47 protein-coding genes and 1 pseudogene (1 of these 48 running past the window's edge) are annotated in these 57,671 nt (G+C 71.2%); 30 read left to right on the top strand and 18 right to left on the bottom strand.

The features are described from left to right. From murF to nrdR, 17 genes are all read left to right on the top strand, one after another. A protein-coding gene (gene murF / locus Q0283_RS11880; protein ID WP_298044817.1) for a UDP-N-acetylmuramoyl-tripeptide--D-alanyl-D-alanine ligase crosses the window boundary here: on the top strand, positions 1 to 698 show its 3' end. Its footprint begins 817 nt before the window's first position; the window shows 698 of its 1,515 coding nt (coding positions 818-1,515); its start codon lies off the left edge, out of view; the stop codon is at positions 696 to 698. Next, positions 695 to 1,798, top strand: a complete 1,104-nt coding sequence (mraY, locus tag Q0283_RS11875; RefSeq protein ID WP_183526565.1) for a phospho-N-acetylmuramoyl-pentapeptide-transferase — start codon at positions 695 to 697, stop codon at positions 1,796 to 1,798. Before murF ends, mraY begins: the two co-directional genes overlap by 4 nt. Beyond that, positions 1,795 to 3,327, top strand: a complete 1,533-nt coding sequence (gene murD / locus Q0283_RS11870) for a UDP-N-acetylmuramoyl-L-alanine--D-glutamate ligase (protein ID WP_183526563.1) — start codon at positions 1,795 to 1,797, stop codon at positions 3,325 to 3,327. Before mraY ends, murD begins: the two co-directional genes overlap by 4 nt. An 11-nt stretch (positions 3,328 to 3,338) precedes the next feature. Beyond that, positions 3,339 to 4,739 (top strand): putative lipid II flippase FtsW, encoded by a 1,401-nt coding sequence (ftsW, locus tag Q0283_RS11865; protein ID WP_255459443.1) that lies wholly within the window; start codon positions 3,339 to 3,341, stop codon positions 4,737 to 4,739. Further along, the gene (murG, locus tag Q0283_RS11860) at positions 4,739 to 5,860 is read left to right on the top strand and encodes an undecaprenyldiphospho-muramoylpentapeptide beta-N-acetylglucosaminyltransferase (RefSeq protein ID WP_183526560.1); all 1,122 of its coding nucleotides are present in this window, start codon (positions 4,739 to 4,741) and stop codon (positions 5,858 to 5,860) included. The genes ftsW and murG overlap by 1 nt, the downstream gene beginning before the upstream one ends. Continuing rightward, positions 5,857 to 7,380: a UDP-N-acetylmuramate--L-alanine ligase gene (murC, locus tag Q0283_RS11855; RefSeq protein WP_298044815.1), complete on the top strand. Its 1,524-nt coding sequence runs from the start codon at positions 5,857 to 5,859 to the stop codon at positions 7,378 to 7,380. Before murG ends, murC begins: the two co-directional genes overlap by 4 nt. Then, positions 7,367 to 8,173 (top strand): cell division protein FtsQ/DivIB, encoded by an 807-nt coding sequence (locus Q0283_RS11850; protein WP_183526554.1) that lies wholly within the window; start codon positions 7,367 to 7,369, stop codon positions 8,171 to 8,173. The genes murC and Q0283_RS11850 overlap by 14 nt, the downstream gene beginning before the upstream one ends. A 227-nt stretch (positions 8,174 to 8,400) precedes the next feature. Continuing rightward, on the top strand, positions 8,401 to 9,600 hold the full coding sequence (gene ftsZ / locus Q0283_RS11845; RefSeq protein ID WP_010143379.1) for a cell division protein FtsZ: 1,200 nt from the start codon (positions 8,401 to 8,403) through the stop codon (positions 9,598 to 9,600). Positions 9,601 to 9,614: 14 nt separating this feature from the next. Continuing rightward, positions 9,615 to 10,382: a polyphenol oxidase family protein gene (locus tag Q0283_RS11840; RefSeq protein ID WP_298044813.1), complete on the top strand. Its 768-nt coding sequence runs from the start codon at positions 9,615 to 9,617 to the stop codon at positions 10,380 to 10,382. Next, positions 10,379 to 11,203 carry a YggS family pyridoxal phosphate enzyme gene (locus tag Q0283_RS11835; protein WP_298044811.1) on the top strand — a complete coding sequence of 275 codons (825 nt, stop codon included), beginning with the start codon at positions 10,379 to 10,381 and terminating at the stop codon, positions 11,201 to 11,203. The genes Q0283_RS11840 and Q0283_RS11835 overlap by 4 nt, the downstream gene beginning before the upstream one ends. An 80-nt stretch (positions 11,204 to 11,283) precedes the next feature. Continuing rightward, complete coding sequence (gene sepF, locus Q0283_RS11830; RefSeq protein ID WP_183526546.1) at positions 11,284 to 11,865, top strand: cell division protein SepF; 582 nt, start codon at positions 11,284 to 11,286, stop codon at positions 11,863 to 11,865. A 54-nt stretch (positions 11,866 to 11,919) separates the two neighbouring features. Further along, positions 11,920 to 12,222, top strand: a complete 303-nt coding sequence (locus Q0283_RS11825) for a YggT family protein (protein ID WP_183526543.1) — start codon at positions 11,920 to 11,922, stop codon at positions 12,220 to 12,222. 168 nt (positions 12,223 to 12,390) lie between these two features. Then, positions 12,391 to 13,185 carry a DivIVA domain-containing protein gene (locus Q0283_RS11820; RefSeq protein ID WP_183526540.1) on the top strand — a complete coding sequence of 265 codons (795 nt, stop codon included), beginning with the start codon at positions 12,391 to 12,393 and terminating at the stop codon, positions 13,183 to 13,185. A gap of 224 nt (positions 13,186 to 13,409) precedes the next feature. Then, the gene (lspA, locus tag Q0283_RS11815; protein WP_050813590.1) at positions 13,410 to 13,916 is read left to right on the top strand and encodes a signal peptidase II; all 507 of its coding nucleotides are present in this window, start codon (positions 13,410 to 13,412) and stop codon (positions 13,914 to 13,916) included. Positions 13,917 to 13,932: 16 nt separating this feature from the next. Further along, the gene (locus Q0283_RS11810; protein WP_183528406.1) at positions 13,933 to 14,880 is read left to right on the top strand and encodes an RluA family pseudouridine synthase; all 948 of its coding nucleotides are present in this window, start codon (positions 13,933 to 13,935) and stop codon (positions 14,878 to 14,880) included. A 63-nt stretch (positions 14,881 to 14,943) separates the two neighbouring features. Next, a complete protein-coding gene (gene dnaE / locus Q0283_RS11805; protein ID WP_183526537.1) occupies positions 14,944 to 18,537 on the top strand; it encodes a DNA polymerase III subunit alpha in 3,594 nt (1,197 codons plus the stop codon). 178 nt (positions 18,538 to 18,715) lie between these two features. Further along, the gene (nrdR, locus tag Q0283_RS11800) at positions 18,716 to 19,210 is read left to right on the top strand and encodes a transcriptional regulator NrdR (RefSeq protein ID WP_029139032.1); all 495 of its coding nucleotides are present in this window, start codon (positions 18,716 to 18,718) and stop codon (positions 19,208 to 19,210) included. Positions 19,211 to 19,761: 551 nt separating this feature from the next. Here the strand turns inward: nrdR and ppgK are convergent. Together ppgK and map are read right to left on the bottom strand one after the other, a co-directional pair. Continuing rightward, positions 19,762 to 20,547 (bottom strand): annotated as a pseudogene (gene ppgK, locus Q0283_RS11795) (polyphosphate--glucose phosphotransferase); the annotation flags it as partial. A 35-nt stretch (positions 20,548 to 20,582) separates the two neighbouring features. Further along, complete coding sequence (gene map, locus Q0283_RS11790; protein WP_255459442.1) at positions 20,583 to 21,539, bottom strand: type I methionyl aminopeptidase; 957 nt, start codon at positions 21,537 to 21,539, stop codon at positions 20,583 to 20,585. Positions 21,540 to 21,616: 77 nt separating this feature from the next. Between map and Q0283_RS11785 the strand changes: the two genes are divergently transcribed. Continuing rightward, positions 21,617 to 21,820, top strand: coding sequence for an SPOR domain-containing protein (locus tag Q0283_RS11785; protein WP_183526528.1), 204 nt, complete (start codon positions 21,617 to 21,619; stop codon positions 21,818 to 21,820). An 85-nt stretch (positions 21,821 to 21,905) separates the two neighbouring features. Here Q0283_RS11785 and panB read toward each other — a convergent pair whose 3' ends face one another. Further along, positions 21,906 to 22,748, bottom strand: a complete 843-nt coding sequence (panB, locus tag Q0283_RS11780) for a 3-methyl-2-oxobutanoate hydroxymethyltransferase (RefSeq protein ID WP_183526525.1) — start codon at positions 22,746 to 22,748, stop codon at positions 21,906 to 21,908. 121 nt (positions 22,749 to 22,869) lie between these two features. Here panB and Q0283_RS11775 point away from each other — a divergent pair, with 121 nt between their 5' ends. After that, entirely contained in the window at positions 22,870 to 24,210 is a 1,341-nt protein-coding gene (locus Q0283_RS11775) for a glutamine synthetase family protein (RefSeq protein ID WP_010143363.1), read from the top strand. A gap of 6 nt (positions 24,211 to 24,216) precedes the next feature. Then, positions 24,217 to 27,366 carry a bifunctional [glutamine synthetase] adenylyltransferase/[glutamine synthetase]-adenylyl-L-tyrosine phosphorylase gene (locus Q0283_RS11770; RefSeq protein WP_298044806.1) on the top strand — a complete coding sequence of 1,050 codons (3,150 nt, stop codon included), beginning with the start codon at positions 24,217 to 24,219 and terminating at the stop codon, positions 27,364 to 27,366. 26 nt (positions 27,367 to 27,392) lie between these two features. On the opposite strand, the gene Q0283_RS11765 is transcribed toward Q0283_RS11770, so the two are convergent. Both Q0283_RS11765 and glnA read right to left on the bottom strand, forming a co-directional pair. Further along, the gene (locus tag Q0283_RS11765; protein ID WP_298044804.1) at positions 27,393 to 28,379 is read right to left on the bottom strand and encodes an LLM class flavin-dependent oxidoreductase; all 987 of its coding nucleotides are present in this window, start codon (positions 28,377 to 28,379) and stop codon (positions 27,393 to 27,395) included. Between the two features lie 206 nt (positions 28,380 to 28,585). Beyond that, positions 28,586 to 30,010: a type I glutamate--ammonia ligase gene (gene glnA / locus Q0283_RS11760; RefSeq protein ID WP_298044803.1), complete on the bottom strand. Its 1,425-nt coding sequence runs from the start codon at positions 30,008 to 30,010 to the stop codon at positions 28,586 to 28,588. Positions 30,011 to 30,183: 173 nt separating this feature from the next. Here glnA and Q0283_RS11755 point away from each other — a divergent pair, with 173 nt between their 5' ends. Further along, positions 30,184 to 30,741, top strand: coding sequence for an RDD family protein (locus tag Q0283_RS11755; protein ID WP_298044801.1), 558 nt, complete (start codon positions 30,184 to 30,186; stop codon positions 30,739 to 30,741). 113 nt (positions 30,742 to 30,854) lie between these two features. Here Q0283_RS11755 and Q0283_RS11750 read toward each other — a convergent pair whose 3' ends face one another. Genes Q0283_RS11750 through lipB form a run of 3 tightly spaced genes read right to left on the bottom strand, consistent with a single transcriptional unit; the run spans position 30,855 to position 33,434 of the window. Then, positions 30,855 to 31,676 (bottom strand): DUF4191 domain-containing protein, encoded by an 822-nt coding sequence (locus Q0283_RS11750; RefSeq protein WP_298044800.1) that lies wholly within the window; start codon positions 31,674 to 31,676, stop codon positions 30,855 to 30,857. Between the two features lie 13 nt (positions 31,677 to 31,689). Further along, the gene (gene lipA / locus Q0283_RS11745) at positions 31,690 to 32,694 is read right to left on the bottom strand and encodes a lipoyl synthase (RefSeq protein WP_183526510.1); all 1,005 of its coding nucleotides are present in this window, start codon (positions 32,692 to 32,694) and stop codon (positions 31,690 to 31,692) included. Then, positions 32,691 to 33,434, bottom strand: a complete 744-nt coding sequence (gene lipB / locus Q0283_RS11740) for a lipoyl(octanoyl) transferase LipB (protein ID WP_298044798.1) — start codon at positions 33,432 to 33,434, stop codon at positions 32,691 to 32,693. The genes lipA and lipB overlap by 4 nt, the downstream gene beginning before the upstream one ends. A 147-nt stretch (positions 33,435 to 33,581) precedes the next feature. On the opposite strand from lipB, the gene Q0283_RS11735 reads away from it, so the two are divergent. After that, entirely contained in the window at positions 33,582 to 35,084 is a 1,503-nt protein-coding gene (locus Q0283_RS11735; RefSeq protein WP_298044797.1) for a serine/threonine-protein kinase, read from the top strand. A 97-nt stretch (positions 35,085 to 35,181) separates the two neighbouring features. On the opposite strand, the gene Q0283_RS11730 is transcribed toward Q0283_RS11735, so the two are convergent. The 4 genes from Q0283_RS11730 to Q0283_RS11715 all read right to left on the bottom strand — a co-directional run bounded on the left by Q0283_RS11730 (position 35,182) and on the right by Q0283_RS11715 (position 40,558). Continuing rightward, positions 35,182 to 35,544, bottom strand: a complete 363-nt coding sequence (locus Q0283_RS11730) for a hypothetical protein (RefSeq protein WP_298044796.1) — start codon at positions 35,542 to 35,544, stop codon at positions 35,182 to 35,184. Positions 35,545 to 35,547: 3 nt separating this feature from the next. Continuing rightward, positions 35,548 to 37,386 (bottom strand): 2-oxoglutarate dehydrogenase, E2 component, dihydrolipoamide succinyltransferase, encoded by a 1,839-nt coding sequence (gene sucB, locus Q0283_RS11725; RefSeq protein WP_298044795.1) that lies wholly within the window; start codon positions 37,384 to 37,386, stop codon positions 35,548 to 35,550. A gap of 100 nt (positions 37,387 to 37,486) precedes the next feature. Next, positions 37,487 to 38,866, bottom strand: a complete 1,380-nt coding sequence (gene lpdA, locus Q0283_RS11720) for a dihydrolipoyl dehydrogenase (RefSeq protein ID WP_298044794.1) — start codon at positions 38,864 to 38,866, stop codon at positions 37,487 to 37,489. 150 nt (positions 38,867 to 39,016) lie between these two features. Continuing rightward, positions 39,017 to 40,558: a leucyl aminopeptidase gene (locus tag Q0283_RS11715; protein WP_298044792.1), complete on the bottom strand. Its 1,542-nt coding sequence runs from the start codon at positions 40,556 to 40,558 to the stop codon at positions 39,017 to 39,019. A 161-nt stretch (positions 40,559 to 40,719) separates the two neighbouring features. Between Q0283_RS11715 and Q0283_RS11710 the strand changes: the two genes are divergently transcribed. The 3 genes from Q0283_RS11710 (at position 40,720) to Q0283_RS11700 (ending at position 44,695) form a co-directional block, all read left to right on the top strand. Beyond that, on the top strand, positions 40,720 to 41,742 hold the full coding sequence (locus Q0283_RS11710; protein WP_298044790.1) for a PAC2 family protein: 1,023 nt from the start codon (positions 40,720 to 40,722) through the stop codon (positions 41,740 to 41,742). A gap of 105 nt (positions 41,743 to 41,847) precedes the next feature. Beyond that, entirely contained in the window at positions 41,848 to 43,053 is a 1,206-nt protein-coding gene (locus Q0283_RS11705) for a DUF4192 family protein (protein WP_298044788.1), read from the top strand. A gap of 361 nt (positions 43,054 to 43,414) precedes the next feature. Continuing rightward, entirely contained in the window at positions 43,415 to 44,695 is a 1,281-nt protein-coding gene (locus tag Q0283_RS11700) for an RNA polymerase sigma factor (protein WP_298044785.1), read from the top strand. A 101-nt stretch (positions 44,696 to 44,796) separates the two neighbouring features. On the opposite strand, the gene Q0283_RS11695 is transcribed toward Q0283_RS11700, so the two are convergent. Further along, entirely contained in the window at positions 44,797 to 45,024 is a 228-nt protein-coding gene (locus Q0283_RS11695) for a hypothetical protein (RefSeq protein ID WP_183526483.1), read from the bottom strand. Between the two features lie 237 nt (positions 45,025 to 45,261). Here Q0283_RS11695 and Q0283_RS11690 point away from each other — a divergent pair, with 237 nt between their 5' ends. After that, positions 45,262 to 47,382 (top strand): type IIA DNA topoisomerase subunit B, encoded by a 2,121-nt coding sequence (locus Q0283_RS11690; protein ID WP_298044783.1) that lies wholly within the window; start codon positions 45,262 to 45,264, stop codon positions 47,380 to 47,382. A gap of 10 nt (positions 47,383 to 47,392) precedes the next feature. Continuing rightward, positions 47,393 to 48,166 carry a class I SAM-dependent methyltransferase gene (locus Q0283_RS11685; RefSeq protein ID WP_298044781.1) on the top strand — a complete coding sequence of 258 codons (774 nt, stop codon included), beginning with the start codon at positions 47,393 to 47,395 and terminating at the stop codon, positions 48,164 to 48,166. A 95-nt stretch (positions 48,167 to 48,261) separates the two neighbouring features. Here Q0283_RS11685 and Q0283_RS11680 read toward each other — a convergent pair whose 3' ends face one another. The 5 genes from Q0283_RS11680 to Q0283_RS11660 form a co-directional block, all read right to left on the bottom strand. Then, entirely contained in the window at positions 48,262 to 49,248 is a 987-nt protein-coding gene (locus tag Q0283_RS11680) for an NAD(P)-dependent oxidoreductase (RefSeq protein ID WP_298044780.1), read from the bottom strand. Next, positions 49,245 to 52,022 (bottom strand): alpha/beta fold hydrolase, encoded by a 2,778-nt coding sequence (locus Q0283_RS11675; protein ID WP_298044779.1) that lies wholly within the window; start codon positions 52,020 to 52,022, stop codon positions 49,245 to 49,247. Before Q0283_RS11675 ends, Q0283_RS11680 begins: the two co-directional genes overlap by 4 nt. Continuing rightward, positions 52,019 to 53,041, bottom strand: coding sequence for a 3-oxoacyl-ACP synthase III (locus tag Q0283_RS11670; RefSeq protein ID WP_298044777.1), 1,023 nt, complete (start codon positions 53,039 to 53,041; stop codon positions 52,019 to 52,021). The genes Q0283_RS11675 and Q0283_RS11670 overlap by 4 nt, the downstream gene beginning before the upstream one ends. A gap of 117 nt (positions 53,042 to 53,158) precedes the next feature. Beyond that, the gene (locus Q0283_RS11665) at positions 53,159 to 54,124 is read right to left on the bottom strand and encodes a M56 family metallopeptidase (protein ID WP_298044776.1); all 966 of its coding nucleotides are present in this window, start codon (positions 54,122 to 54,124) and stop codon (positions 53,159 to 53,161) included. Between the two features lie 56 nt (positions 54,125 to 54,180). After that, the gene (locus Q0283_RS11660; protein ID WP_298044774.1) at positions 54,181 to 54,519 is read right to left on the bottom strand and encodes a BlaI/MecI/CopY family transcriptional regulator; all 339 of its coding nucleotides are present in this window, start codon (positions 54,517 to 54,519) and stop codon (positions 54,181 to 54,183) included. Between the two features lie 223 nt (positions 54,520 to 54,742). Here Q0283_RS11660 and Q0283_RS11655 point away from each other — a divergent pair, with 223 nt between their 5' ends. From Q0283_RS11655 to Q0283_RS11645, 3 genes are all read left to right on the top strand, one after another. Further along, positions 54,743 to 56,356, top strand: a complete 1,614-nt coding sequence (locus Q0283_RS11655) for a cytochrome ubiquinol oxidase subunit I (protein ID WP_298044773.1) — start codon at positions 54,743 to 54,745, stop codon at positions 56,354 to 56,356. A 14-nt stretch (positions 56,357 to 56,370) separates the two neighbouring features. Continuing rightward, positions 56,371 to 57,390, top strand: coding sequence for a cytochrome d ubiquinol oxidase subunit II (gene cydB / locus Q0283_RS11650; RefSeq protein ID WP_298044771.1), 1,020 nt, complete (start codon positions 56,371 to 56,373; stop codon positions 57,388 to 57,390). 65 nt (positions 57,391 to 57,455) lie between these two features. Beyond that, positions 57,456 to 57,671, top strand: a 216-nt coding sequence (locus Q0283_RS11645; protein ID WP_298044769.1) for a hypothetical protein, incomplete at its 3' end; no start/stop codon positions are given.

Raw genomic sequence — 57,671 nt, 5'->3', positions numbered from 1 at the left:
TGGCCGCGAACCTGACCACCACCGAGGGGCAGCACCCCGAGTTCGACCTGCGACTGGGTGCGGGCACCGCAGCCGAGGCCCATCACGTGGTCTCCGGACTGATCGGCAGGCACCACGCCACGAACATCGCCGCCGCCGCAGCGGCCGCCCATGCCGCAGGGCTGCCGGCCGGCAGGATCGCCGCCGCCCTCGACGGGGCGGGAGCCACGAGCCGCCGGCGGATGGAGCGCACCGACCGGCCGGACGGGGTGACGATCATCAATGACGCGTACAACGCCAACCCGGAGTCCATGCGGGCCGCCCTGAAGACGCTGGCGATGATCGGCCGTTCCACGGGGCGCCGGACGTGGGCCGTGCTGGGGGAGATGCTCGAACTGGGCGACGCCCGCATCGCCGAGCACACCGCGATCGGCACGGCCGTGGTCCGGTTGAACATCGACCAGCTCGTGGTGGTCGGCCGCGGTGCCCGACCGCTCTACACCTCCGCCGTCAACGAGGGCTCCTGGGGGGACGAGATCGACTTCGCCGAGGACGTCGACGAGGCCGAGGAACTGCTCCGGCGTCGACTGGCGCCCGGGGACGTGGTGCTGTTCAAGTCCTCCAACGGCGCCGGCCTGGGGGACCTCGGGGATCGACTAGCATTGGCCCCGGCCAGCCCGGAGCCGGGAGCCGGAAGCCGGAAGGAGCAGCGCCAGTGATAGGCCTGTTGATCGGTGGTCTGCTCGGGCTGGTCCTGACGCTCGTGGGGACCCCCCTGTTCATCCGCTTCCTGGTCAGGAAGGGATACGGACAGTTCATCCGCGATGACGGACCGACCACCCACAAGACCAAGCGCGGCACCCCGACCATGGGCGGGGCCGTGTTCGTGGTGGTCACCGTGGTGGCCTACTTCCTGACGCACTGGATCCTGGGCGGCCTCGGACTGGAGAACGCCGGGCCCACCGCCTCGGCGATGACCCTGCTGTTCCTCATGGCCGGCATGGGACTGGTCGGGTTCCTGGACGACTTCAGCAAGATCTCCAACCAGCGCTCCCTCGGACTGACGCCCTGGGCGAAGATCGTCCTGCAGGGCGTGGTGGGCACCGCCTTCGCGGTCCTCGCCCTGAACTTCCCGGACGGGCGCGGGCTGACCCCCGCCTCGACGTCCATCTCCTTCGTGCGTGACCTGCCGATCGACCTGGCCTTCGCCGGCCCGGTCATGGGTCTGATCCTGTTCGTGGTCTGGTCCAACCTGATCACCACGGCCACCACCAACGCGGTGAACCTGACCGACGGCCTGGACGGCCTGGCCACCGGCGCCACCGCCATGATCACCGCCGCCTACATGCTGATCACCATCTTCCAGTCCAACCAGGCGTGCTCCACGTCCGGGGCGACGCCGGGCTGCTACGAGGTCCGTGACCCGCTGGACCTCGCCATGCTCGCGGCGATCCTCACCGGCTCGCTCATGGGCTTCCTGTGGTGGAACACCTCGCCGGCGAAGATCTTCATGGGGGACACGGGATCGCTGGCCCTCGGTGGGGCCCTGGCCGGGTTCGCCATCCTGTCCCGCACCGAACTGCTCGTCATCATCCTGGCCGGGCTGATGGTCCTCATCACCTTGTCCGTGATCATCCAGGTCGGCTACTTCAAGCTCTCCGGTGGCAAGCGCGTGTTCCTCATGGCGCCGCTGCAGCACCACTTCGAGCTCAAGGGCTGGGCGGAGGTCACGGTGGTCGTGCGGTTCTGGCTGATCGGCCTGCTCTGCGTGGTCCTCGGCGTATCCCTCTTCTACGGCGAGTGGGTGCTGGTCCGATGACGGCCGGGAGCACCGCCGGTCATCCCCGGCTCGACGACCTGACCACGTGGGACGCGGACTGGTCCGGACTGCGGGTGGTCGTGGCCGGCCTCGGCCTGTCCGGGTTCTCCGCAGCCGACACCCTGGCCGAGCTCGGGGCCGACGTCGTGGTCGTGGACGGCCGGGACAGCCCGGAGAACCGTGCCCGGGCGGACACCCTGAGGATCGTCGGGGTCCGGGAGGTCCTGCTGGGCGAGGACCACGCGCGGTCCCTTCCCGACGTCGGCGGGTCTCCCGCCGAGCTCGTGGTCACCTCCCCGGGATGGCGCCCGGACCAGCCGCTGCTGGCCGCGGCCGCGGATGCCGGCGTCCCGGTCTGGGGCGACGTCGAACTGGCCTGGCGGGTCCGCGAACGCGCGGGACGCAAGACGGCCGACTGGCTCGTGGTCACCGGGACCAACGGCAAGACCACCACGGTGGGCATGGTCGAGTCCATGCTGCTCGCGGCCGGCCTGCGGGCGGTGGCCTGCGGGAACGTGGGCACCCCCATCCTGGACGCGATCCGGGATCCGGAGGGCTGGGACGTGATCGCCGTGGAGCTCTCCAGCTTCCAGTTGCACTGGACCCACCACATCGAGCCGGCCGCCTCTGCCGTGCTGAACGTGGCGGAGGACCACGTGGACTGGCACGGGTCCTTCGCGGCGTACTGCGCGGACAAGGCCCGGATCTACGAGCACACCCGCGAGGCGTGCATCTTCAACGAGGCCCAGCCCGAGACCATGCGGATGGTCGAGCAGGCCGACGTCCAGGAGGGGTGCCGAGCGGTGTCCTTCACCACGGACACGCCCGGACTGTCCATGGTCGGCGTGGTCGACGGCATCCTCGTGGACCGGGCCTTCCTGGACGAACGGGCCCATCAGGCCCTGGAACTCGGACACCTCGAGGACCTCGGGCCCATCGCGCCCCGGCACCAGGTGGCCAACGCCCTGGCGGCCGCCGCCCTCGTGCGGGCCATCGGCGTGCCGCCGGAGGCCGTCCGGGACGGGCTGCGTGCCTACCGACCGGGGGAGCACCGCATCCAGCTCGTGGCCAAGGCGGACGACGTGCTGTGGATCAACGACTCCAAGGCGACCAACCCCCACGCCGCGGACGCCTCACTCGCCGCCTTCACCGACGTGGTGTGGATCGCCGGCGGACTGCCCAAGGGCGTGACCTACGACGACCTGGTCTCCCGCCACGCCCACCGCCTGCGCGCCGTGGTGCTCATCGGGGCGGATCCCAGCGAACTGGCAGGTGCCGTACAGCGACACGCACCCGACGTCCCGGTCCTGTCGACGGCGGTACGCGACACTGGAGGGGATCCCTCGGACGGCCACCGGGCCATGGACGCCGCGGTCCGGGAGGCCGATGCCGTGGCCCGGCCCGGGGACGTCGTGCTCATGGCGCCCGCGGCGGCGTCCATGGACCAGTTCACGTCCTACGCAGACCGAGGAAACGCCTTCATCGACGCCGTCGCCCGCCTCATGGAACACAAGGGGCTGAGCAGCTAAGGAGCCCACCCATGGTGACCACCCCCCAACGGCCCCTGAGCCGTACCCGGGGTCCCGCCAGGGGCCGGCGTCCCCGTCCGGGGACCGGCGCGGCCCCGTCCGCCTCCGGTACCCCCTCCGCCCGTGCGGCCGGTGGCCGCGCGGCCCGCGGCGCCGGGCCGGCCTCCGGGCCTCGGCCGGGGAGCACGCGTCGTGGCGGCCGCGGCCCGGCGCACTGGTGGCGGCGGATGTGGTCCTTCCTGGAGGGCGAAGGCTCGGCGTCATCCTATTTCCTCATCCTCGGCTGCACGCTCGCGCTGACCGTGATCGGACTGATCATGGTGCTGTCCTCCTCCTCCGTGGAGAACATCGGAGAGACGACCGGATCCTATGACCTGTTCATCCGCCAGGCCGTCTTCGCCGCCGTCGGGCTGGGTGTGATGGTCTTCCTCTCCCGGCTGAGCACGGACAGACTGCGCCGGCTGGCCTGGCCGGCGCTGGTCATCGCCATCGTGCTGCTGATGCTCGTCCTGACGCCCCTGGGCCACGAGGTCAACGGCAACCGCAACTGGATCAAGGTCGGACCGGCCACGGGACAGCCCTCGGAGGCGGCGAAACTGGCCCTGGCCCTCTGGGCGGCCGCCGTGCTCGAACGCAAGGGCCGGCTCATCGGCCAGCTCAAGCACTCCGTCGTGCCGGTGCTCTTCCCGGTGGGAGCCATCCTCCTCGGCCTGGTCATGATCGGCCGGGACCTGGGAACCGCCATGGTCATCATGCTGGTCGTGGCAGCCGTGCTGTTCCTGGCCGGCACGAGGCTGCTCTACTTCGCGGTGGCCGGAGCCGTGGCCGCGGTGGGCGCGATCATCATGGCCCTCGTCTCGGCCAACCGCACGGTGCGCATCCAGGCCTGGCTGGGCAACTGCGACTTCGCCACCGACCCGTGCTACCAGCCCCAGCACGGCCTGTACGCCCTCGCCTCCGGTGGCTGGTGGGGACTCGGGCTGGGCCAGTCCCGGCAGAAGTGGAGCTACATCCCCGAGGCGGAGAACGACTTCATCTTCACCATCCTCGGCGAGGAGCTCGGACTCGTCGGCGCCCTGCTGGTGCTCACGCTCTTCGCCGGACTGGCCGTCGGCATGTTCCGGGTCGCGCGGCGCACCGACTCCGTGTTCATCCGGATCTGCACCGGCGGCATCCTGGCCTGGATCGTGGGCCAGGCATTCATCAACATCTCCATGGTCACCGGCCTGCTGCCCGTCATCGGCGTGCCCCTGCCGTTCATCTCCTACGGCGGATCCTCCCTGACGTTCGTCCTGGCGGCCGTCGGCGTGGTCCTGGCCTTCGCCCGCGAACAGCACCGGGCGGGCCGGGCCGTCGGAGCCGGCACCGGCCCCGCCGTGGACACCCGCCCCGACACGAAGGAGGCGCACTGATGCCCGACACCCTGAACGTGGTCCTGGCCGGCGGCGGTACGGCCGGCCACATCAGCCCCATGCTCGCCATCGCCCGGGCCCTCGAGGAGACCGCGACCGAGGGCGGCCATCCCACCGCGGTGCACTGCACCATGGTGGGCACCGCCTCCGGTATGGAGACCCGTCTCGTCCCGGCCGCCGGTTACGCGCTGGACACCATCGACCGGGTCCCGATGCCCCGCCGTCCCACCATGGACCTGGTCCGCCTGCCCTCCCGCTTCCGGCGGGCCGTGGCACAGGCGGGTGACATCCTCGACCGGCGCCGCGCCGACGTCGTGGTCGGGGTGGGCGGCTACGTCTCCACCCCCGTGTACCTGGCCGCCGCCCGGCGCCGGGTGCCCGTGGTCATCCACGAGGCCAACGTCCGCGCCGGGCTGGCCAACCGCGTCGGGGCCCGCCGCGCCGCGGCCGTGGCCACCGCCTTCCCCGAGACGGTGCTGCCGGGCGCCCTGCACGTGGGGATGCCGATGCGCCGGGAGATCTCCGCCCTCGACCGGGAGGCGGCCCGCGAGCCGGCCCGGCGGGCCCTCGGCCTGGACCCCTCCGCCACCACGGTGGTGGTCACCGGCGGGTCCTCGGGCGCCCTCAACGTCAACCGGACGATCGCGGCGGCCCTCCCGGCCCTCGCCGGCGCAGGACTGCAGGTCCTGCACCTGACCGGCCGGGGCAAGCAGGTCCTGGGGCCCGACGGCGACCCGGTCGCCTCGCCCGGATACCACCAGGTCGAGTACCTGGAGGGCATGGAGCAGGCCTACGCCGCGGCCGATCTCATCGTCGCCCGCTCGGGTGCCGGCACCGTCTGCGAGCTGGCCGCCGTGGGGTTGCCCGCCGTGTTCGTCCCGCTGCCGATCGGCAACGGAGAGCAGGCCCTCAACGCCCGCGGGCTGGTGACGGCGCAGGGAGCCGTCCTGGTGAAGGACGAGTCCTTCACCGCGGACTGGGTCCGCCGAGAACTCATTCCCCTGGCCCTGGACGCCGGGCGGCTGGAGCGGATGTCCGCCGCCTCCGCCGCGCTGGGGATCCGGGATGCCGACCAGGCCATGGCGCGCCTGGTCCTGAACGCCGCAGGAGGACCCCGATGACCCGACCGACCGACGAGACCACCCCGGTGCGGCCCATGGCGCCGTCGCTGGCCGCCCTGGGCCGGGTCCACTTCCTGGGCCTGGGCGGTGTCGGCGTGTCCGGCATCGCGCGGATCATGCAGCAGCAGGGGGTGCCGATCTCCGGGACCGACGCCAAGGACCTGCCGGTGATGCACGAGCTCGAGGCCGCCGGGGCCGCGGTGTTCGTCGGCTACGACGCGCGGAACCTCGACCGGGTGGCCCAGCGGGCGGGTGGTGCCGGCGTGGACACCGTCGTGGCCTCGTCGATCGCCGGCCCGGGCAACCCCGAGTACGACGCCGCGATCGCCCGGGGCGTGCCCGTCCTGCACCGTTCCCAGGGGCTGGCCGCGGCGATGGCCGGCCACCGGGTGCTCGCGGTCGCCGGCACGCACGGCAAGACCACCACGTCCTCGATGGCGGCGATGACGTTCACCCGCGCCGGCGCCGATCCGACCTTCGCCGTCGGCGCCGCCGTCGCCGGCCTGGGGACCAACGCGCGAGCCGGCGCGGGGGAGTGGTTCATCGCCGAGGCCGACGAGTCCGACGGCACGCTGCTGAACTACCGGCCGCAGATCGCGATCGTGACGAACGTGGAGGCCGACCACCTCGACTTCTACGGCTCCGCCGACGCCGTGGTGCAGGTCTTCCGCGACTTCGCGCTGCTGCTGCCCCCGGACGGCGTGCTGGTGGCCTGTGCCGACGACCCCGGGGCCCTGGCCCTGGCCCAGTGGGTCCGCGCCGAGGCGGCCGCCGGCCGGCCCGTGCCCCGTGTCGTCACCTACGGTTCGGAGCCCGGACGGGGCGACGACCTCGTCCTGACGGACAGCGATCTGGCCGGTACGGCCGGGGGCACCGGGCAACGCGTCACCTTCCGCTGGGCCGGCGGACGCTCCACTCAGGTGGAACTGGCGGTCCCGGGCCGTCACAACGCGCTGAACGCCGCCGCGGTCCTGCTCGCCGCCCACTACGCCGGCCTGGAGGCCGAGGACGCTGCCGGCGGCCTGGAGGCCTTCCGCGGCACCGCGCGTCGGTTCGAGTTCCGGGGCGAGCGTGCCGGCGTCCGCGTCTTCGACGACTACGCGCACCACCCCACCGAGGTGGCGGCGGCCATCGCCGCCGGGCGCTCGGTGGCAGGCGGGCACCGGGTCCACGTGCTCTTCCAGCCCCACCTGTTCTCGCGCACCCGCGACTTCGCGGACGGCTTCGCGCAGGCGCTCTCGGCCGCCGACGGCGTGCGTGTCCTGCCCGTCTACGCGGCACGGGAGGAGCCGATCGCCGGGGTCGACTCGACCTTGATCACCCGGCACCTGTCCACCCTCCTGCCCGGTTCCGGGGAGGTCCCGGAGGACGCCGGTGCCGGCGTGGCCGGCCTGGTCGCCGCGGCCCGTCCCGGCGACGTCATCCTCACCATGGGCGCCGGGGACGTCACGGCCCAGGGCGGGGCGATCCTGGCGGCGCTGGCGGATCGCGACGAGGAAACCCTCGATGGCGGACGATAGGACGGACGCCGGCCCGGAGACCTCCACGACGACCGACGTGATGACCGCGGATGACGACAACGTCCTGGCCTTCCCGGAGACGCCCGAGCAGGCCCGGCGCCGGCGGGTCCGGTTGTGGCGCGTGGTCGGCGCGGCGGGCCTGGTGCTCCTGATCGTGCTCGGGGCGGTCCTGTACTTCTCCCCCCTGCTGGCCATCCGCACCATCACGGTCACGGGCACCGACCTGCTGCCGCGCGAACGGGCCGAGGCGCTGGTGCAGCCCCTGCACGGAGTGCCCCTGCCGCAGGTGGGCCAGCGGACCGTCGCGGAGCGGCTGGCGGGTGAACCCGCGGTCGAGGAGGTCAGGGTCCGGGCGGAACCGCCCGCGTCGCTGGTCGTGGAGGTCGTGGAGCACCAACCGGTCGCCCAGGTGCCGCAGGGGGATCAACGGGTGCTGTACTCGGCCCAGGGCCAGGCCGTCGCCACCCTGGGGGCGGAGGAGGCCGAACGGTACCGGCTGCCCAGTGTCTCCGATGCCGCCGACCTGACCGATCCCGAGGTCTTCGACGCGATCACGACCGTCCTGGGCTCGTTGCCGGACCCCATCCGCAACCGGATGGACTCCGCCTCGGCGCAGACGGTGGACTCCGTGACCCTGACGCTCGAGGACGGGCGCACCGTGCTCTGGGGCAACGCCGAGCACGGGGACCGGAAGGCCCAGGTCCTGGGGGCCCTGCTGAAGGTCCCGCAGGACGAGGCGGACCCGGTCGAGGAGTTCGACGTCTCGATCCCGGAATACCCGGTGACGCGATGAGCGGACCCTGCCGGAGGGCTCCTCGGGGCGCGCGAGGGCGACACGCGGGAGCGGGTCTTTGCGCGATCCGCGTCGGCACCATAACGTTTCACCCAGAACACAGGTTGACATAACACTAACCTTCAACCTGAACGTTAAGCCACCCGGAGGGCGTTGCGGCGTCCGATGGGCGTCCGGGGCGCAGGCCGGACAGCAGACAGACAGACACCGAACAAGGGACAAACACCGTGGCAGCACCCCAGAACTACCTGGCCGTCATCAAGGTCGTCGGCATCGGCGGCGCCGGCGTCAATGCCGTGAACCGCATGATCGACGTGGGACTCCGCGGCGTGGAGTTCATCGCCATCAACACCGATGCCCAGGCGCTGCTGATGAGTGACGCCGACGTCAAGCTGGACGTCGGGCGGGAGCTGACTCGCGGACTGGGTGCCGGGGCGAACCCGGAGGTGGGCCGCCAGGCCGCCGAGGACCACGCCGAGGAGATCGAAGAGGTCCTGCGCGGGGCCGACATGGTCTTCGTCACCGCCGGCGAGGGCGGCGGCACCGGTACCGGTGGCGCGCCGGTCGTCGCCCGCATCGCCCGCTCGCTGGGCGCCCTGACCATCGGCGTCGTGACCCGTCCGTTCACCTTCGAGGGCCGGCGCCGGGCCACCAGCGCCGAGTCCGGCATCGATGCCCTGCGCGACGAGGTCGACACCCTGATCGTGATCCCGAACGACCGGCTGCTGTCCATCTCCGACCGCAACGTCTCGGTCCTGGACGCCTTCAAGTCCGCCGACCAGGTGCTGCTCTCCGGCGTCCAGGGCATCACCGACCTGATCACCACCCCGGGCCTGATCAACCTCGACTTCGCCGACGTCAAGTCCGTCATGCAGGGTGCAGGATCGGCACTCATGGGCATCGGCTCCGCCCAGGGCGAGGACCGTGCCGTCAAGGCCGCCGAGCTGGCCATCGCGTCGCCGCTGCTGGAGGCCTCCATCGACGGTGCCCACGGCGTGCTGCTGTCCATCCAGGGCGGTTCCGACCTCGGCCTGTTCGAGATCAACGAGGCGGCCCGCCTCGTCCAGGAGGTGGCGCACCCGGAGGCCAACATCATCTTCGGTGCCGTCATCGACGACGCCCTCGGCGACGAGGCGCGCATCACCGTCATCGCCGCGGGCTTCGACCGGGTCGACGCCACCTCCGCGCCGGCGGGGGCCTACGGCACCGGGACCCGCCCGCAGGGCCAGCAGGCCGCCCCGCAGCCGGTGCCCAGCCAGTCACTCCCGGCCGCCCCGGTGGCGGTCCCCGTGCCGGCCCAGCCCGCCGCGGAGCCGTCCGGCTACCGCGCCGAACCGGCAGCCCAGCAGGACCTACCCACCGTCGTGGAGCCCGACCTGTCCGGCGGCAGCCGTGACGACCTGGACGTTCCCGACTTCCTGAAGTGACCGGAGGGCCGTTCGTGTTCCGCGTCTCGCCGTCTCCCGGTCTGCACATCGGCTTCACCGGGGTCGGCACCGGCAACCTCGCGTTCCATGTCTCCGGTGGGACGACGGCGCAATACCCCGGCCGTCCTGGGCCCGTGTCCGAGGCCAGGACCCGGCTGGAGCGGGAGATGGGCGTGGCGCCGGGGCGCACCGAGTACCTCACCCAGGTGCACTCCGCGCGCGTCGTCGAGGCGACCGGGAACGGATGGGGTGCACGCAGCGGCCCCGCCGAGGAGGCCGACGCCCTGGTCAGTCCGACGGGGCAGGACCCGCTGGCCGTCATGGTGGCAGACTGCCTGCCCGTCGTCTTCGCCTCCCGCCCCCCGGGCGGCGTGGACCTGACCGGGCCGACCGCGGTCGCCCATGCCGGACGCCGCGGACTGCTCGACGGCGTGCTGGAGGCCACCGTGGACCGGTTGCGGGGTTCCGGCGCCGGGAGCGCGCCCGGTGAGATCGAGGCCTGGGTGGGGCCGGGCATCTGCGGCCGGTGCTACGAGGTCCCCGAGGACATGCGCCGTGACGGCGCCTCGAGGATCCCGGCCGCGGACTCGACCACCTCCTGGGGAACGCCCGCGCTGGACCTTCCGGCGGGCGCGGTCGCCGTACTGGAGCGGCTCGGCGTGACGGTGCACCGCGATGACCGGTGCACCTTCGAGGACGGGCGGCTGTTCTCCCACCGCCGCGCACCGGGTGAGGGCCGATTCGCCGGGGTCGTCTGGCGCACCGGGGAGGGTGCGGCGTGAGCGGGGTGGAGCAGGGGCCGGGGCCCGGCCGGGCCGACGACGCCCGCGGACGGGAGCTCGCGGCCCGTCTCACCACCGTGCGCCACCGGGTCGAGGAGGCCACGCGCGCAGCGGGACGCTCCGACGTCCCCACGCTGATCGTCGTGACCAAGTTCCATCCGGCCGAGGACGTGGCCCGGCTGGCCGCACTCGGCGTGCGGGATGTCGGCGAGAACCGGGACCAGGAGGCCCGCGCCAAGGCGGCCGAGACGGAGCGGCTGACCGGGGTGCAGGCCCCGGACGGTCCCGCGGCCCCGGTGCGGTGGCACTTCATCGGCCAGTTGCAGTCCAACAAGGCCAAGTACGTGGTGCGCTATGCCTCCGCGGTGCACTCGGTCGACCGGGAGTCACTCGTGGACGCCCTCTCCGCGGCGATGGGGCGTGAACAGGCCAGGCGCGCGGAATCCGGACTGCAGGAACGGGATCCGCTGGACTGCCTGGTCCAGGTCGACCTGGACCCGCGGCCCGAACAGGACCGTCCGGCCGGCATCGGCGCCCGCGGCGGTGTCGACCCCGCCGCGGTGGGGGCCCTGGCCGACCGGATCGCGGCGGCCGACGGCCTGAGGTTGCGCGGCGTGATGGCGGTGGCCCCCCTGGGCCTGGACCCCGCCCCTGCCTTCGCGCGGCTGGCGGAACTCTCGGCCGCACTGACCGGAACGTACCCCGAGGCCACGTGGATCTCCGCGGGAATGAGCCAGGACCTGGAGCAGGCCATCTCCGCGGGAGCGACACACCTTCGGGTGGGAACCGATGTCCTCGGGCCCCGTGCGCCCGTGGGTTAACCTCGATAGTGTCCGCAGGACGGCAGATCTCCGCAGGGCCGGCAGCAGGCCGGGCGGCTTCCACACGGTGAGGATTTTCGATGGCTGGTGCACTGAAGAAGACCATGATCTACCTCGGGCTCGCCGATGGCGACGAGCAGTACGAGGAAGAGCAGCGGGCCACGGAGTCCCGTCGGCACGAGCGTGCCGACCGGAGCGAGGTCTCCGACCGCACGGATCATGACGATCGTGCCGACGCCGCCGAGGACTGGGACGAGGACAGCCGCCCGGAGCGCCCCCAGCCGAGCAGGGTGGCAGCGGCCCCGGTGGCGGAACGGGAGTACCGCGCACCGGTGACCCCGATCAAGCGTGCCGCCCACTCCCGTGAGGATGCCCCTGCCGTGCGTCAGATCACCACCGTGCACCCCCGCTCCTACAACGACGCCAAGGTCATCGGGGAGTCGTTCCGTGGCGGCATCCCGGTCATCATGAACGTGACGGACATGGGCGAGGCCGACGCCAAGCGGCTGGTGGACTTCTCCGCCGGCCTCGTGTTCGGGCTGCACGGTTCCATCGAGCGCGTCACCAACAAGGTGTTCCTGCTGACGCCGGCCCACATCCAGGTCCTCGGGGAGGATTCCTCCGGCACCGAGGACCAGGCCCACTTCTTCAACCAGAGCTGACACCCGTCGGGGAGTGACCCCTCCCGGACCCGACATGGTGTGGAATAGGCTGCCGTGACCCTCATCTTCTCCCTCCTCTACCTCGTCCTGGCGATCTTCCAGTTCCTGCTGCTGGTCCGGATCGTCTTCGACGTGGTCCAGTCCTTCGCCCGGGCCTGGCGCCCGCAGGGGTTCATCCTCGTGGTCGCCTCGACCGTCTACACCGTGACGGATCCGACGCTGCGGTGGCTGCGGTCCAAGATCCCCCCGCTGAACCTGGGCGGGATCGGGCTGGACATCGCCTTCCTCGTGCTGTTCGTGGTCGTCGTGCTGCTCAAGTCCGTGGTCGGGGCCCTGGCCGTCGGCTCGTTCGCCTGACCCCCGCCGGACCTGCGCCGTGGCCGGCTGGTGCCGAAGTCCCGGCCGGGACACCGGTGGTAGCCTGAACTGCAGTGTGGCCCTCGTGCGCGGAGAAGCCGTGGCGTGGCGCCACGGGACGACCATTGCCCCTCCGCGGGCAGACCTGACAAGTATTGGGGTGACCACATGGCACTGACGCCGGAAGACGTTGTGAACAAGCGGTTCCAGCCGACCAAGTTCCGCGAGGGATACGACCAGGACGAGGTCGATGACTTCCTGGACGAGATCGTCGTCGAGCTGCGCCGGCTGAACCAGGAGAACGACGAACTGCGTCGCAAGGTCGCCGAGCTCCAGTCCGGCGGTGCCTCCGGGTCCACCGTTCCCGCCCCGGTCTCCGCCGAGGACGCGGAGGACGAGGGGACCGTCGCCACCGGCACCTCCGTCCAGGAGGCCGCCGCAGGCACCCCGTCCACCCCTGTCGCCGAGGCGGCCTCCACCGAGGACACCGGCACCAGCCAGAAGCCGGCCGCCTCCGTGCCCGCGGCCAAGGACTCGGACGAGGTCATCGAGGCGGTGCCGGCCGTCGCGCCGGCTGCGACCGCGGACACGCCGACCACCGCCGTACCGGCCGCACCCGCCGCGGACAGTGGCCGCGAGGCCGTCGCCACCTCGGCCGCCGGCGTGCTCGCCATGGCCCAGAAGCTGCACGACGACTTCGTCGCCGAGGGCGAGGCCAAGCGCGAGCAGATCATCGCCGACGCCCAGTCCGAGGCCGACGGCCTGGTCAACGACGCCCAGGAGAAGTCCCGGAAGACGCTGGCCGAGCTGGAGGAGAAGAAGTCCGTGCTCGAGCGCAAGGTCGAGCAGCTCAAGGGCTTCGAGCGCGACTACCGTGCGCGGCTGAAGGCCTACATCGAGGGTCAGCTGCGCGACCTGCAGAGCCAGGGCCCGATCCAGGACGAGGTCACCGCCACCAGCTGACCGGTGCGGGCCGTCCCGACGGCCCACCGCTCACGCCGGCAGATCCAGACCGGATCCGGGGCCGGCCACGGGAGGACCGTGGCCGGCCCCGCGTCTCTGCCCGTCGCGGCCCCCCGTTCCCCCGTTCCCGCCGATCCGAGAGACCCCACCGCGTGACCGACACCGAACCGACCGTCCCGGCGCATCCGGACGCGGAACGAACCCCGAGGCGTCGCCGCGGCTGGATCGCCGTGCTGGTCCTGGCCGTGGGCTACGTCCTGGACCAGCTGACCAAGCGCTGGGTGGAGACGACCATGGCCGAGGGGCAGGTCATCGACGTCCTGCCCCCGCTGCTGCGCTGGCACTTCATCCGGAACCCCGGGGCGGCCTTCTCGATCGGCGAGGACCACACCTGGGTCTTCACGATCATCCAGGCCGCGGTGGCGGTGTTCGTGGTGGTGTTGCTGTTCCGGGTCCGCTCGACCGCCTGGGCCCTGGCCCTGGGCGGCCTGCTCGGTGGAGTGCTCGGCAACCTCACCGACCGCCTGCTGCGGCCCCCGGCCTTCGGCGTCGGCCACGTGGTGGACTTCATCGCCCTGCCCAACTTCGCCATCTTCAACATCGCCGACTCGCTGATCGTCTGCTCGATGATCGGCATCGTGCTGCTGATGTTCACCGGCCGCCGGCTCGACGGGACGCGGGAGCCCGCCCAGGCCCCTCGCCCGGCGGCCCCGGGGGAGGACCGTGACTGATACCGCACCCGGACCCCTGCCCGGCCCGGCCGTCGTCGTCCCCGGCCCGGCCGACGTCGGCCGGCGGGTGGATGCGGTCCTGGCCCGCGCCCTCGGGGTGTCCCGCACCAAGGCCGGCGCCTGGTGTGCCGACGGCCGGGTGACGCAGCGCCGCACCGGCGCGGCGTCCGGTGCGCAGACCGTGCAGAAGTCGGCGAAGGCCGTCGCGGGAACCGAACTCGTGGTGGACGTGCCCGAGGAGACCGACCCGCTCGAGGTGAAGGTGGAGATCGTGGAGGACCTGACCATCCTGGCTGACGACCCGGACTATGTCGTCGTGGACAAGCCCGTGGGCGTGGCCGCCCACCCGTCGCCGGGTTGGGTCGGGCCGACCGTCGTCGGCGGCCTGGCGGGTGCCGGGTACCGGATCTCGACGTCGGGGGCACCGGAGCGGCAGGGCATCGTGCACCGGCTGGACGTGGGCACCTCCGGTGTCATGGTGGTGGCCAAGTCCGAGCGGGCCTACACCGCCCTGAAGGACGCGTTCCGTGACCGGACCCCGAAGAAGACCTACCACGCCGTGGTGCAGGGACTGCCGGACCCCCTGAACGGCACCATCGACGCGCCGATCGGCCGTCACCCCGGTCACGACTGGAAGTTCGCCGTCCTCGACGGAGGACGGGACTCGGTGACGCACTACCGGACCCTGGAGGCCTTCGGCCGGGCGACCCTGGTCGAGGTGCAGCTCGAGACCGGCCGGACCCACCAGATCCGCGTCCACTTCGCCGCGCTGCGCCATCCCTGTGCCGGGGACCTGACCTACGGGGCGGACCCGAAGCTCGCCGCCGAGCTCGGGCTGACCCGGCAGTGGCTGCACGCCCGCCGGCTGGGCTTCTCCCACCCCGTGACGGGGGAATGGGTCGAGTACGAGAGCCCGTACCCGCATGACCTGGCCTACGCCCTGGACGTCCTCCGGGGCCACTAGGGTGGTACGGCACCACGAATCAGTTGTACGGCAACGCAGCAGGGCAGTAGGGAAGAGCGGACAATGACGGCGACCACATCGGCAACGGGACAGGCCTCGCGGGACGGCGGATTCGCCCACCTGCACACCCACACCGAGTACTCGATGCTCGACGGGGCCGCCAAGCTCAGCGAGCTCTTCGTCGAGACCGAACGCCTCGGCATGGACTCGATCGCCATCACCGACCACGGGTACCTGTTCGGTGCCTTCGACTTCTGGAAGAAGGCGACGGACGCGGGCATCAGGCCGATCATCGGTCTCGAGGCCTACCTGACGCCGGGTCAGCAGCACCGCACGGACAAGACCAAGGTCCGCTGGGGCGAACAGCACCAGCGCGGGGACGACGTCTCCGGCGGCGGTGCGATCACGCACATGACCCTGCTGGCCAAGGACAACACCGGCATGCACAACCTGTTCCGGGCCGGCTCGATCGCCTCCCTGGACTCCGTGTACGCCAAGTGGCCCCGGATCGACCGGGAGCTGCTCTCCACGTACTCATCCGGGTTGATCGGGACCACGGGATGCCCGTCCGGTGAGGTCCAGACCCGGCTGCGGCTGGGCCAGTACAAGGAGGCGGTGGAGGCCGCGGCAGAGTTCCGCGACATCTTCGGCAAGGGCAACTTCTACTGCGAGCTGATGCAGCACGGTCTCGACCTGGAGAAGCGCGTGGTCCCGGACCTGCTCCGGCTGGCCAAGGACCTGGACCTGCCCCTGGTCGCCACCAACGACCTGCACTACACGCATGAGCACGACGCCAAGCCGCACGAGGCGCTGCTGGCCATCCAGTCCGGGTCCACCCTGCTGGAACCCACCTACGACCAGGGCGGCTCCCGGTTCGCCTTCACCGGCACGGAGTTCTACCTGAAGTCCCCGCGGCAGATGCGGGACCTGTTCTCGGAGTTCCCCGAGGCGTGTGACAACACCCTGCTCATCGCCGAGCAGTGCGAGGTCTCCTTCGACACATCCGCCAACTACATGCCCAAGTTCCCCTGCCCTCCGGGGGAGGACGAGACCAGCTGGCTGACCAAGGAGGTCGCCACGGGGCTGAAGCACCGCTACCCCGACGGCGTACCGGACCACGTGCGCAAGCAGGCGGACTACGAGCTCGACGTCATCATCTCCATGGGCTTCCCGGGCTACTTCCTCGTGGTCGCCGACTTCATCAACTGGGCCAAGGACCACGGCATCCGCGTCGGGCCAGGCCGCGGTTCCGGGGCCGGCTCCATGGTCGCCTACGCCCTGAAGATCACCGAGCTCGACCCGCTCGAGCACGGCCTGATCTTCGAGCGATTCCTCAACCCGGACCGCGTGTCCATGCCGGACTTCGACGTCGACTTCGACGATCGCCGCCGCTCCGAGGTGATCGACTACGTCACGGAGAAGTACGGTGACGAGCGCGTGGCCATGATCGTCACCTACGGCACCATCAAGACCAAGCAGGCGCTCAAGGACTCTGCGCGCGTGATGGGCTTCCCGTTCTCCATGGGCGAGACGCTGACGAAGGCGTTGCCACCGGCGGTGATGGCCAAGGACATCCCGCTCAAGGACATCGAGGACAAGGACGCCAAGAGGTACTCGGAGGCGGGGGAGTTCCGGGAGCTGGTCGCCACGGACCCGGACGCCGCGAAGGTCTTCGAGACCGCCAAGGGCGTCGAGGGGCTGAAGCGCCAGTGGGGTGTGCACGCCGCGGGCGTGATCATGTCCTCGGAGCCGATCATCGACGTCATCCCGATCATGCGCCGCATGCAGGACGGCCAGGTCATCACGCAGTTCGACTACCCCACCGCCGAGGGGCTCGGACTGATCAAGATGGACTTCCTGGGCCTGCGGAACCTGACGATCATCTCCGACGCCCTCGAGAACATCACGGCCAACCAGGGATTCGACCTGGACTTGGAGTCCCTCGCGTTCGACGACCGGGCGTCCTACGAACTGCTCGCCCGGGGGGACACCCTGGGCGTGTTCCAGCTCGACGGCGGGCCGATGCGCTCGCTGCTGAAGATGATGAAGCCGGACAACTTCGAGGACATCTCGGCGACCATCGCCCTGTACCGGCCGGGGCCCATGGGTGCCAACTCGCACACGAACTACGCGCTGCGCAAGAACGGCCAGCAGGAGATCACCCCGATCCATCCCGAGCTCGAGGAACCCCTCAGGGAGATCCTCGACACCACCTATGGCCTGATCGTGTATCAGGAGCAGGTCATGGCCATCGCGCAGAAGGTCGCCGGCTTCAGCCTCGGACAGGCGGACATCCTCCGCCGCGCCATGGGCAAGAAGAAGAAGTCCGAGCTGGACAAGCAGTACGTCGGCTTCCACCAGGGGATGGTCGACCACGGGTATTCCGAGGCGGCCATCAAGGCGCTGTGGGACATCCTGCTGCCGTTCTCGGACTACGCCTTCAACAAGGCGCACTCCGCGGCGTACGGCCTGGTGTCCTACTGGACGGCCTACCTCAAGGCGCACTACCCGGCCGAGTACATGGCCGCGCTGCTGACCTCCGTCGGTGACGACAAGGACAAGATGGCCATGTACCTCAACGAGTGCCGCCGCATGGGCATCACGGTGCTGCCCCCGGACGTCAACGAGTCCTCCCTCTACTTCACCCCGGTCGGCAGGGACATCCGCTTCGGCATGGGCGCCGTGCGCAACGTGGGCTCGAACGTGGTCACCGCCATGGTGGACGCCCGCGAGGAGAAGGGGGACTTCGGCTCGTTCCCGGACTTCTTCAAGAAGGTGCCCGCGGTGGTCTGCAACAAGCGCACCATCGAGTCGATGATCAAGGCCGGCGCCTTCGACTCACTCGGGCACTCGCGCCGGGCGCTGCTGGCCATCCACGAGGAGGCCGTGGACGCCACCGTGGCCCAGAAGCGCCAGGAGGCGAACAACCAGTTCGACTTCTTCTCCATCCTCGAGGCCGAGGGTGGAGAGGCGGCCGACGCCGGGCTGGGGCTGGAGGTCCCCGACATGCCCGAGTGGGACAAGAAGGACAAGCTCACCTTCGAGCGGGAGATGCTCGGCCTCTACGTCTCGGACCATCCCCTGCAGGGGCTGGACGGTGTCCTGGCCCAGCACGCGGACACGTCCATCTCGCACATCATCTCCGACGACGGCCCAGCGGACGGTGCGCAGGTCACCATCGCCGGGCTCATCACCTCGCTGCAGCGGCGGATCGCCAAGAGCTCCGGCAACGCCTACGCCCGGTGCGAGGTCGAGGACCTGGGTGCCTCGATGGAGGTCATGTTCTTCGGCCAGGCCTACGCCCCGATCGCCACGATGCTGGCCGAGGACCTGGTGGTCGCGATCAAGGGCCGGGTCCAGCGGCGCGACGACGGGTCGATCACCCTCAGCGCCCAGGAGCTGACCATCCCGGACCTGTCCGGGGGGCATTCGGGACCGGTGTCCATCACCATGCCGGCCTTCAAGGCCAACGAGACCGTGGTCTCCGCCCTGGGGGACGTGCTGAAGACCCACCCCGGGACCACGGAGGTGCGGCTCAGGCTGGCGGGGAACCGGACCATGGAGATCATGCAGCTCGGACCGGACTTCCGGGTCAGTCCCAACCCTGCCCTGTTCGGTGACCTCAAGGTGCTGCTCGGCCCGGCCTGTCTGGAGTGAGCCCGGACCGGCTGGAGGGGCCGACCTGCCGGCCCCGGTCCGGCTTCCGCCCCGGCCCGCCGCCCGGAACACTACATGTGGTGATGTGCCGATTGTGGTGACGCCATATGTGGGATTATGATGAGGGCGTTCACCCGAACGGCCCACGGCGGGCCCGCCGACTGCAGAAGGGGAGTCCATGCACTGTCCCTTCTGTCGTCATGAGGATTCCCGGGTGGTGGACTCCCGGTCCCTCGACGACGGATCCGCCATCCGCCGGCGACGGCAGTGCCAGTCCTGCGGCAAGCGGTTCACCACCATGGAGACCACGGCCCTGACCGTGGTCAAGCGCTCCGGGGTGGCGGAGCCGTTCGACCGCTCCAAGGTCATCAACGGCGTCCGCAAGGCCTGTCAGGGGCGGCCGGTGACCAACGACGACCTGGCCATGCTCGCCCAGGAGGTGGAGGAGACCATCCGCGCCACCGGCAACGCCGAGGTGGACGCCCACGAGGTGGGGCTCGCGATCCTCGACCCCCTGCGCCGGCTGGACCAGGTGGCGTACCTGCGCTTCGCGTCGGTCTACCAGGACTTCGACTCGCTCGACGACTTCGCCCGTGCCGTGGAGGAGCTGCGCGAGGCGGGGAACAGGCCCGAGACGGTCAGGGCCCTGCAGCCGCGGTTGTTCACCCGCTGAGCGCGGGAGCCCGTGACGGGCCCATCAGACTGCCGATGGTGGTTCCGGAGGGGAAGCCGGAGCCACCATCGGCCACCACGGCCCAGCGGGGCGGTCGTGACGCCGGCAGAGCCCGGAGGCTACCGACTGGAGCGGCGGATCGCCTTCTCCATGGCCTTGTGGACGGCCTGGGCCTCCTTGGCCGCTTTGCGCTCGGCCTTGGCGGCCCGCTTCGCGGCCTTGTCGGCCTTCTTCCGCAACCGGGCCGCCTTGTCCTGGACGGCCGTGGATGCCTTTCCCGGCTTGCCCTGTTTGCCCGGCTTGTCCGCCGTGACCCCCTGGGCGGTCTTCCCGGCCTTGCCCGCCGTCCCGCTCGCGACCGTCTCGGCCGCGGCCGCGCGCTCCGCCGCCTGGCGGGCCCCTCCGGCCATGCCCGTGCCCGTCGTCGCGCTCCGTCCGGTGCCGGCCTGGTCGGCCTCCACCCGGCGTGCGATCTCCTGGTCGGCCGCCCTCCGGGCGGTCTGCAGCACGGATGCCCGGGCGGGGGACTGGGCCATCACGTCGGTGGCCCACAGTGCGGCTCCCACGATCCCGGCGTTGTTCTGCAGTGCGGCCGGCACGATCGGGGTGCGCAGGCGCAACAGCGGGAGGTAGTCCTGGGGGCGCTTGGAGATGCCGCCGCCGACGATGATCAGGTCCGGGTAGAAGATGCCCTCCACGTAGGAGAAGTAGCGCTGGAGCCGCTCGGCGTACTCCGGCCAGTCCAGTCCGTCCCGCTCGCGGGCGGACGCCGAGGCCCGCTGCTCGGCGATCGCCCCGTCGAGCTCGATGGTGCCCGGTTCCAGGTTCGGCACCAGTTCGCCGTCCCTGAACAGTCCGCCCCCGATGCCGGTGCCGAGGGTGAGGACGAGGACCGTGCCCGGCACGCCCCGGCCCGCACCGAACCGGACCTCGGCCAGTCCGGCGGCGTCGGCGTCGTTCAGGGTGGCCACCGGGCGCTTGAGGTGCTCGGAGAACAGCGCGTCCACGTCGGTGCCGATCCAGGACCGGTCGATGTTCGTCGCCGTGCGGCAGATCCCGTTCTGGATGGCGGCGGGGAAGCACACGCCGGCCATCAGGGTCGCCGGCGGGGCCTCGGGCCGGGAGTCCAGCTCGGCCGCGATCTCGGCCAGGACCCCGGCGACCGTGTCCGGGACGGCCGGCTTCGGCGTGGGGATCCGGTACCGCTTGCCGACCAGCTGGCCGGTGTCCGGGCCGGCGCCGAGCTGGACGATCCCGCCCTTCATGCCGGTACCGCCGACGTCGATCCCGAGGGCGGTGTGTGCCCCGGTGGCAGGGTCGGTTCTCTGCTGCGCCATGGAAGTGCTCCTAGGGGTGTCGACGGGGGACGTGGTCAGGGCAGGGTCAGGATGTCCGCGCCGTCGTCGGTGACGACCAGCGTGTGCTCGAACTGGGCGGTGCGCCTGCGGTCCCGGGTGACCACGGTCCAGCCGTCGTCCCACTGGTCCCACGCGATGGAGCCGAGGGTGATCATGGGCTCGATGGTGAACACCATGCCGGGGACCATGAGCCGGTTGTGCGCCGGGGCGGCGTCGTAGTGGGGGATGACCAGTCCGGAGTGGAACTCCCGCCCGACGCCGTGGCCGATGAAGTCCCGCACCACGCCGTAGCCGAACCGCTTGGCGTAGGACTCGATGGCGCGGCCGATGACGTTGATCTCCCGGCCCGGCTTGACGGCCTTGATGCCCCGCATCATCGCCTCGTGCGTGCGCTCGACCAGCAGGGCGGACTCCTCGTCCACGGTGCCGACGGTGAAGGTCATGTTGTGGTCGCCGTGGTGGCCGTCCAGGTAGGCGGTGATGTCGAGGTTGATGATGTCCCCGTCCTCGAGCACCGTGTCGTCCGGGATGCCGTGGCAGATGACCTCGTTGAGCGAGGTGCAGATGGACTTGGGGAATCCCTTGTAGCCGAGGCAGGAGGGGTAGGCTCCGTGGCCGATGAGGTACTCGTGGGCCACCCTGTCCAGTTCGGCCGTGGTCACCCCGGGGGTGATGTGCTTCGCCGTCTCCTGCATGGCCCGGGCGGCCAGCCGTCCCGCGGCGCGGATCCTCTCGATGCCCTCGGCGTCGTAGACGTCCGACCCCTTGCCCTCGTCCGCGGTGGCCTTCCCCACGTACTCCGGGCGGTCGATGGAGGCGGGTACGGCCAGCGGTGGGGCGACGACGCCCGGGGCCAGGGTGCCCACGGGCGCCAGGGAGCCGGGCTGGCCGGCAGGCGGCCCGGCGGGGGCCGGGCCGTTGTGGCCGGCTGCGGTCCCGGCGGGGACGGTGGCGGTTCGGGTGGACGTCATGGAGCCTTCGGACATGTTTCGATCCTATCGCCGTCCCGACGGGCCCGGATCGCCGGGATCGACCCTAGGCTGGTGCCATGAGCGAATACTGGTACAACGTCGTCACCAAGACCGTCGAGGAAGGCCCCCAGTCGGACTGGTCGAAGCTGCTGGGCCCCTACACCACCCGCGAGGAGGCCGAGGGCGCGATCGCGCAGGTGCAGGCCAACAACGAGCGCTGGGACGAACGCGAGGGCGAGGACTCCAACTGGGACAACAACCCCACCAACGACCGGGACTGAGTCCGCGGTCCGCCGCCCGCGCCCCGTGGCCCGGCGGACCGCCCCGCCGGGTCCGTGCAGGACGGGGCCCGGGGGCACCGGAACCTCAGGACTCGAAGCCGTGCTCCGCGGCCGGGAAGGTGCCCTCCAGCACGTCCCGGCGGTAGGCGGCCGCGGCCTCGCCGACGATCGAGCGCAGGTCCGCGTACTGCTTGACGAACCGGGGCATCCTCCCGGCCCGCAGGCCCAGCATGTCCTGCCACACCAGCACCTGTCCCGTGGTCCCGGCACCGGCACCGATGCCGATGGTGGGCACGCGCAGGGCCTCGTCCACCTGGCGGGCCACGTCGGCGGGCACCATCTCCATCAGGACCGCGAAGGCCCCGGCGTCCTGGAGCACCGTGGCCTCACGGATCATGGACGCGGCGGCGCCCTCGCCGCGGCCCTGGACGCGGTACCCGCCCAGGACGTTCTCGGACTGCGGCGTGAAGCCGATGTGGGCCATCACCGGCACGCCGGCATCGGTCATCATGGCCACGTGGTCCGCGTACCGGATCCCGCCCTCCATCTTCACGGCGTGCACCCCGGCCTCCTTGACGAGCCGGATGGCACTGGCGGTGGCCTGTTCGGGGGAGACCTCGTACGAGCCGAACGGCAGGTCGCAGATGACCATCGCATGAGTGGTGCCGCGCACCACGGAACCGGCGAAGACGATCATCTCCTCCATGGTGATCGGCAGCGTCGTGGCGTGGCCCATCACGTTGTTGGCGGCCGAATCGCCCACGAGGATCGTCTCAAGGCCGGCCTCGTCGAACACCTGGGCCATCTGGAAGTCGTAGGCGGTGAGCATGGCGAACCGGCGACCCTCGTCCTTGGCCTGCTGCAGGTGCGCGGTACGGTACCGGGCCGGGGTCTTGGCGGCGTACGGTGCGGTCTCGTTCTCAGCCATGACCGCAGTCTAGTGTCGCCGGCGCTGACCTCGGGGCATGTCCGGCGTGACCGCGCACGGGAGTGCTCCCACCGCTACAGTGGAGCCAACGTCCCGATCCGACAGGAGGCAGCCACGAACGATGGATCGCCAACAGGAGTTTGTACTCAGGACCATCGAGGACCGGGACGTGCGGTTCGTGCGCCTGTGGTTCACCGACGTGACCGGGACGCTGAAGTCCGTGGCCCTGGCGCCCGCCGAGGTGGAGGGGGCCTTCGCGGAGGGGCTGGGCTTCGACGGGTCCTCCATCGACGGCTACACCCGCATCTTCGAGTCCGACATGCTGCTGCAGCCGGATCCCTCGACCTTCCAGATCCTGCCCTGGCGCGGTGAGGAGGAGCCGACATCGCGGATGTTCTGCGACGTGCTCACCCCGGACGGCGAACCGTCCGCGGCGGATCCCCGGAACGTGCTGCGCCGCCAGCTGTCCCGGGCCGCGGACATGGGCTTCACCTTCTACACGCACCCGGAGATCGAGTTCTACCTGCTGGCCTCGAAGGAACCGGGGCCGGACGGCCAACCGGTCCCGGTGGACCAGGCCGGGTACTTCGACCACGAGCCCGGCGGGGTGGCCACGGACTTCCGCCGCCACGCGGTGAACATGCTGGAGGCCATCGGGATCTCCGTGGAGTTCAGCCACCACGAGTCCGGACCGGGCCAGAACGAGATCGACCTGAGGTACGCGGACGCGCTGCAGACGGCGGACAACATCATGACGTTCCGCACGGTCATCAAGGAGGTGGCCCAGCTACAGGGCAACTACGCCACGTTCATGCCCAAGCCCTTCGGGGACCACGCCGGCTCCGGGATGCACACCCACTTCTCCCTCTTCGAGGGTGACTCCAACGCCTTCTTCGAGCCCGGTGCGGAGTTCCACCTGTCCACCACCGCCCGCCGGTTCATCGCCGGACTGCTGCACCACAGCGTGGAGATCACGGCGATCACCCACCAGTTCGTCAACTCCTACAAGCGTCTCTGGGGCGGTGGCGAGGCGCCCGCCTACGTCTCCTGGGGTCACAACAACCGCTCCGCCCTGGTCCGGGTGCCCCTGTACAAGCCGGACAAGGCGGGGTCCGCCCGCGTGGAGTACCGCGGCATCGACGCCTCCGCCAACCCGTACCTCACCTACGCCGTCCTGCTGGCGGCCGGGCTGAAGGGGATCGAGGAGGAGTACGAACTCCCGGAGGCGGCGGCGGAGGACGTCAACGCCCTGACCGCCATGGAACGCCGTGCCCTGGGGCACGATCCGCTGCCGGGCACCCTGCACGATGCCCTGCGGATCATGGAGGAGTCCGAGTTCGTCGCCGGGGTGCTGGGGGAGCAGGTGTTCGAGAACTACCTGCGCAACAAGCGCCAGGAATGGGACGAGTACCGGATCAAGGTCACCCCCTACGAACTGCAGCGGTACCTCGGCATCCTGTAGAGCCCGATGCGACCCTCCACCCCCGGAAGCAGCGCCCCTGCCGCCCGCAGCGCGAATCGCAGCGGCATACCGGTCCCGGCCGGTTCCCCGGCCGAGGCCGGCGGATTCAGCCGGGGCGTGCTCATCGGGACTGGGTTCACCGACCTCGACCGCGCTCGCACGCTGCTGGCCTCGAGCGAGCTCGACCGGGTCGACCACGAGACGCTGCTCGGGATCCTGGCCGACGCCCCGGATCCCGACCAGGCCCTGATCCTCCTGGTCCGTCTCCTGGACCGGGCCCCGGGGACGGCGGGCGTGCTGGACGACCCCGACCGGTCCCTGGCCCTGGCGCGACTGCTGGGCTCCTCGGAGGCACTGGGGGAGTTCCTGATCCGCCGGCCGGACCACGTCGACCTGCTCACCGACCCCACGCGGGCCGCGGCCACGGCCCCCGTGCTCGGCCCGGAGGGGCTGGACTCCGAGTCCTCCACGCTCCGGGACCTGCTGCTGGCGGCCGTGGAGGCGGACCCCTCGGTGCCCGAGCCGGTGGCCGGGCTGCGGGGCAAGGAGGCCGCTGCCGCGCTGCGCATCGCGTACCGCCGCCAGCTGACGGCCCTGGCCCTGCAGGACCTGACCGACCCGGATCCCCAGGGCATCCAGCCGAAGGTCTCGGCGTGGTTGTCCGACCTGGCCGGCGCCGCGATCGAGGCGGGACTGGCGGTGTCCCGCGCGGACGCCGCCGAGCAGTACGGCGACGACGCGCGCAGCGTCAGCCTGGCGGTCATCGGCATGGGCAAGTGCGGGGCCCGGGAGCTGAACTACATCTCGGACGTGGACGTGATCTTCGTCCACTCCTCGACCCTGGCCGACGGGCACCGGTCGGCGACCATCGCCACCGCCCTGGCCGCCGGGATCTCCCGGTACGTCACCGCCGCGGCGCCCGAGCCGGGACTGTGGGAGGTGGACGCCAACCTGCGTCCGGAGGGCAAGGACGGGACGCTGTCCCGCACGGTCGACTCCCACGCCGAGTACTACCGCCGCTGGGCCCACACCTGGGAGTTCCAGGCCCTGCTCAAGGCCCGGCCGATCGCCGGGTTGCCGGAGCTGGGCCAGGAGTACATCGACGCGATCTGGCCCCTGGTGTGGACGAGCTCGGAGCGGGAGGGCTTCGTGTCCTCCGTCCAGGGCATGCGCCGCCGCGTGCTGGACAACATCGCACACCAGGACCGGGACCGTGAGATCAAGCTGGGCTCCGGCGGGCTCCGGGACGTCGAGTTCACGGTCCAGCTGCTGCAGTTGGTCCATGGCAAGACCGAGGAGTCCGTGCGGGTCCGCAACACCCAGAGCGCCATCCGTGCCCTGGAACGGCGCTCCTACATCGGCCGCAAGGACGCCCAGTCCTTCGCGGCGGCCTACCGGTTCCTGCGCCTGCTGGAGCACCGGATCCAGTTGGTGCACCTGCGCCGCACCCACCTGATGCCGGACCGCCCCCGTGCCCGGTGGGTACTGGCCCGCTCCTCCCGGGGTCCGGGGGAACCGGGCCCGTCCGACGCCGATGCCCTCACGGCGGTGTGGAAGCGGACCCGCAAGGACGTGCGGGCCCTGCACGAGAAGATCTTCTACCGTCCGCTGCTGTCCACCACGGCGGCCCTGTCCGCCGAGGAGGTCCGCCTCACCCCGGTGGCGGTGGGCGAGCGGCTCTCGGCCCTGGGTTACCTGGACCCGTCGGGTGCCCTGCGCCATATCGAGGCCCTCACCACGGGCGTGTCCCGGCGCGCGTCCCTGCAGCGGCAGCTGTTGCCGGTCATGCTCGGCTGGCTGGCGAACGGACCGGACCCCGACGGCGGCCTGCTCGCCTTCCGGAGGCTGTCCGAGTCCCTCGGTTCCTCACCCTGGTTCCTGGGTATGCTCCGGGACTCCTCCGCGGCGGCGGAGCGGTTGTGCCATGTGCTGTCCTCCTCCTCCTACATCAGCGACATGCTCGAGCACCTGCCGGAGGCCGCGGCCTGGCTGGGCCGGGACCGTGAACTGCAGCCGATGCCGTTCGAGGCGCAGTGGCAGGAGATCCGGGCCAAGATGGCCCGCCACCCGGACGGTGACGAGGCGATGCGGCAGATCCGGTTGATCAGGCAGCGCGAGATCCTGCGCACCGCGATCGCCGACGCCGCCGGACTGCTGGACCAGGACGCCGTCGGGCATGCCCTCTCCGACGCGGACCGGGCCGCCGTCCTCGGCGCCCTGCACGTGGCCGAGAACACGATGTTCGGCCACCCCGAGGCCCGCCAGGACGAGGCCGGGGAACTCACCGACCTGCTCCTGGTCGCCATGGGCCGCCAGGGCGGCCAGGAGATCGGCTACGGATCGGACCTGGACGTGATGTTCGTCCACCGCCCCCGGGCCGGTGCCGACCCCGACGCGGCCCAGCGGCAGGCCGTGGAGCTGGCCAAGCAGGTGAGCTCCCTGCTGACCAAGCCGTGCCGGCCGCCCGTGCTGGCGGAGCGGCCACTGATCGTGGACGCCGATCTGCGTCCCGAGGGCAAGAAGGGGCCGCTGGCGCGGTCCCTGGAGTCCTACCAGGAGTACTACCGGCGCTGGGCGGACACCTGGGAGGTCCAGGCCCTGCTGAGGGCCCGGGCCGTCGCCGGCGACCCCGGACTCGCCCGGGACTTCATCGCATGGGCGGACTCCGTGCGCTACGCCGGGGATCCCGGTCCCACGGCCATCCGGGAGATCCGCCGGATCAAGGCCCGGGTGGAGTCCGAGCGGCTGCCACGGGGCGCGGACCCCGCCCGGCACCTCAAGCTCGGCCGGGGCGGGCTGTCCGACGTCGAGTGGCTCGTCCAGACCCTCCAGCTGCAGCACGCGGACACCCGCGCGTCATTGCGGACGACCGGGACGATGTCCGCGCTGGAGGCGTTGGTGACGGAGGGCCTGCTGCCCGCGGAGGACGGTGAGGTGCTGCACCGTGCGTGGCAGCTGGCCTCGAGGATCCGCTCCGGGATCGTGGTGTGGTCCGGCAAGAACTCGGACGTGCTGCCGACCAAGCGCCAGGACCTGGAGGCCATCGCGCGGTGGTGCGGTTACGAGCCCGGCAACGCCGCCGGGCTGGAGGAGGACTACCTCCGGTGCACCCGGCACGCCCGCCAGGTGTTCGAGAAGCACTTCTACGGGGCCTGAGCCGTGCCGACGTCCCGTCCGGCGGGTCAGCCGCGGACCATGACGTTCTCCCCGAGCAGCTGGAGGGTGCGGTGCCGGGCCTCGAGGTCCGGGGCCGCGTTGGTGATGATCAGCTCGTCCGCCTGGACGCGCTCCCTGAACCGGTCCAGGTAGTCCCGGACGGTCTCGACGGTGCCGACGGCCGTGTACTTGGTCATCGAGAGCACCTGTTCCGCGGCGGGGGAGTGCATCAGCAGGGTGACCTCCTCCTCGGTGAGGTCCCGTCCCCGGCCGAGCATCTGCCGGATGCGGAACCGCTGGGAGAGCTCGAACTGCCGCTGGGCCTCCTCGGCCGTGTCGGCGGCGATGACGTTCAGCGCGGCGATGAAGTGCGGTTCCGGGTAGTCCTCGGACGGCTCGAACGACTCCCGGTAGATGCGGGCGGCGTGTTCGAGCATCTGCGGGGCGAAGTGCGAGGCGAAGGCGTACCCGAGCCCCAGGGCGGCCGCGAGCTGCGCCCCGTACTGGGAGGAGCCGAGCACGAACAGCGGGACGTCGGTCCCCTTGCCCGGATAGGCGTCCACCCCGGGGATCATGGACTCGCCCTTGAGGTATCCCTGCAGCTCCTTGATGTCCCGGGGGAACGTGTCGGCCGCCGAGGGCTCGCGCCGCAGGGCCATCATGGTCCGCTGGTCCGTGCCCGGGGCCCGCCCCAGTCCCAGGTCGATCCGGCCCGGGTGGATCTCGGCCAGGGTGCCGAACTGCTCGGCGATCACCAGCGGCGAGTGGTTGGGGAGCATGATGCCTCCGGCACCCAGGCGGATGCTCGAGGTGTTCGCGGCGACGTGGGCGATCAGCACCGAGGTGGCCGAGGAGGCGATGGAGGGGAAGTTGTGGTGCTCGGCGAACCAGATCCGGGCGAACCCCTGCTCCTCGGCCGCCCGTGCCAGGTCCACGGTGGCGGCCACCGCCTCGGCGACGGACTGGTCCGGCAGGACGGTGGACAGGTCGAGGATCGACAGGGGGTAGCTCACGAGGGGCCTTTCACGAGGGGACATCGCTCAGGCACAGCCGACGCCGGGGGGAATCTATTCCCCCGGTCCGCGTTGACCCGAGGTCAGGGGCGCCGGGACGTACCTCTCCCCTCAACGCGGAAGAGCCCGCACGAGACGCCCCTCGACAGGGCGGGCACTCGTGCGGACTCTGTGCGGGCCGAGGCCCTCAGCGACCGGCGACCAGGCTAGACGCCGTAGTAGAGCTCGAACTCGTAGGGGTTCGGGCGGATCGACAGCGGCAGGATCTCGTGCTCACGCTTGTAGGAGACCCAGGCCTCGATGAGGTCCTCGGTGAAGACATCACCGGCCAGGAGGAACTCGTGGTCCTCCTCGAGCGCGCGCAGGGCCTCCTCCAGCGAGGCAGGTGCCTTCTGGATGGTCGCGGCCTCCTCGGCGGGCAGCTCGTAGAGGTCCTTGTCGATCGGCTCGGCCGGCTCGATCCGGTTGCGGATGCCGTCCAGGCCGGCCATCAGCTGGGCGGCGAAGGCCAGGTACGGGTTGCTGGACGGATCCGGGGCGCGGAACTCGAGGCGCTTGGCCTTCGGGTTGGAGCCCGTGATCGGGATGCGGATGGCCGCCGAGCGGTTGCCCTGGGAGTAGACCATGTTGATCGGGGCCTCGAAGCCCTTCACCAGACGCCGGTAGGAGTTCACCGTCGGGTTGGTGAACGCCAGGATGGCAGAGGCGTGCTTCAGCAGGCCGCCGATGTACCAGCGGGCGGTGTCCGAGAGGTTGGCATAGCCCTTCTCGTCGTAGAACAGCGGCTCGCCGGCGTTCCACAGCGACTGGTGGCAGTGCATGCCCGAGCCGTTGTCACCGAACACGGGCTTCGGCATGAAGGTCGCGGTCTTGCCGAAGGCGTCCGCGGTGTTCTTCACGACGTACTTGAACTTCTGCAGGTCGTCGGCCGCGTGGGTCAGCGTGTTGAACCGGTAGTTGATCTCCGCCTGGCCGGCCGCACCGACCTCGTGGTGGGACCGCTCGACCTCCAGGCCCACCTCGTCCAGGGCCACGCAGATCGCATCGCGCAGGTCGGCCTGCTTGTCGACCGGCGAGACGGGGAAGTAACCGCCCTTGACACCGGTCTTGTGGGAGAGGTTGCCACCCTCCTCGGCGCGACCGGAGTTCCACCAGGCCTCGTCGGAATCGACCGAGTAGAAGCTGTGGTTGGGCGTGGACTGGTACCGGACGTCCTCGAAGATGAAGAACTCGGCCTCGGAGGCGAAGTTCGCCGTGTCGGCGATGCCGGTGGAGGCCAGGTACTCCTCGGCGCGCTGGGCGACACCGCGCGGGTCGCGGTGGTACGGCTCACCCGTCCGGGGGTTGACGATGGAGAAGTTCATCACCAGGGTCTTCTCGACCCGGAAGGGGTCGACGTAGGCGGTGGCCACGTCCGGGATCAGCTGCATGTCGGACTCGGCGATGCCCTGGAAGCCACGGATCGACGAGCCGTCGAAGAGCTGGCCATCGGTGAAGAAGTCCTCGTCCACGGCCTTGGCCGGCAGGTTGAAGTGCTGCTGGACCCCGGGCAGGTCGGTGAAGCGGACATCGATGAAGACGATGTCCTCTTCCTGGATGAACTGCAGGGCTTCCTGGACGGAAGTGAACATGCGGGCGCTCCTCGGTGGATCGTTGCGAATGAGTTCACCCTATCGGCATGCCGTGAATCATCGGTGACGGTCGTGTTTCGGGCGTGTAACACGGCCACCGCGGCCTGGGTCCGCGGTGGCCGTCACCGCGGTGGCAGGCGGACGCGGACGGGCCGACTCGGTAGAGTGGGACGGTGGCTCGATCCAAGAAGAACAGGTCCTCCGCCGGCGCAGGCGCCTCCTCGACGGGGACGTCCGGGAAGCCCCGCGACGACCGTCCGCGACCCGCTGCGGAGCCCGCCGACGAGCGCCTCATCACCCGGCGGGACATGGCCGGGTGGGTCGGGGGGACCGAACGGTCCGGACAGCTGGGCAAGTGGCCCGGGGAACGCCTCGGACTGGCCGAGGAGGGACCGACGGCGATGGCCGGATGGGGCCGGCGGGTGCTGGCCCTGGTCATCGACTGGTTCATCCCCGCCGTGCTGTCCGCCGTGTGGTTCCAGGGGCACAGCCTCGTGACGCTGGGCCTGTTCGTCGTCCTGCAGGTGCTGGGCGTCGGCCTCCTGGGCACCACGATCGGCAAGCGCCTGGTCCGGATCCAGGTCGTCCGCGTCGGCGGGGCCATGACCGGCCTGCCCAAGGCCCTGCTGCGCACGGTGCTGCTCTGCCTGATCGTCCCGCCGCTGGTGATCGACGGCGACGGCCGTGGACTGCACGACCGGGCCGCCGGAACCGTCCAGATCCGGATGTGAGGTTCCCCGGGATCCGGGGACGAGGGGACCCGGGTCCTGAGATTCCTGGAACCCGGACGTGCGGGTTCCAGGACGCTCGAGATCCGGGGTCCGTCGCTTCGGGTCAGGAGGCCTTATCGGCCGCGCATCGACTTGCGGTCCGGCCGGGCACGGTAGGGATCGATGCCCTTCGGGATCGGCATCTTCGCGGAACCCAGCGCCGCCAGGCGCTTGTCCACGGCCTGGACCTCCTGCTTGGTCAGGGTCTTCTTCATGCGCTTGAGGGTCTTGGCCAGGTCCTGGAGCTCGACCTGGCCCTCACCGTGTCCGGTCGCGAGGACCTGGATCGGCACGTTGGGCAGGAAGCGCTGCATGTTGCGCCGCTCCTTCTCCACCAGGGGACGCACGCGGTTGGTCGGACCCTCGGTGATGAGCACGACGCCGGGACGGCCCACCGCGCGGAAGACCGCGTCCTGGGTCTTGGGGCTCACCGCCACGGGCTGTTCGGGGATGATCCAGCCGCGGCGCAGGGTGGACAGGGCCGCGCCGGCGGCGCCGGGGCGGCCGTCGATGCGGGCGAAGGCGGCGCGCTCGGCCATCCGGTTCATGATGATGACGGCGGCCAGCAGGCCGAACGGGATGGCGATGAGCAGCCACGTGATCCAGTTGTTCAGGAGCAGGCCGACGATGAGGCCGATGACGAGGGCACCGACGAAGGCCAGCGACATCCACAGCACGACCTTGGGGTCGTGGGCGCGGGTCATGGAGAAGACCTCGCCCATCTGCTTGAAGACGCCGGGCTTCTTGGTGGCCTTCTTCCGGGCCCTGTTCTCGGCCTTGTTCGCCTTGGCGCTGGCGCGCTCCTGGAGGCGGCGCTCACGCTGGGCGGCCTTGACCGCCTTCAGGGCGTCACGGGTCGAGGACGAGGATGCTGCGGGATCTGTGCTCTTGGCCATAGTGGCGCTAAGTCTACCGGCCGGCAAGGAGGGTTGCGGCCTCCTGCCGCGTGCTGCCGTTGTCCTCGATGTGGGCGAGGTGCTCGGGCATGGGCCGTCCGAGCTTGCGCATGGCAGAGGCGTACAGCCGGCCGGCCCGGTAGGAGGACCGGACCAGGGGACCGGCCATGACGCCGGCGAAGCCGATCTCCTCGGCCCGGTCGGACCAGTGCACGAATTCCTGCGGCTTGACCCAGCGGTCGATCGGGTGATGCAGCTTCGAGGGACGCACGTACTGGGTGATCGTGATGATGTCGCAACCGGCCTCGTGCAGGTCCAGCAGCGCCTGGTCGATCTCGTGGTCCTCCTCACCCATGCCCAGGATGAGGTTGGACTTGGTGAGGAGCCCGTCCGCCTTGGCCATGGTCAGCACGCGCAGGGACTTCTCGTAGGTGAACGCCGGGCGGATGCGCTTGAAGATCCGCGGCACCGTCTCCAGGTTGTGGGCGAAGACCTCCGGCCGGGCGTCGAAGACGACCTGGACGAGGTCCGGGTCGGCCCCGAAGTCCGGGGGCAGGATCTCCACGCCCGTGTTCGGGTTCAGCTCGTGGATCTTCCGGATCGTCTCGGCGTAGAGCCAGGCCGCACCGTCCTTCTGGTCGTCCCGGGCCACGCCGGTGACCGTGGTGTAGCGCAGGTTCATCTCGCGGATGTTCTCCGCCACCCGGCGGGGCTCGTCCAGGTCCAGGGGGTTGGGGCGGCCGGTGGCGATGTCGCAGAAGTCACAGCGACGGGTGCAGACGTCACCGCCGATCAGGAAGGTGGCCTCCCGGTCCTCCCAGCACTCGAAGATGTTCGGGCAGCCGGCCTCCTCACACACGGTGTGCAGGCCGGAGGACTTGACCTTGTTCTTGAGCTGGATGTACTCCGGCCCGATCTCGACCTTCGCCTTGATCCAGTCGGGCTTGCGTTCCACGGGGACCTCGGAGTTCCGGGCCTCGACGCGCAGCAGTCGGCGGCCGTCGGGGGATGCGCTCACTTGGATGTTCCTTCCAGCAGGGGGGAGTCGATTCCCTCGCCCGCGGCGAGGAGGGCCGAGGACACGGGGGCGAGGTGCTCCGGGGCCAGGGCGGTGAAGTGCTCCATCACGGCGGTCACGACGTCGGCGGGGGACACGTCCTGTCCGGTCTCGGCCGCGATGGTGGTGGATCCTGCGTCGGTGATGCCGCAGGCGATGATGTGGTCGTAGGGGGTCAGGTCGTTGTCGCAGTTCAGGGCGAACCCGTGCATGGAGACCCCGTGGTTGACCCGCAGCCCGATGGCCGCGATCTTGCGATCGGGCAGGGGCCTGCCGTCGGCGTCGGTCCCGCCCCGGATCCACACCCCGGACCGGCCGTCGACCCGTTCACCCGTCAGTCCGTAACCGGCCAGCGTCCGGATGAGGACCTCCTCCAGGAACCAGACGTACTCCCGGACGGCGGAGGGGTCGGCGAGCCGGACCACGGGGTAGCAGACCAGTTGGCCGGGGCCGTGCCAGGTCAGCTTGCCACCGCGGTCCACGTGGACCACGGACGAGCCGTCATCGGGCATGTCCGCGGGCTCGGTGCGCTTGCCGGCGGTGTAGACCGCGGTGTGTTCCAGCAGCAGCACGGCGCCGGCCGAGGAACCGTCCACGACGTCGGCGTGCAACGACTGTTGCAGGTCCCACGCCCGTTGGTAGTCAACGGTGTCCGGGGACAGGCCCAGGACGCGGAACGGCGGGTAGGTCGACGCGGACATGCGTCCACTCTAGCCTCGCACCCCGGACCTGTGGATAACCCGCCACGCCATGCGGGGTAACGCGGCACGATGGAAGGACGGCGCACGGGAGTGCACGGAAGCGCACCGGACGGCGGGGCGGATGGAACGGGAAGGGGACCGGACAGCATGGGCACACCAGGGGACACCCCCACGGTCCCGGGGTGGCAGGTGCGGCGTGAACTGGGCCGTGGAGGCAGCTCGACGGTCTGGCTGGTGGAGGACGGCCGGGGCGGGCAGGCCGCCCTGAAGCTCCCGGACCGATCGGCCGAGGCGCCCGCGGCCTCGCTCGACGTCGAGTTGCGGGCGCTGGGCGAGCTGAGGCACGAGCACGTGGTGCGACCGCTGGGGGTCGTGTCCACCGACCGGGGACCGGGACTGCTGAGCGAGTACCACGCCGGCGGTTCCCTGGGTTCCCTGGTCCGGGCCGCGGGCCCGTTGCCGGTGGGCCAGGTGGTGACCGTCCTGGTGCCCGTGGCGCAGGCCCTCCAGGCCCTGCACGGGCTCGGTGTGGTCCACGGTGACCTCTCGCCGGGAAACATCCTCTTCACCGTCCAGGGACGTCCGGCGGTCTCGGACCTCGGGTCGTCCCGGTTGCTGGGCGGGGCATCTGTCCGGACCGGCACTCCGGGTTTCTGCGCCCCGGAGATCGCGGACGGTCCCGACGACGGGCACGGTGGGCTCGACCCGGCCGCGGACGTCTACTCGCTGGCGGCCGTCGGATGGTATGCCCTGACCGGACGGGCCCCGGCCCGCACCTCGTCCCGCGCCCCGCTGCCGCTGGTGGTCCCGGACATCCCGGACGAGGTCGTCTCGCTCCTGGAGGCAGGGCTGGCCGAGGACCCGGGGGTCAGGCCCAGCGCCGAACGTTTCGCCCTGGCCTGCTATCGCTGGGCCACCGCCGAACCGGTGGACCTGTACCCGTCGGCCAGCCCGGACGTGGCCATGGAGCTGCCCACGCGCCATCGCACCGAGCCCGCACGACGGCGGCGACGGCCCGTCCTGTGGGCCGCGGGTACCGGCGCGGCGCTGGCGGTGGCCGGCGGTGTCCTGGCCACCGGCGTGGTCGGGATCGGGGCAGATCCCCCGGTGTCCGCCCCGACGCCCGGCCCCGCCGGGGCAGCGGCCAGCGATCCCGCGACGACTGGCCTGAGGGGGACGCCGTCCCCCTCGCCCCCCGGCCCCTCGATCACCGGCCCCTCCGGCACGACGGGCCCTCGGGACGGCGGGGGTACGAGCGACGTGGCGGAGGCGGCGCGCACCCTGGGACCGGCCCGGGCGCGGGCTCTGGCCTCGCTGGACCGGGAGGATGTCCGCGCCTACAGCCTGCCGGACTCACCGGCCTACGAGGCGGACCTGAGGCTGCTCGACGAATTGGACAGCCGCGGCCTGCGGTATGAGGACCTGGCGCTGCGGACGGCCGTCTCCGGGCCGGTCGACCGCACCGGCCCGGACGAGGCCCGGGTACCCCTGACGCTGACGATCAGTCCCTACCGGACGGTGACGACCGCCGGACGGACCGTCGACGAGGTGACGCGCTCCACCGAGGAACGGTTCACGGCCGAACTGGTCCGGACGGGCCCCGGCTGGCGCGTCGAGCGGATCGTCGAGGGACGGGGCCCGGAGCGGTGACCGACGACGAGGGCGCCTGCCCGGGAGATCCCGGACAGGCGCCCTGGTCGAGGTGGTGCGTCCGCTGCGACGGGCGCAGCGAACGCACGACGGGTGGTCAGACGGAGTAGTCCTGCCACAGCACGGCCACGAGGATGTTGATCAGTCCGAGGCCACCCACGGCATGGGCCAGACCGGTGGGCACCGGCTCACCCCTGTTCTCCTTGCGGCGGCCCAGCAGGGCGGCGACGAACACGGCCAGGCCGATGACCAGCTTCACGGTGAGCTTGATCCGGTCGACGGGACCGTCACCCATCTCGGCGAACCCGAACAGCAGCAGGCCGGAGACGATCATGCCCAGTGAACCCCACCACTGCGACGTCGTGATGGTCGGGTTCTTGAAGTGGGCCAGCCAGCCGCCGACGATGGCCGCCGCGGAGATGATGTGGATGGCGACGATGATCGCGGTGAGGACCTCCACCCCCTACAGCCCCAGCTCGTGGGCGAACTCGCCCTCCTCAAGGCGTGCCTTGATCGTCTGCAGGAACCGTCCGGCGTCCGCGCCGTCCACCAGGCGGTGGTCGTAGGTCAGGGACAGGTACATCATGTGGCGGATGGCGATGACATCGTTGCCGTCCTGGTCGGTGATGACCATGGGGCGCTTCACGATGGTGCCGACGCCCAGGATGGCCACGTTCGGCTGGTTGATGATCGGGGTGTCGAACAGCGCTCCCACCGAACCGAAGTTGGTGATGGAGAACGTGCCGCCGGACAACTCGTCGGGTGAGATCTTGTTGCTCCGGGTGCGATCGGCCAGGTCGGCGATCTTGCCGGCGAGACCGGAGAGGTTCAGCGCACCGGCATCCGAGATCACCGGGACGAACAGGCCCTTGTCGGTGTCCACGGCGATCGCGATGTCCTCGGAGTCGTGGTAGGTGATCTCCGAGGTCTCCGCGTTGTACTCCGCGTTGAGCTTCGGGTGCTGCTTCAGCGCCTCCGCCACCGCCTGGGTGATGAACGGCAGGAAGGTCAGCTTCACGCCGTTCTTCTGCTGGAAGCTGCCCTTGGCCCGGTTGCGCAGCGCCACGATCCGGGTCATGTCGATCTCGTGCACCTGCGTGAGCTGGGCGGACACGTCCAGGGACTCGCGCATGCGCCGGGCGATGGTCTGGCGGATGCGGGGGGCCTTCTCCGTGGAGCCGCGCTTGGACGGGTCCACGGTGCTGGCGGCTGCCTTCGCCGCCGGGGCAGCAGACGGGGCCTCCCCACCGGCCGGTGCCTGCGGGCGGCCGCCGGCCTGGGAGGCCTTGGCGGCCTCGGCGGCCACGAGCACGTCCTGCTTGCGGATCCGGCCACCGACACCGGTGCCCACGACCGCGGACAGGTCCACGTCGTTCTGCTGGGCCAGGCGGCGCACCAGCGGGGTGACGTACCCTTCACCGGGCGCCGAGGCCTGGGCCGCGGGCTTGTCCTGGGCCGGCTTGTCCTCGGCCGGCTTCTCCTCGGCCTTCGGCGCGGGCTTGTCCTCCGCCGGCTTCTCCTCAGCCTGGGGGGCCTGCTGGGCGTCCGCCTGCTGGGCGGGCTCCTCCTCGGCGGGCTCCTCCTCGGCGGGCTCCTCCTCAGCCGGTGCCTGCTTCTCCTGGGCGGGGGCGGCAGCCGGGGCGGAACCGCCCGCGGAACCGGAACCGACGAGTGCCAGCAGGGCACCGACCTCGACGGTCTCGTCCTCCTGGACCTTGATCTCCAGCAGCTTGCCGGCCACGGGCGAGGGGATCTCGGTGTCGACCTTGTCCGTGGAGACCTCGAGCAGCGGCTCGTCGACCTCGACGTCGTCGCCGACCTCCTTGAGCCAGCGGGTGACGGTGCCCTCGGTCACGGACTCACCCAGTGCGGGCAGGGTGACCTCGGTGGCCTCACCGCTGCCGCGTTCCTCGGCGTCCTCGGCGGCGACCTGCTCGGAGGACAGCTCCTGGCCGGCGGTGTCGGTGTCCCCGGCCTCGTCGGTGTCCGTTCCCGGGGCCTCCTCGGTCGCCTCCTCGGCCTGCGGCTGCTCCTCGGCACCGGCGTCGGAGGAACCGCCGCCGGAACCCTCGCCGATCCGGGCGAGCGGGGCGTTGACCTCGACGGTCTCGTCCTCCTGGACGAGGATCTCCTCCAGGATCCCGGCCACGGGGGAGGGGATCTCGGTGTCCACCTTGTCGGTGGACACCTCCACCAAGGGCTCGTCGACGGCGACCTCGTCGCCGACCTCCTTCAGCCAGCGGGTGACGGTGCCCTCGGTGACGGATTCACCCAGGGCCGGCAGGTTCACGGTTTCAGACATGTCGTCCCGTTTCTCCTCAAGTGCGTGCCGGCTGCCTGCCGGCCTGACGGTTGTTGACGGCCCGACTCCACGGTGCGGGCCGGTGTGCGTTCTGGTGGTCTCAGCCGTGCAACGGGTGGCCGTTCAGGGCCATCGCGGCCTCGCCCAGGGCCTCGTTCTGGGTCGGGTGGGCGTGGACGAACGCGGCCACGTCCTCCGGGTAGGCCTCCCAGTTCACGATGAGCTGGGACTCACCGATCTGCTCGCCGATGCGCTTGCCGATGCCGTGGACACCCACGATCGGACCGTTCTTCTGACGGACCATCTTGATGACGCCGCCGGTGCCGAGGATGGAGGACTTGCCGTTGCCGGCCAGGTTGTACTCCACGGCCTCCACGTTGCCCTCGCCGAACTTCTCCTTGGCCTTGGACTCGGTGTAGCCCACGGACATGATCTCCGGGTCGGTGAAGGTGACCTTGGGGATGTTGATGTCCTCGACGATCAGCGGGTTGTTCCCGGCGATCTCCTCAGCGACGAAGTGGCCCTGCTGGTAGCCGCGGTGCGCCAGCTGCAGGCCCGGCACGATGTCCCCGATGGCGTAGATGTTGCCGACGCCGGTGTGCAGGCGCTCGTTGGTGATGACGAAGCCGCGGTCCAGGGTGATGCCCTGCTCCTCGTAGCCCAGTCCGGCGGTCACCGGGCCACGGCCCACGGCCACCAGGCAGACCTCCGCGGTGAATTCCTTGCCGTCCGCCAGGGTGACCTTGACGCCGTCACCGGTCTCCTCGACCTTCTCGAAGAAGGTGCCCAGGCTGGTCTTGATGCCCTTCTTCTTGAACTCCCGCGTCAGCACCTTGATGATGGCCGGGTCCTCGTTGGGGACCAGGCTCTCCAGGCCCTCGATGATGGTGACGTCCACGCCGAAGGAGTTCCAGGCGGAGGCGAATTCGGAGCCGATGACGCCACCGCCCAGGATGATCGCCGACTTCGGGGTGTAGTCCAGTTCGAGGGCCTCGGTGGAGGTCATGATCTTCCCGCCGATCGGCAGGCCGAAGGTCTTGGCCTCGGAACCCGAGGCCAGGACGATGTTCTTGCCCGAGTAGCGGGTGCCGTCGACCTCGATCTCGTTCTGGGAGACGAGCTTGCCCTCGCCCTCGATGACGTTGACCTTCTTCATCTTGAGCAGCCCGGTCAGGCCCTTGAACTTGCCGGCGACGATGCCGTCCTTGTACTTGCGCACCCCCGCCATGTCGATGGAGTCCAGCGTGGTGTTGATGCCGTACTTGGAGCTGGTCCGGGCCTCGTCGGCGAGCTCGGCCGCGTGCAGGTACGCCTTGGTGGGAATGCAGCCCCAGTGGAGGCAGGTGCCGCCCAGCTTGGCCTTCTCGATGAGTCCGACCGTCAGCCCGTACTGCACTGACCGCAGTGCGGCGGCGTACCCGGCGGAGCCACCGCCGAGGATGAGAACGTCGAATTCCTTGGCGGTTGCCTTGTCGGCCACGATGGAGCTCCTCACGATCGGGCAGCGGGGTCTCCGGTTGCCCTGGGGTTGGTGGACGGTCCGTGACCGGATCGTCACGGGGGTGCCTCGGGTTTCACCTTAGCCGGACGTGACCGGTCGATCTACTCAACCGGCCGCGTCCGACACGCATCAGGACGCGCGGTCCTGCAGGAACCGGACGAGAGTGCGGACCATCACACCGGTCGCCTCCTTCGGGGTGTACCCGAAGGCGCCCGACTCGTTGAACGAGGGGCCGGCGATGTCCAGGTGCGCCCACGGGGTGGGGGCGGCCTTGACGGCGTCCGGTTCGCGGCCGGCGTCGACGAAGTCACGCAGGAACGCCGCCGCGGTGAGCATGCCGCCGAAGCGGTCTCCCACGTTGGAGATGTCGGCGATCGCCGAGTCCAGCGAGGCGCGCTGGTTGTCCGGGATCGGCATCGCCCAGGCGGACTCGCCGGCGGCACCGGCCGACCGCACCAGTTCGTCCCGCAGGTCCTCGGTGCCCATCACGCCGGTCGTGCGGGTGCCCAGGGCGATCATCTGGGCGCCGGTGAGCGTGGCCACGTCGATGACGGCGTCGGGGGTCTCGTCGGTGGCGGCGACCAGTCCGTCGGCCAGCACGAGGCGCCCCTCGGCGTCCGTGTTCATGACCTCGACCGTCTTGCCCCCGTAGATGGTGATGACGTCCGAGGGGCGCTGGGCCGTGGCCGAGGGGAGGTTCTCGGCCATGCACAGCCAGCCGGTGACCCGCACGGGCAGCTGCAGCTCGGCGGCCGCCCGCACCACCGCGGCGACGGTCGCGGCGCCGGCCATGTCCGACTTCATGGTGGTCATCGACGTCGGGGGCTTGAGGGAGAGCCCGCCGGAGTCGAACGTGATGCCCTTGCCGACCAGCGCGACGTGGACGGACGCCCGGGCGGGGGAGTAGTCGAGCTTCACCAGCCGCGGGGGCCGGGAGGAGCCCATGCCGACGTTCAGGAGTCCGCCGAAGCCGTCCTTGGCCAGCTTCTTCTCGTCCCAGACGGTGACCTTCACGGGCAGCTTGCGCACCGCGTCCGTGACCTCCTCGGCGAAGGAGGCGGGGAACAGGTGGGACGGCGGGGTGTTGACCAGGTCCCGCGTGGCGCGGACCGCACGGGCGACGACGGCGGCGCGATCGAGCACGGGTCCGCACTGTCGCGGCTTCAGGGAGGTCACGACGGCGACCTCGGCCACCGGGTCCTTCGCCTTCTCCCGGCCGGGGGCGGAGCGGAAGGCCGTGAACGAGTACGCGGCCAGTGCCGCCCCCTCGGCCACCGCGGCCACGTGCTCCTCGGTGTCCGCGGGCAGTCCCAGCGCCACCGAGGAGGTGCCCGCCAGCTGGCGCACTGCGGCGCCCGCGGCACGCCGCAGGGCCTCGTCGGACACGCCCGCTCCCGGCTCGCCGGTGATCTTCCCGACGCCGGTCAGCACCAGGAGGGGGAACGGCAGCGGATCCAGTCCGGGGATGCGCAGCACCTCGTCGGCCGCGCCTGTCACGCCCAGGGCCTCGAGCGAGTCGGCCAGGGCGCGGGCGCCGGCGTCGGGCAGCGGGCTGGGCAGCAGGACCGGCCCGTCGTCACCGGAGGCGATGCCCACCACCAGGGCCGAGGCCGTGCACTTGTCGAGGTCCGGCCCGATGGCGGTCAATACTGGACTGAAGTCGTTGATCACGTGCGCGTTCTCCGTCGTTGGGTGAAGGGGCGAGGGGAACGGGACCGGGAGGCCGCGTCCCACCGTGTCGATCCTAGCCACGGAATACCCGGCGCCCCCCGCGCGTTGGACATTGCACGTGTACCCGGTCGCACGAGACCATGTTGCCGAAAGGACTGACCATGCAGGACCCTACCCAGTTGTTCACCCTGGAGGCCGCGGGCCGCGACCTGCTGGCCGGGGGATTCGACGGTGCCTCGGCACTGCGCGGGCTGGGCATGCTGGCGGTCTTCGGCGGCCACCTGGATGCCGGCCACCTCTCCGAGCAGGTTCGCCACACCCTGCTGGACTCACTCGACCACAAGCTGCTGGCCAGCTTCGACGCGGACCAGCTGATCGACTACCGGGCCCGCAGGCCGCAGATCAGCTTCGATGGGGACCGGTTCCTGGACTACCGCTCGCCCCGGCTCGAGCTGCACCTGGTGTCCGACGCCCTGGGCCGGCCCTTCCTGCTGCTCTCCGGACCCGAGCCCGACTACCAGTGGGAACGCTTCGTGGCCTCCGTGCTGTTCCTGGTGGACAAGCTCGACGTGAAGCTGGTGGCGCTCGTGGACGCCGTGCCCATGCCGGTGCCCCACACCCGCCCGTTGGGCGTGACCACGCACGGCAACCAGGACGAGCTCGTGGCCGGCCTGTCCACCTGGAGCCCGCAGGCGCGGATGCTCTCCGGCGTGGCCCAGCTGCTCGAGCTGCGGCTGGACGAGAAACGCCGGGATACCACCGGGTACACCCTGCACGTCCCGCACTACCTCGCCGATGCCGCGTACCCGCAGGCCGCCGTCGCGGCCCTCGAGTACGTGGGCGCCGCCCTGGGACTGATGCTGCCCACCGACGAGCTGCGCGAGCGCGGTCGTGAGGTGGACCGCGAGCTCGACCGCCAGACCGGGTCCTCCGGTGAGATCACGGCCATGGTCCAGGGGCTGGAACGCAACTTCGACCAGCACTCCTCCGGGACGGGACGGTCCCTGCTGGTGGGACCGGACGAACAGGTCCCGGATGCCGAGGAGCTCGGCGCCGCCGTCGAGGAGTACCTCCAGAGCCAGCCCCGGCACGCGCTGGACGAGGACACGGAATCCGGGCCGGAGCGGCAGTCCGGTGACCTTCCCGGCGAGGACGACGGCCCCGAACCGGCCGACGCCGGCTGAACCGCTTCCCGGCCGGCACTGCACAGCTGACCGGAGGCGTCCGGCCCTCCCCGGATGGGGCGCCGGGCGCTTCCGTGTCCCGGGTGGCCACGGAAGCGTGGAGGCATGCAGACAGACCTCCCCGGAAACCGGCTCCCGGCCGATCCGCCACCGTCCACGCCCCTGAGGCTCACGGCCGTCGAACCGGTTGACCTGGTCAGCTACATCCAGCACACCCTGGGGTTCGTCCCCCGCAACAGCATCACGGCCATCGCCCTGGCGGGCCGCGACCTCGGAGCCGTCCTGCGCTGTGACTGGGACCCGCGGCTCACCGACGACGGGAACGCCCTCGCCGGGTACGCACGGCAGGTGGCCGGCCATCTCACGGCCGACGAACGGGCTGACGGCAGCCTGGTGTTCCTGTTCCGCGACCCCACGGGACGACCGGGACCCGACGACGACTCCGCGAGGGCCCTGGCCGCGGCACTGGAGATCGAACTGGCCGCGGTCGGGTTGCCCGTGCAGGAGGCGTGGCTGGTGTCGCACGGCAGGCTGTGGCACCTGGACTGTCCCGACCCGGCCGCGTGCACGGCCCACGGGTCCGCGGTGGCCCGCACCGAGACCAGCGCCCTGAACGCGGCGTTCATCATGGAGGGTTCCGTCGTCGAAGACGAACCCCAGGCGGGTGGGCTGCCGGCTCCCGCGGACAGCATGAGCCCTGCACTCCGGCAGGCCGTCCGGCGGATCTGCGGGGCGGCGGACGCCTCCGGGGGCCACGCCGGGTGGCTCCGGGACTGGGAGCAGGTTCTGTCCGGGGCAGGACTCCCGGACGACCCGGCCGCCCGGGCCGGGCTGCTCGGGGGACTCGCGGACGTGAACCTGCGGGACACGCTGGTGGCAGCGGCGAGCTTCACGCTGCCGCGGGCGGTCTCGGGCGCGGCGTGGCTGCACGCCGTGCCGCACGAGGTGGCCGAGATCCTGGGGGCCAGTCCCCGCGAGATCGACGGGGTGCTGTACTCCTCGGTGCTGATGGCCGCCTCCCGCCGGGCCCCGGACTGGGACCGGATCGCCCGGCTCCGGGCGGCGTGCGAACAACTGCTGTCCGAGGCCGCCGGGGAACCGGCGGCAGCGGTGCGCTGTCTGGTCGCCTGGGTGGAATGGGCCCGGGGCCGTGGCTCCGTGGCCGGGCGCATCATCGAAGAGTGCCGGCGCTCGGACCCGGACTATCCGCTGGCGCAGGTCCTTGGTGAGGTCATCGACCGCGGCATCATCTCCGGCTGGGCGAGACGGAGGTCCACCGCCTGGTCGGCCACGCGGCGGGGCCGGCCCTGAACGGAGGTCCGGAACGCAGGCCCGGAACGCAGGACCGGACCGGGGGCGCCGGGATCGCCACCCGTGGATCCGCGGAGGGAGCCGGCGCATGGCATAATCGTCGGGCCTCCTGCGGCTCGCTTCATCCCCTCCCTGTCCGGAGACCGTCACGGCCCCACCGGCCGTTCGGGAAAACCGGGAGCGGAGGGAACAAAACCGGACCGCGGGGCGTTGACCACATCACGACCCTGCTTCTGCGCGCGGGTCCGGCTCCGGGACCCGAGGTCCCGGTCAGTCCGGATCCCATCGACGCGGACTTGACAGGGTCATAGTGGTGTTGACCGTCAGGGGCCCCCAGGGACGCCCGTACGAAAGGTAATGAGTGACTACTTCTTCCAAGAAGACCGAGACCCAGGCCAACGCGTCCGTCGAGGACGCCGGCGCCGAGGACCAGGGCGCGGCGCTGGCCGGCACGTCCACTCGGAAGTCCACCGCCTCGTCGCGGGCCACCAAGTCGACCGCCACCAAGTCCACGGCGGCCAAGGGTGCTGCCCGGGGCGCCGCGAAGTCGGCGGCCGCCAAGACGAACGCCAAGGCCTCCGTCACCACCTCGGCCGACGAGGCCGAGCCGGAGGAGGAGCCGAAGGACGCCCCGGAGATCGTCGAGGAGGAGGCCGAGGAGGCCACCGCCGGTGGTTTCGTGGTGTCCGACTCGGACGACGACTCCCCGGTGCAGCAGGTCGTCTCGGCCGGCGCCACCGCTGACCCGGTCAAGGACTACCTCAAGCAGATCGGCAAGGTGGCGCTGCTCAACGCCGAGCAGGAGGTGGACCTCGCCCTGCGGATCGAGGCCGGACTCTACGCCGAGCACAAGATGAAGGAGAACCCGGTCAAGGACGCTCGCCTGCGCCGTGACATGGAACTCGTCATCGCCGATGGCCGTCGAGCCAAGAACCACCTGCTGGAGGCGAACCTGCGGCTCGTCGTCTCCCTCGCCAAGCGCTACACCGGACGTGGCATGCTCTTCCTGGACCTCATCCAGGAGGGCAACCTCGGCCTGATCCGCGCGGTGGAGAAGTTCGACTACACCAAGGGCTTCAAGTTCTCGACGTACGCCACCTGGTGGATCCGTCAGGCCATCACCCGCGCCATGGCCGACCAGGCCCGGACCATCCGTATCCCGGTGCACATGGTGGAGGTCATCAACAAGCTGGCCCGCGTCCAGCGCCAGATGCTCCAGGACCTCGGCCGTGAGCCCACTCCGGAGGAGCTGGCCAAGGAACTGGACATGACCCCGGAGAAGGTGGTCGAGGTCCAGAAGTACGGCCGCGAGCCCATCTCCCTGCACACCCCGCTCGGCGAGGACGGCGACTCGGAGTTCGGCGACCTCATCGAGGACTCCGAGGCGGTCGTGCCCGCCGACGCCGTGAGCTTCACGCTGCTGCAGGAGCAGCTCCACTCGGTGCTCGACACCCTCGCGGAGCGTGAGGCCGGCGTGGTGGCCATGCGTTACGGCCTGACCGACGGTCAGCCGAAGACCCTGGACGAGATCGGCAAGGTCTACGGGGTGACCCGCGAGCGGATCCGGCAGATCGAGTCGAAGACCATGTCCAAGCTGCGTCACCCGTCCCGGTCGCAGGTCCTGCGCGACTACCTGGACTGATCAGCGGCCGCGCCCGGAAGGGTGGGGACAGCATGAGGGCCCGCCACCGTCCGGTGGCGGGCCCTCATGCTGTCAGGTCCGGGAGAGGGGCGGACGCGGGATCAGTCCGCGCTCACCGGCTCCTTCTCGAAGAGCTTGCTGGTCTCGTCCTGCCAGAGGGTGGTCTGGGGACGGAGGGTGTCCTCCACGGCACGGGCGTGGTGGCCGCAGAACAGCAGTTCGCCGCTCTGCAGGACTGCGCGGACGTAGGCCTGGGCTCCGCAACGGTCGCAACGGTCTGCGCCGGTGAGCACTGGCGGGTCCATCGTCGTGGCGGTCGTGGTGGTCATGATGGCCTCCTCATCTGCTGCCCCTGCACCCCTGGTGCGGTCCTGCGGACCGAGGGGATTCGGTATCGAGTACACCTATGGAACCACCTCTGTCCTGTTTTTGTTCGTCGACGGGCCCCATTCGGGCCCGGTTTCGCTGATTGCGTACCGAGCGCCGTTCCTGCGCGGCCCGGTTCCGACGCTGCGGGGCGCCATGCCGATACCCTGAAAGACGATCATCGACCGTGAAGGAAACCCATGTCCCGCAGCAGTGAGTACAACGCCCGGCACCTGTCCGTGCTGGAAGGCCTCGAGGCGGTGCGCAAGCGGCCCGGCATGTACATCGGCTCCACCGACTCGCGTGGCCTGATGCACTGCCTGTGGGAGATCATCGACAACTCCGTGGACGAGGCCCTGGCCGGGTTCGGCCAGTCGATCTCCATTACCCTCCACGCCGGGGGCGCCGTCGAGGTCGAGGACAACGGGCGCGGCATCCCGGTGGACATCGAACCGCGGACCGGGCTGTCCGGGGTCGAGGTGGTCTTCACCAAGCTGCACGCGGGCGGCAAGTTCGGCGGTGGCTCCTACTCGGCGTCCGGCGGCCTGCACGGCGTGGGCGCCTCCGTGGTCAACGCGCTGTCCTCACGGCTGGACGTCCAGGTGTTCCGCGGCGGCAAGATCCACCAGCTGTCCTTCCGTCGCGGTGAGCCGGGACAATTCCAGGACCCCGGTTCGGTGCACCGTCCGGACGCTCCGTTCACGCCCTCGGCAGACCAGTCGCCCATGGAGGTCGTCGGCAAGGCCAAGCGGGGCCAGACGGGGACCCGCGTCCGCTACTGGGCGGATGAGCAGATCTTCACGCCGGACGCCACCTTCTCCTACGAGGACCTGCAGCAGCGCGCCCGCCAGACCGCCTACCTGGTCCCGGGACTGAAGCTCACCCTGCGCGACGAGCGGCGCCTGGCCGGGACCGCGGGGGAGTCCGGTCCGGTCGAGGAGGTCTTCCACTACGACGGCGGCATCTCCGAATTCGTCGAGCACCTCTCCTCGGCCAGCCCGGTCACCGACGTCTGGAGGCTGCAGGGGTCCGGAACCTTCTCCGAGCGGGTCCCGGTCCTGGGCACGGACGGCCGGTCGACCATGCAGGACGTGGAACGCGAGTGCGAGGTGGACATCGCCCTGCGCTGGGACGTGGGCTACGACACGACCTTCCGCTCGTTCGTCAACATCATCGCCACCCCGAAGGGCGGCACCCACCAGTCCGGGTTCGACCAGGCCCTGCTAAAGATCTTCCGGAAGGTCGTGGAGGCCAACGCGCGCAAGCTGAAGGCGGGCAACGACAAGCTGGAGAAGGACGACGTGCTGGCCGGGCTCACCGCCGTCCTGACGGTCCGGTTGGCCGAGCCGCAGTTCGAGGGCCAGACCAAGGAGGTCCTGGGCACGCCCGCGGTGCGCCCGATCGTGGCGAAGGTGGTCGAGCAACAGCTCGGCGCGATCCTGCGTTCGTCGAAGAAGCACGAGAAGAACCAGGTCGCCGTGCTCCTGGAGAAGGTCGTGGCGGAGATGAAGTCCCGCGTCTCGGCCCGCACCCACAAGGAGAACCAGCGGCGCAAGAACGCGCTGGAGACCTCCTCCATGCCCGCCAAGCTGGCGGACTGCCGCACCACGGACGTGCGGTCCTCGGAGCTGTTCATCGTGGAGGGCGACTCGGCCCTCGGGACGGCCAAGCTGGCCCGCTCCTCGGACTTCCAGGCGTTGTTCCCCATCCGGGGCAAGATCCTCAACGTGCAGAAGGCCTCCGTGGGGGACATGCTCTCCAACGCCGAGTGCGCGGCCCTGATCCAGGTGGTCGGCGGCGGCGCTGGACGCAGCTTCGACCTCTCGGCGGCCCGCTACGGCAAGGTCATCCTCATGACCGACGCCGACGTGGACGGTGCCCACATCCGCACCCTGCTGCTGACCCTGTTCTTCCGGTACATGCGTCCGATGGTGGAGGAGGGCCGGGTCTACGCCGCGGTGCCGCCGCTGCATCGCGTCGAGGTGATCCACTCCGGGTCGAAGGCCAACGAGGTGGTCTACACCTACTCGGAGAACGAGCTGCACCGGTTGCTGGCGGACCTGCAGAAGGCCGGGAAGAACTACAAGGAACCCATCCAGCGGTACAAGGGGCTCGGTGAGATGGACGCTGACCAGCTGGCAGACACGACCATGGACCCGCGCCAGCGCATGCTCCGCCGGGTGACCATCCCGGAGGCCGAGGAGGCCCTGCAACAGGCCGAGCACGTGTTCGACCTGCTCATGGGATCCAACGTGGCCCCCCGCAAGGACTTCATCATCTCCGGCGCGGACGACCTCGACCGCGAACGCATCGACGCGTGATCATGGTCTGATGAGCGAGGAGGGGGATGATCAGCGGATGGAGCCGGGGGACGTGACCCAGTGGGGCCCGGTCACCGGTCCGGAACCGGAACGGCCGGCCGGTACGACGGCGGCGGGTGGCGCCGTCCCGGGAGCGGGCCTGGGTGACGGTGACCTCCCGACGGGCCAGCCGGGCTATGACGCGCTGGCCGAACTCTACGACCGGAGGTTCCCGGGGCCGTGGGAGCGGCCCCTGGACCGGCACTCCCTGGATGCCTTCGCCGATGCTCTGCCCCGTGGCGGGACCATCCTCGACCTCGGCTGCGGGACCGGGCACGTCACGGTGGAACTGGCCTTCCGGGGCTTCCGGACGATCGGTGTGGACCCGTCCGAGCGGATGCTGGAGATCGCCCGCAAGCGCTATCCGAGCCGGACCTGGATCCCGGGGGACGCCCACTTCCCGGCCGAGTCCTCGCAGGTGCGAGCGGCCGGGCCCATCGCCGGGATCGTGGCGCGCTTCAGCCTGATCCACGTCCCGCCCGAGGAGATCCCCGCGGTGCTGGCGTCCTGGTCCGCGAACACCTCGCCCGGGTGCCGGGTCCTGGTGGTCTTCCAGTGCCTGCTCGAACCAGACCTGGACGCCCAGGAGTTCGACCACGTGGTGGCCCCGGCCTGGCGGTGGAATCCCTCGGCGCTGGCCAGGGCCCTGGACGCGGTCGGATTCGCCGAGACCTGGCGGGTCATCGTCTGCCCGGACGAGGGCCACCCCTACCCGGAATGCCACCTGAGCGCCGTCCGGCGCTGACCGGGGGGCGGCTCCGGGCACGCGGCTCCACGCCGCCGCCGACCAGCACCCCCTGCCCCGGCCCGGACCCGGTGCGGATCCTCACGTCGTGCGGTTCAGTCCGCCCGGTAGTGCGCGGCCAGCAGGCGCAGTCCCTCGTCGACGGACACGGCCGGTTCCCAGCCCAGTGCCTGACGGGTGCGCCGCTGGTCGAACCAGTGGGCGGTGGAGAGCTGCTCGGCGAGGAACGCGGTCAACGGTGGCTCGTCGCCGTCGGCACCGAGACCACCGGTGTCCCAGACCCGTTCGATGACGGCTCCGGCCGCCCGCGCCAGGCCGGCGGGCAGGCGCAGCCGCGGCTCGGGGGCACCCCCGGCGACGGCCAGTCCGCGGATCAGCTCGCCGACGGGACGCGGTTCTCCGTTCGAGACCACGAGCGCCTCGCCGTGGACGTGGTCCACGGCGTCCACGGCGGCCACCACGGCGTCCACGGCGTTGTCCGTGTACAGCGTGTCGACCAGGGCGGCCGAGGGACCCAGCAGCGGCATCCGTCCGGCGCGGGACCGTTGCACGATCCGCTCGGTCAGCTGGGTGTCGCCCGGGCCCCACATCAGGTGCGGGCGCAGCACGAGCACGCGGAAGTCCGGCGCGTCGGCCGCCAGGGCCAGGAGCTCGCCCACGGCCTTGGTCCGGGCGTAGTGTCCGCGGGCGTGCTCCGGGTCGGCGGGGCCGGCACCCTCCCCGACGATGGACGTGCCCGCGTGGGCGACCGAGGGCGAGGAGATGTGCACGACGCGCTCCACGCCGCAGGCGCGGGCGGCCTCCAGGACCGTGCGCGTCCCGGCGATGTTGACGGCCTCGTACTGGGCGGCGGGACCGGAGACCGAGACCTTGGCGGCGACGTGCACGACGGTGTCCCGGCCGGCCACGGCGTCGGCGACGGCCCCGGGGTCGGTGACCGATCCCGCGACGTCACGCGCGCCCGCCACCCCGGAGGGGCGGCGCTGCAAGGTCACGACGTCGTCCCCGTCCGCCACCAGCCGCCGGGCCACCCCGGCGCCGAGCAGGCCGGAGGCCCCGGTCACCAGCACGCGGCGGTTCACGGGGTGCCCACCCGTCCGCCGGCCAGCACGCCGTCCGCCCAGCGGGCCAGTCGGCTGCGGTCGACCTTGGAGTTGTGACGGATGTCCACGGGGACGGTGTCGGTGACCAGGACGGCTGCCACCGGTACGGGCAGGGCCGCCTTGCGCACCGCCGCCGCCAGGTCCGTGGGAGCCAGTCCCGGGCGGACCCGGCCCCTGTCCGGGTTCCCGGCGGCCTCCACGACGGCGACCACGGCCTGGGTGCCGTGCGGGCCGACGCCGACGACGGCGGAGCGGAGCACGGCATCGAGGGCATCGATCCGGGCCTCGGGGCCGCCGGGGGCCACCGGTCCGGCCGGCGTGGCGACCACGTGCTGGAGCCGCCCCTCGATCCAGAGCCGCCCCTCGGCGTCGAGGTGGCCCACGTCCTGGGTGCGGTGCCACTGCAGGCCGTCACGGGTGTCCCTCCGGCTGAGGGCATCGGTGAGCCACAACCGGTCATAGCCGGCCTTCTGGTGCGGTGCCGAGACGACGACCTCACCGAGCCGTCCGGTCGCGGCCGGCCCCTCCAGCAGGTTCTCCGCGGCGGAGCCGTCGTCCCGCAGCGGGGCGATGGCGATGCGCACCGGACCCACCGGGCGGCCCACGCACACGCCGTCCTGCGTTCCGTCCCCGGTCGGCGCGGCCAGGTGCTCGATGGTGGGCCGGTCGATGTCGGTGAGCAGCAGGGCCTCGGTCATGCCGTACGGCGAGTGGATCTCGGCCGCCGGGAAGATCCGGGCGACCTGCGCGACCAGGCGCGGGTGCACCGGGGCGCCGGCGGACAGCACCAGGTCGATACGGCCCAGCACCGACCGCTGGTCCGGGCTGAGCCGGTCCGCCGTGGCGACCACGTTGCGCAGGGCCGCCGGAGACGCGAACAGGATCGTCGCCTGACCGGCTGCCGCGGCCTCGGCCACCGCCGTGGCGGTGAGCGTGGCCGGCCGGGTCACCGACATGTCCGGGGTGATGGAGGTGGCCCCGATGGCCGGTCCCAGCAGGGCGAAGGGCGCGAACCCGGCCAGCAGGCTGGATCCCGGGCGGACGTCGAACACGTCGCGCAACAGTCCGGACAGGGCGGACAGCCGGCCGTGGGTGTACACCACGCCCTTGGCCGGTCCCGTGGACCCGGAGGTGTAGAGGACCGCTGCCGGGTCGTCGGCGGCCGGTTCGTGGACCGGCCCGGCGTCCCCGTCGGCGTAGCGCCGTCCCGCGTGCGCGGCGGCCATCCGGTACAGGCTGTCCTCGACGCGCAGCGCCGCGGCCAGCGGGGCGGGCAGGGTCGACACCGAGATCCGTCGCCCGGGCCAGTCCTGTGCCCGGGCCACGGTGAGCCCGGGCGTCATCCCGATGATCCAGTCCGGCCGGGCGGCCCGGACGGCGCGGGTCATGCCCGGGACGCCCAGGCCGGCGTCGGCCACGACCACGACGGCACCGATGCGCAGGCACGCGTAGAGCGCCGCGGTGAGGTCGAGTCCGGGGGTGACCATCATCGAGACCCGGTCTCCAGGCCTCACGCCCAGGCGCACGAGGCCCACGGCCATGGCGTCGACCACGCCGGCCAGCCGGCTCCAGCTCACGGGGGGCCGGGAGGCGCCGGCCATGTCCACCAGCGCCGTGGCCGGTTCCTGGCGCCAGGCGTCGAGGAAGGACCACAGCGGGCGGTAGTCCCCGTCCCGCCACACCGGGGCCTGCACGGCGGGGGGATCCAGCACGCCCCGGGCCCAGCGCAGGATGGGGCCGGCGATGTCCACGTCCTCGGCGAGCAGGTGGCCGGCGGTCTCGAAGCGGTGCAGGTCGGCCTGCGGGAGCCGCTCGAGCAGGTCGGCGAGGTAACGGTCGAGGAAGACCGGGTCCTGCGGTCCCCAGAGGATGAGGGCCGGCTTCTGGAACGCGGCCAGGTCGCGGGAGACGCGCTGCAGTTCCTCGTGCGAGCCGTGCGCGGGTCCCACGGGGATGTCCGCGACGAACCCGCCGATGCCGCCGCGCCGGTCGGCGGAACGGTAGGGCAGGTGGTAGGCGGCCCGGACGCCGGAGTCCAGGGGCGGGTTCCCGAGGGAGGTGGTGACCTTAAGGAACGCGTCGGTGGTCACGGTGGACCCGGGCAGCAGGGGCCCGGCCAGGGCCGCCCGCAGGGGAGCGGGGAGGGGCTCGGCGGGGTCCCGGTGCACGGCGGTGTTCAGGGTCATGGCCCCGTCCACCAGGTCCTGGTTGCGGCCCGCCCAGCCCAGGGAGACCACACCGCCCCAGTCGTGGCCGAGGGTGAGCAGCGACTGTCCGGACCGGGCCGCGGCGTCCAGTCCGAGGGTGGTGACGAGGGCGTCGAGGTCGGCGATCCGCCCGCCCAGGGTCCGGTAGCCGGCGTCGTCACCGAGCGGTGCCGTCCCGGCCGCGGAGGGCCGCGGGAGCCGGCCGTGGGCGAGGCGCTCGGAGAAGCCCATGTCCAGCTGGTCCGGGGCCACGACGCGCCATACCGGTCCGTCCCCGGACCGGGCGGCGTCGAGGGTGGCGGCCGCCAGGGAACGCCACAGGTAGGACCAGGTGGGATTGCCGTGGACCGCCAGGATGATCCCGTCGGGTCTCAGCCCGGCCTCGGCGAGGACGTCGCCGGTGTCCAGGACGTGCAGGGTCCGGTCGCCGTCGAAGGTCCGCACGGTGACGAGGCGGCTCCAGGCCGGGTCCCACCCGGGAAGGCCGGCGGGGGCCGCGGGGGCGTGGGTGTCGGGCAGGGCAGCGGGGGAGGCGGGAACCCTCACCAGCTGATCTCCAGCATGGCCGTGTTGAGCCCGGACCCCACTCCCATGCACAGCACCCGGTCCCCGGCGGAGAGGGAGCCGGCCTCGCGGGCGAGGGTGATCGGCAGGGAGGCCGGGCCCACGTTGCCCAGCTCGGGGAACGTCACCGGGAACCGGTCCGGGTCCAGTCCCGCGGCCTCGGTGATGGAGTCGGTGTGCAGGCGCGAGACCTGGTGGGTGACATAGCGGTCCATGTCCGACCAGCCCCAGTCGGCCGGGACCTCGTTCCAGGCGTCCATGACCAGCTCGAGGCCGTCCCGCAGCAGGGCGGTCGAGTCGGTGAACATCCCCTTGTGGTCCCCCACGCAGAGGTCGTGGTGATCGGTGCCGGCGCGGGTGATGCCGCGCAGGATGCGATGGCCCTCCGGGTGCAGGTCGGTCCGGCCCACGACGGCGGCGGAGGCACCGGAGCCCAGGGTCAGTGAGGCGAATTGCTCCATGAAGCTGCCCCGGTCCACCGCGGCGTCCTTGAGGTTCTCCAGGGTGGCCTGCTGGACCTTGCCGGAGTCCTCACCGGCGACGACGACGGCGTAGTCGATCTGGCCGGCGTCGATCAGGGAGGCGGCCAGCACCAGGCCGTTCACGAAGCCGAGGCACGCGTTGGTGATGTCGAAGTTGGTGGCCGAGGTGGGCAGGCCCATCTCGTGGTGGATGCGCACCGCCACGGAGGGCTCGAGCGTCTCCCGGGTCACCGAGGTGTTCACCATCAGCCCCACCTGGTCCGGACGCACTCCGGCCGCGGCCAGGGCGCGCCTGCCGGCCTCGGCGGCGCCGTCCTGGAAGTGGCCCGGGTGCTCCCAGTTGCGGCGGGCCTCCACCCCGGCCACGCGCTGCAGCAGTCCGCGCGGCAGGCGCAGGCGCTTGAGCACGCCGGCCAGCTCGTCATCGATCTGATCGCTCGTCACCGTGACAGGAGCCAGCACTTCCGTCACGGACAGGAGGGAAGCGTTGGAGTGACGGAAGATCGCGTTGCCTTGCACTATGGGCCTGGTCCGTTCGGGGGGTCGGTGGGCTGCTGGGTCATCGGCGGCGAGGGCCACCGACATCCCAGCTTATCGAACCACGGGATGGGGTGCGGCGGGAGAGGCCGTCCACCTTTACGCCAGCAGCACCACGGGAAGGGCCATCAGCCCCAGGGCCGTGACGATGACGCCCAGCCGGACCGTCAGGGACAGGGGCGGCACGGGGTCGAGCAGGCGGTAGAACCGCAGGGTCAGCGGCACCGAGCCGTCCTCCTGCACGTTCGGCACCGTGCGACCGGCGTCGGTCCCGGCCGTCCCGCGGGCGACACCCTCCGCCTCCCCGGTCAGGACGATGGCGCGCACCAGGTCGGTGCGGTCATGGGACTTCAGCGCCGCGTCGTCGGCGAGCATCTCGGTCAGCTGCGCCACCGCGCGGCGGGCCGTGGCCGTGGTCGGCAGCCACGCCACGGCGCGGTGCCAGGACTCGAAGGCGAGCCGCAACAGGTCGTGTCGCTGGCGCAGGTGGGCCCGCTCATGGGCGACGACGGCGTTCACCTCGCGCTCGGAGAGCTGGTCGATCAGCCCCTGGGAGAGCACGGTCAGCGACCCGTTCAGTCCGGGCAGGCAGTACGCCAGGGGGACGTCGTGGGGGAGCACGCGGGTGTGGGCCTGCTCCACCGTGCGTTCGGCGGGAGGCGTGGCGAGCAGTTCGACCATCTGGCGGTGGCGGCGCCGCTGCGTGACGGTCCGCCAGGCCGTGACCGCCAGGGTCAGCACGAGGTGGCCCGCCAGCAGCACGGCACCGGTCACGGCCGCGATGCGGGCCGGCATCCAGACGTCCTCCTCGAGCCGGTCGACCCAGGTCCCGTCGGACAGGGCGGCCACGAAGGCCGGCAGGGACTCACCGAGGTGGTCGCCGAAGGGACCCAGCCCCCAGGCCAGGGGCGTGCCGATCAGGGACAGACCGCCGGCCAGGGCCACGGCCTGCCACAACACCATGGCGGTCCCCGGCGCGCGCCGGACCCAGCGGGCGCGGTCGAGCAGGACCGGGACCGGCCAGGCCAGGGCCACGGCCAGCGTGGCGAGCAGCAGGACGGACACGAGGGAAGTCTAGGGCGCACCGTGCCCCGTCGGGGTGGGCGCGTGTCGTGGACCGGTCAGTCCCCGAGAAGCCGGCGGACGGCAGCGGCCTCGTCCGGGCCGATGCCGCCCAGGAAGCGGGCCAGTACGGCCTGGCGGTCGGGCACGGAGCCCAGGACCTCGTTGAGCAGGCCGACGGTGTGGTCCTCGCGGGAGGACACGGCGCCGTACCGGTGGGGGCGGCGCCCGCCGTCGCGCTGGACCAGCCCCTTCTTCTCCAGGCGGGACAGCACGGTGAGCACAGTGGTCACGGCCAGGTCCCCGGCCAGCGTGTCGCGGACCTCGTTGGCCGTATGGGGGCCGGGGCGGTCCCACAGCAGGTCCATCACGGACCGTTCCAGGTCACCCAGGGCCACTGCGGTCTCCTCGTCTCGTCATCGGTTCCTCGCTCCCGCGGGCCTCGGCGGCGCGCGGTACCGGAACGGGAAGGCGATCCACACCGCCTGGTCACGTCCGGACAGGACATATTCTACAGCACGTAGAAAAGACCGCTATCCTCGATTTCTACAGGCTGTAGAAGACTTCAGTATCCGGCTGTGCCACGGCGTCCCCGCCGAGGCGGCCGGGAAAGGCGCCCACGTGGATCCCCTGGACATCGCCCGCTGGCAATTCGGCATCACCACCGTCTACCACTTCATGATGGTCCCGCTCACGATCGGCCTCGGGCTGGTCGTGGCCACCCTGCAGACCGTGTGGCACCGCACGGGCCGGGAGCAGTACCTGCGGATGACGAAGTTCTGGGGCAAGCTCTTCCTCATCAACTTCATCATGGGCGTGGCCACCGGCATCGTCCAGGAGTTCCAGTTCGGCATGGCCTGGTCCGAGTACTCCCGGTTCGTGGGCGACGTCTTCGGCGCGCCGCTGGCCATGGAGGCCCTCGTGGCCTTCTTCCTGGAGTCCGTGTTCCTCGGCCTGTGGATCTTCGGGTGGAAGCGCCTGCCGGCGAGGATCCACCTCTCGGCCATCTGGGCCGCCGTCATCGGGTCCGTGTTCTCCGCCTACTTCATCCTCGCGGCGAACTCGTGGATGCAGCACCCGGTCGGTGTCGAGATGGTGGACGGCCGCCCCGTGATGAACGACATCTGGGCGGTGCTGACCAACAACACCCTGCTGGTGCACTTCCCGCACACGATCTTCGGCGCCGTCTCCGTGGCGGGCGCCTTCCTGCTGGGCATCGCCTGGTTCCACCTGTGGAAGCGCCGCGAGCAGGGCATCGACACCGTGCAGCCCGACGGCACGGTCGTCGTCGGCAGCACCGGCTCCCGCGCCCGGGACGAGACCGACTACCGGGTCTGGTGGGGCTCGCTGCGCTGGGGGGCCTGGATCGCGATCGTCGGCTTCCTGGGCACCGCGTTCACCGGCCATGCCCAGGCCCAGCTGATGATCCAGCAGCAACCGATGAAGATGGCCGCCGCCGAGGCCGCCTGCCACGACGGCACCGGCTTCTCCGTGCTCTCCGTCGCCGACCTGCGCAGCGAGGGCGCGACCAGTTGCGACGACATCGTCGGCGTCTTCGAGATCCCCGGCCTGCTGTCCTTCCTGGCCCACAACGACTTCACCACCGATGTGCCGGGCGTCAACACGCTGATCCCTCAGTACCAGGAGCAGTACGGCACCCACCTGCCCGACGACCCGATCTACGGCGAGCGCGCCGGGATGGAGATCGACTACCTGCCGGTCATGGAGGTCACTTACTGGGGCTTCCGGATCATGATCACCTTCGGCGGACTGGCCGCCCTGGCCGCGGCCCTCGCCCTGTGGGTCACGCGCAAGGGCACCGTGCCGCTGAGCAGGCCGCTGATGCGCCTGGCCGTTTTCGGGATCCTGGCCCCCTTCGGTGCCAACGCCGCCGGATGGATCTTCACCGAGATGGGCCGCCAGCCCTTCGTCGTGGTGCCCAACCCCGATCCCACGGGCATCGACCAGGTCTGGATGTACACCGCGGCCGCCGTCTCACCGGGGGTCTCCGCCGGGGAGGTGCTGTTCTCGCTCATCGTGCTGAGCCTCGTCTACGCCGTGCTCATGGTGGTCGAGGTCATCCTGCTCACCCGCTACGTCCAGGGCGGGGTGCCGGCCGGGATGCCGGAGCTGACCGCGGACGAGCACGAGGGCCACGACGGACCGGAAGGCCCCGGGGGCCCGTCCGGTGACGGCGCCCGCCATGCCGACGACGTCCTGGCCTTCGCGTACTGAGAGGTAGACAGACCATGGATTTCCTCCCCGCCTTCTGGTTCGTCCTGATCGCCGTGCTGTGGACCGGGTACCTGGTCCTGGACGGTTTCGACCTCGGCGTCGGCATGCTCATGAAGGGGTGGGCGCGCAACGAGAGCCAGCGACGCGTCATGCTCAACACCATCGGCCCCGTCTGGGACGGCAACGAGGTGTGGCTGATCACCGCGGCCGGTGCCATGTTCGCCGCCTTCCCCCACTGGTACGCCTCGCTGTTCGCCGGGCTCTACCTGCCCCTGACCCTCACCCTGCTGGCGCTGATCCTGCGGGCGGTGTCCATCGAGTACCGGGGCAAGTCCCGCACCGCCCGGGCCCGGACCGCCTGGGACTGGTGCATGGCCGGTGGTTCGGCCGTCGCCGCGTTCAGCATCGGGCTCATGCTGGCCGTGACGACCACCGGGATGCCCCTGGACGCCAACGGCGACCGGGTCGGCGGACCCTTCGCCTGGCTGTCCTGGGAGGGCATCGCCGGCGGCCTGGCCGCCGTCGGGTTCGCCCTCGCCATGGGCTGGGCCTACCTCGGCCTGAAGACCGAGGGCAGCCCGCGCGCGGCCGCGCACCACCACCTGAGCCGGTACCTGCCCCTGTACCTCCTGCCCTCGGCGGCCTGGGGCGTGCTGGTGGCCCTGCGCCAGCCGGACGCCCTGCCCTGGGTCCTGCTCGCCGCCGCCCTGTTCGCCGGGATGGTCGCCTGGCGCGCGGCCCGCATCCGGCGTGAGGGCTGGGCCTTCACCGCCCTGGCGGGCTCGATGGCGGCCGGCGCCGCGTCCGTCTTCCTGGCGGTGTTCCCGGTGGTGCTGCCCTCCACGATCGACCCGAGCCACCACCTCACGGCCTTCAACGCCTCCTCCTCGGACTACACGCTCACCGTCATGTCCTGGGTCGCCGTGGTGATGGTGCCGATCGTGCTGGCCTATTCGGCCTTCGTCTACTGGGTGTTCCGGCGGCGGCTGCACGAGAGGCACATCCCCGAGTCGCACGTGGTGACGCCGGTCTGAGACCAGAACTGCCGACCTCGAGGTCCGGGCGGCGCGCGCTCGCCGTCCTGGCGCTGCTCGCCGGCGTGAAGGCCGCCGGCTGGATCCTGCTGGCCGTCGGGCTGGCCCGCGGGATCGCCCACCTGGCCGAGCTGCTGCCCGCCCCGCAGAGTGGCAATCTCGCGGGACTGCTGTTCCGCCCGGACCCGGCGTCCTTCGACCCGGCCGCCCACGGGCTCACCGCGGCCGCCGCCACCGGCGACTTCGCGGTCACGGTGGCCCTGGGCCTGGCGGGCGTGCTC

This window comes from uncultured Citricoccus sp., assembly GCF_937871995.1.
In the GTDB taxonomy this organism is placed as follows: Bacteria; Actinomycetota; Actinomycetes; order Actinomycetales; family Micrococcaceae; genus Citricoccus.
This window is presented reverse-complemented; position numbering and strand designations above follow the sequence as displayed.

Excerpts from the sequence above, each read along its gene's own strand:
- murD (WP_183526563.1), top strand. The coding sequence starts at position 1,795 with ATGACGGCCGGGAGCACCGCCGGTCATCCCCGGCTCGACGACCTGACC.
- ftsW (WP_255459443.1), top strand. The coding sequence starts at position 3,339 with ATGGTGACCACCCCCCAACGGCCCCTGAGCCGTACCCGGGGTCCCGCC.
- murG (WP_183526560.1), top strand. The coding sequence starts at position 4,739 with ATGCCCGACACCCTGAACGTGGTCCTGGCCGGCGGCGGTACGGCCGGC.
- murC (WP_298044815.1), top strand. The coding sequence starts at position 5,857 with ATGACCCGACCGACCGACGAGACCACCCCGGTGCGGCCCATGGCGCCG.
- Q0283_RS11850 (WP_183526554.1), top strand. The coding sequence starts at position 7,367 with ATGGCGGACGATAGGACGGACGCCGGCCCGGAGACCTCCACGACGACC.
- sepF (WP_183526546.1), top strand. The coding sequence starts at position 11,284 with ATGGCTGGTGCACTGAAGAAGACCATGATCTACCTCGGGCTCGCCGAT.
- Q0283_RS11820 (WP_183526540.1), top strand. The coding sequence starts at position 12,391 with ATGGCACTGACGCCGGAAGACGTTGTGAACAAGCGGTTCCAGCCGACC.
- dnaE (WP_183526537.1), top strand. The coding sequence starts at position 14,944 with ATGACGGCGACCACATCGGCAACGGGACAGGCCTCGCGGGACGGCGGA.
- nrdR (WP_029139032.1), top strand. The coding sequence starts at position 18,716 with ATGCACTGTCCCTTCTGTCGTCATGAGGATTCCCGGGTGGTGGACTCC.
- map (WP_255459442.1), bottom strand. The coding sequence starts at position 21,539 with ATGACGTCCACCCGAACCGCCACCGTCCCCGCCGGGACCGCAGCCGGC.
- Q0283_RS11785 (WP_183526528.1), top strand. The coding sequence starts at position 21,617 with ATGAGCGAATACTGGTACAACGTCGTCACCAAGACCGTCGAGGAAGGC.
- panB (WP_183526525.1), bottom strand. The coding sequence starts at position 22,748 with ATGGCTGAGAACGAGACCGCACCGTACGCCGCCAAGACCCCGGCCCGG.
- Q0283_RS11775 (WP_010143363.1), top strand. The coding sequence starts at position 22,870 with ATGGATCGCCAACAGGAGTTTGTACTCAGGACCATCGAGGACCGGGAC.
- Q0283_RS11770 (WP_298044806.1), top strand. The coding sequence starts at position 24,217 with ATGCGACCCTCCACCCCCGGAAGCAGCGCCCCTGCCGCCCGCAGCGCG.
- glnA (WP_298044803.1), bottom strand. The coding sequence starts at position 30,010 with ATGTTCACTTCCGTCCAGGAAGCCCTGCAGTTCATCCAGGAAGAGGAC.
- Q0283_RS11750 (WP_298044800.1), bottom strand. The coding sequence starts at position 31,676 with ATGGCCAAGAGCACAGATCCCGCAGCATCCTCGTCCTCGACCCGTGAC.
- lipB (WP_298044798.1), bottom strand. The coding sequence starts at position 33,434 with ATGTCCGCGTCGACCTACCCGCCGTTCCGCGTCCTGGGCCTGTCCCCG.
- Q0283_RS11735 (WP_298044797.1), top strand. The coding sequence starts at position 33,582 with ATGGGCACACCAGGGGACACCCCCACGGTCCCGGGGTGGCAGGTGCGG.
- sucB (WP_298044795.1), bottom strand. The coding sequence starts at position 37,386 with ATGTCTGAAACCGTGAACCTGCCGGCCCTGGGTGAATCCGTCACCGAG.
- Q0283_RS11710 (WP_298044790.1), top strand. The coding sequence starts at position 40,720 with ATGCAGGACCCTACCCAGTTGTTCACCCTGGAGGCCGCGGGCCGCGAC.
- Q0283_RS11705 (WP_298044788.1), top strand. The coding sequence starts at position 41,848 with ATGCAGACAGACCTCCCCGGAAACCGGCTCCCGGCCGATCCGCCACCG.
- Q0283_RS11695 (WP_183526483.1), bottom strand. The coding sequence starts at position 45,024 with ATGACCACCACGACCGCCACGACGATGGACCCGCCAGTGCTCACCGGC.
- Q0283_RS11690 (WP_298044783.1), top strand. The coding sequence starts at position 45,262 with ATGTCCCGCAGCAGTGAGTACAACGCCCGGCACCTGTCCGTGCTGGAA.
- Q0283_RS11685 (WP_298044781.1), top strand. The coding sequence starts at position 47,393 with ATGAGCGAGGAGGGGGATGATCAGCGGATGGAGCCGGGGGACGTGACC.
- cydB (WP_298044771.1), top strand. The coding sequence starts at position 56,371 with ATGGATTTCCTCCCCGCCTTCTGGTTCGTCCTGATCGCCGTGCTGTGG.